The sequence below is a fragment of the Microcoleus sp. K1-B1 genome, from assembly GCF_036704705.1.
Lineage (GTDB): Bacteria > Cyanobacteriota > Cyanobacteriia > Cyanobacteriales > Microcoleaceae > Microcoleus.
The window spans coordinates 1-57,605 of record NZ_JAUBSH010000028.1 but is presented as its reverse complement, the minus strand read 5'-3'; the positions used below and the strand labels follow the sequence as shown (position 1 = coordinate 57,605).

The 57,605-nt window shown below is 46.3% G+C and carries 43 protein-coding genes and 2 CRISPR repeat arrays; of the genes, 25 read left to right on the top strand and 18 right to left on the bottom strand.

Going from position 1 to position 57,605, the window contains the following annotated elements; genetic code table 11:
* Positions 1–395: 395 nt before the first annotated feature.
* Positions 396–1,616, top strand: coding sequence for a geranylgeranyl reductase (gene chlP, locus QUA83_RS13025; RefSeq protein ID WP_333293558.1), 1,221 nt, complete (start codon positions 396–398; stop codon positions 1,614–1,616).
* 125 nt (positions 1,617–1,741) lie between these two features.
* On the opposite strand, the gene QUA83_RS13020 is transcribed toward chlP, so the two are convergent.
* A complete protein-coding gene (locus tag QUA83_RS13020; RefSeq protein WP_333293557.1) occupies positions 1,742–2,284 on the bottom strand; it encodes a Dps family protein in 543 nt (180 codons plus the stop codon).
* Between the two features lie 355 nt (positions 2,285–2,639).
* On the opposite strand from QUA83_RS13020, the gene QUA83_RS13015 reads away from it, so the two are divergent.
* From QUA83_RS13015 to QUA83_RS13005, 3 genes are all read left to right on the top strand, one after another.
* Positions 2,640–2,885, top strand: a complete 246-nt coding sequence (locus tag QUA83_RS13015) for an Asr1405/Asl0597 family protein (protein ID WP_333293556.1) — start codon at positions 2,640–2,642, stop codon at positions 2,883–2,885.
* 73 nt (positions 2,886–2,958) lie between these two features.
* Positions 2,959–3,621 (top strand): (2Fe-2S) ferredoxin domain-containing protein, encoded by a 663-nt coding sequence (locus QUA83_RS13010; protein WP_333293555.1) that lies wholly within the window; start codon positions 2,959–2,961, stop codon positions 3,619–3,621.
* Positions 3,622–4,270: 649 nt separating this feature from the next.
* The gene (locus tag QUA83_RS13005; protein WP_333293554.1) at positions 4,271–5,605 is read left to right on the top strand and encodes a hypothetical protein; all 1,335 of its coding nucleotides are present in this window, start codon (positions 4,271–4,273) and stop codon (positions 5,603–5,605) included.
* Between the two features lie 159 nt (positions 5,606–5,764).
* Here QUA83_RS13005 and QUA83_RS13000 read toward each other — a convergent pair whose 3' ends face one another.
* Positions 5,765–7,927: a flavin-dependent dehydrogenase gene (locus QUA83_RS13000; RefSeq protein WP_333293553.1), complete on the bottom strand. Its 2,163-nt coding sequence runs from the start codon at positions 7,925–7,927 to the stop codon at positions 5,765–5,767.
* A 193-nt stretch (positions 7,928–8,120) separates the two neighbouring features.
* On the opposite strand from QUA83_RS13000, the gene QUA83_RS12995 reads away from it, so the two are divergent.
* Positions 8,121–8,354, top strand: coding sequence for a hypothetical protein (locus QUA83_RS12995; RefSeq protein WP_190662685.1), 234 nt, complete (start codon positions 8,121–8,123; stop codon positions 8,352–8,354).
* Between the two features lie 46 nt (positions 8,355–8,400).
* Positions 8,401–8,964 carry a Uma2 family endonuclease gene (locus tag QUA83_RS12990; protein ID WP_333229874.1) on the top strand — a complete coding sequence of 188 codons (564 nt, stop codon included), beginning with the start codon at positions 8,401–8,403 and terminating at the stop codon, positions 8,962–8,964.
* A gap of 341 nt (positions 8,965–9,305) precedes the next feature.
* On the opposite strand, the gene QUA83_RS12985 is transcribed toward QUA83_RS12990, so the two are convergent.
* Positions 9,306–10,385 carry a M23 family metallopeptidase gene (locus QUA83_RS12985; RefSeq protein ID WP_333293552.1) on the bottom strand — a complete coding sequence of 360 codons (1,080 nt, stop codon included), beginning with the start codon at positions 10,383–10,385 and terminating at the stop codon, positions 9,306–9,308.
* Between the two features lie 160 nt (positions 10,386–10,545).
* Between QUA83_RS12985 and QUA83_RS12980 the strand changes: the two genes are divergently transcribed.
* Positions 10,546–11,247 (top strand): phosphatase PAP2 family protein, encoded by a 702-nt coding sequence (locus QUA83_RS12980; RefSeq protein WP_333293551.1) that lies wholly within the window; start codon positions 10,546–10,548, stop codon positions 11,245–11,247.
* Positions 11,248–11,258: 11 nt separating this feature from the next.
* Here the strand turns inward: QUA83_RS12980 and QUA83_RS12975 are convergent, their stop codons facing one another.
* Positions 11,259–12,143 (bottom strand): aspartoacylase, encoded by an 885-nt coding sequence (locus tag QUA83_RS12975; protein ID WP_333293550.1) that lies wholly within the window; start codon positions 12,141–12,143, stop codon positions 11,259–11,261.
* A gap of 271 nt (positions 12,144–12,414) precedes the next feature.
* Between QUA83_RS12975 and QUA83_RS12970 the strand changes: the two genes are divergently transcribed.
* The 5 genes from QUA83_RS12970 to QUA83_RS12950 all read left to right on the top strand — a co-directional run bounded on the left by QUA83_RS12970 (position 12,415) and on the right by QUA83_RS12950 (position 17,924).
* Positions 12,415–12,753 (top strand): DUF433 domain-containing protein, encoded by a 339-nt coding sequence (locus QUA83_RS12970; protein ID WP_190735861.1) that lies wholly within the window; start codon positions 12,415–12,417, stop codon positions 12,751–12,753.
* Positions 12,754–12,774: 21 nt separating this feature from the next.
* Positions 12,775–13,119, top strand: a complete 345-nt coding sequence (locus tag QUA83_RS12965; RefSeq protein ID WP_333293549.1) for a DUF5615 family PIN-like protein — start codon at positions 12,775–12,777, stop codon at positions 13,117–13,119.
* 422 nt (positions 13,120–13,541) lie between these two features.
* Positions 13,542–16,967 carry a leucine-rich repeat protein gene (locus QUA83_RS12960; RefSeq protein WP_333293548.1) on the top strand — a complete coding sequence of 1,142 codons (3,426 nt, stop codon included), beginning with the start codon at positions 13,542–13,544 and terminating at the stop codon, positions 16,965–16,967.
* A 66-nt stretch (positions 16,968–17,033) separates the two neighbouring features.
* Positions 17,034–17,546 carry a dihydrofolate reductase family protein gene (locus QUA83_RS12955; RefSeq protein WP_333293547.1) on the top strand — a complete coding sequence of 171 codons (513 nt, stop codon included), beginning with the start codon at positions 17,034–17,036 and terminating at the stop codon, positions 17,544–17,546.
* An 84-nt stretch (positions 17,547–17,630) separates the two neighbouring features.
* Entirely contained in the window at positions 17,631–17,924 is a 294-nt protein-coding gene (locus QUA83_RS12950) for a hypothetical protein (RefSeq protein WP_333293546.1), read from the top strand.
* A 252-nt stretch (positions 17,925–18,176) separates the two neighbouring features.
* Here the strand turns inward: QUA83_RS12950 and ileS are convergent, their stop codons facing one another.
* The 5 genes from ileS to QUA83_RS12925 all read right to left on the bottom strand — a co-directional run bounded on the left by ileS (position 18,177) and on the right by QUA83_RS12925 (position 24,308).
* Positions 18,177–21,785: an isoleucine--tRNA ligase gene (gene ileS / locus QUA83_RS12945; RefSeq protein WP_333293545.1), complete on the bottom strand. Its 3,609-nt coding sequence runs from the start codon at positions 21,783–21,785 to the stop codon at positions 18,177–18,179.
* A 264-nt stretch (positions 21,786–22,049) separates the two neighbouring features.
* Positions 22,050–22,613 carry a Uma2 family endonuclease gene (locus QUA83_RS12940; protein ID WP_333293544.1) on the bottom strand — a complete coding sequence of 188 codons (564 nt, stop codon included), beginning with the start codon at positions 22,611–22,613 and terminating at the stop codon, positions 22,050–22,052.
* A gap of 471 nt (positions 22,614–23,084) precedes the next feature.
* Complete coding sequence (locus QUA83_RS12935; RefSeq protein ID WP_190732852.1) at positions 23,085–23,495, bottom strand: Npun_F0494 family protein; 411 nt, start codon at positions 23,493–23,495, stop codon at positions 23,085–23,087.
* Positions 23,496–23,665: 170 nt separating this feature from the next.
* Positions 23,666–23,998 (bottom strand): DUF5615 family PIN-like protein, encoded by a 333-nt coding sequence (locus QUA83_RS12930; RefSeq protein ID WP_333293543.1) that lies wholly within the window; start codon positions 23,996–23,998, stop codon positions 23,666–23,668.
* Complete coding sequence (locus QUA83_RS12925) at positions 23,991–24,308, bottom strand: DUF433 domain-containing protein (RefSeq protein WP_333293542.1); 318 nt, start codon at positions 24,306–24,308, stop codon at positions 23,991–23,993. The genes QUA83_RS12930 and QUA83_RS12925 overlap by 8 nt, the downstream gene beginning before the upstream one ends.
* A 284-nt stretch (positions 24,309–24,592) precedes the next feature.
* Here QUA83_RS12925 and QUA83_RS12920 point away from each other — a divergent pair, with 284 nt between their 5' ends.
* Together QUA83_RS12920 and QUA83_RS12915 are read left to right on the top strand one after the other, a co-directional pair.
* Positions 24,593–25,033 (top strand): peroxiredoxin, encoded by a 441-nt coding sequence (locus QUA83_RS12920; protein WP_015179115.1) that lies wholly within the window; start codon positions 24,593–24,595, stop codon positions 25,031–25,033.
* Between the two features lie 526 nt (positions 25,034–25,559).
* Positions 25,560–28,214, top strand: coding sequence for a C39 family peptidase (locus QUA83_RS12915; RefSeq protein ID WP_333293541.1), 2,655 nt, complete (start codon positions 25,560–25,562; stop codon positions 28,212–28,214).
* Positions 28,215–28,310: 96 nt separating this feature from the next.
* Here QUA83_RS12915 and QUA83_RS12910 read toward each other — a convergent pair whose 3' ends face one another.
* Entirely contained in the window at positions 28,311–29,198 is an 888-nt protein-coding gene (locus tag QUA83_RS12910; protein WP_333293540.1) for a PEP-CTERM sorting domain-containing protein, read from the bottom strand.
* 390 nt (positions 29,199–29,588) lie between these two features.
* Here QUA83_RS12910 and QUA83_RS12905 point away from each other — a divergent pair, with 390 nt between their 5' ends.
* Positions 29,589–30,611 (top strand): leucine-rich repeat domain-containing protein, encoded by a 1,023-nt coding sequence (locus QUA83_RS12905; protein ID WP_333293539.1) that lies wholly within the window; start codon positions 29,589–29,591, stop codon positions 30,609–30,611.
* Positions 30,612–30,734: 123 nt separating this feature from the next.
* Entirely contained in the window at positions 30,735–32,045 is a 1,311-nt protein-coding gene (locus QUA83_RS12900; protein ID WP_333293538.1) for a leucine-rich repeat domain-containing protein, read from the top strand.
* Between the two features lie 62 nt (positions 32,046–32,107).
* Here the strand turns inward: QUA83_RS12900 and QUA83_RS12895 are convergent, their stop codons facing one another.
* Together QUA83_RS12895 and QUA83_RS12890 are read right to left on the bottom strand one after the other, a co-directional pair.
* Positions 32,108–32,476: a hypothetical protein gene (locus QUA83_RS12895; protein ID WP_333293537.1), complete on the bottom strand. Its 369-nt coding sequence runs from the start codon at positions 32,474–32,476 to the stop codon at positions 32,108–32,110.
* Positions 32,477–32,934: 458 nt separating this feature from the next.
* Positions 32,935–33,894 carry a GNAT family N-acetyltransferase gene (locus QUA83_RS12890; protein WP_333293536.1) on the bottom strand — a complete coding sequence of 320 codons (960 nt, stop codon included), beginning with the start codon at positions 33,892–33,894 and terminating at the stop codon, positions 32,935–32,937.
* A 712-nt stretch (positions 33,895–34,606) separates the two neighbouring features.
* Here QUA83_RS12890 and pap point away from each other — a divergent pair.
* Positions 34,607–36,094, top strand: a complete 1,488-nt coding sequence (gene pap, locus QUA83_RS12885; RefSeq protein WP_333293535.1) for a polyphosphate:AMP phosphotransferase — start codon at positions 34,607–34,609, stop codon at positions 36,092–36,094.
* A 271-nt stretch (positions 36,095–36,365) separates the two neighbouring features.
* On the top strand, positions 36,366–37,445 hold the full coding sequence (locus tag QUA83_RS12880; RefSeq protein WP_333293534.1) for a YdcF family protein: 1,080 nt from the start codon (positions 36,366–36,368) through the stop codon (positions 37,443–37,445).
* Here the strand turns inward: QUA83_RS12880 and QUA83_RS12875 are convergent.
* A complete protein-coding gene (locus tag QUA83_RS12875; RefSeq protein WP_333293533.1) occupies positions 37,442–37,786 on the bottom strand; it encodes a hypothetical protein in 345 nt (114 codons plus the stop codon). The genes QUA83_RS12880 and QUA83_RS12875 overlap by 4 nt on opposite strands.
* A gap of 449 nt (positions 37,787–38,235) precedes the next feature.
* On the opposite strand from QUA83_RS12875, the gene glsA reads away from it, so the two are divergent.
* The gene (gene glsA, locus QUA83_RS12870) at positions 38,236–39,162 is read left to right on the top strand and encodes a glutaminase A (RefSeq protein ID WP_333293532.1); all 927 of its coding nucleotides are present in this window, start codon (positions 38,236–38,238) and stop codon (positions 39,160–39,162) included.
* Between the two features lie 176 nt (positions 39,163–39,338).
* On the opposite strand, the gene QUA83_RS12865 is transcribed toward glsA, so the two are convergent.
* The 3 genes from QUA83_RS12865 to QUA83_RS12855 form a co-directional block, all read right to left on the bottom strand.
* A complete protein-coding gene (locus QUA83_RS12865) occupies positions 39,339–41,153 on the bottom strand; it encodes an adenylate/guanylate cyclase domain-containing protein (protein ID WP_333293531.1) in 1,815 nt (604 codons plus the stop codon).
* Between the two features lie 235 nt (positions 41,154–41,388).
* The gene (locus QUA83_RS12860; protein ID WP_333293530.1) at positions 41,389–42,495 is read right to left on the bottom strand and encodes a FecR domain-containing protein; all 1,107 of its coding nucleotides are present in this window, start codon (positions 42,493–42,495) and stop codon (positions 41,389–41,391) included.
* 248 nt (positions 42,496–42,743) lie between these two features.
* Positions 42,744–43,121, bottom strand: a complete 378-nt coding sequence (locus QUA83_RS12855; protein WP_333293529.1) for a hypothetical protein — start codon at positions 43,119–43,121, stop codon at positions 42,744–42,746.
* Between the two features lie 53 nt (positions 43,122–43,174).
* Between QUA83_RS12855 and petP the strand changes: the two genes are divergently transcribed.
* From petP to QUA83_RS12830, 5 genes are all read left to right on the top strand, one after another.
* Complete coding sequence (petP, locus tag QUA83_RS12850; RefSeq protein WP_333054278.1) at positions 43,175–43,375, top strand: cytochrome b6f subunit PetP; 201 nt, start codon at positions 43,175–43,177, stop codon at positions 43,373–43,375.
* A 207-nt stretch (positions 43,376–43,582) separates the two neighbouring features.
* Positions 43,583–44,677, top strand: a complete 1,095-nt coding sequence (locus tag QUA83_RS12845) for a Get3/ArsA fold putative tail anchor-mediating ATPase NosAFP (RefSeq protein WP_333293528.1) — start codon at positions 43,583–43,585, stop codon at positions 44,675–44,677.
* A 660-nt stretch (positions 44,678–45,337) separates the two neighbouring features.
* Positions 45,338–47,545, top strand: a complete 2,208-nt coding sequence (locus QUA83_RS12840; RefSeq protein ID WP_333293527.1) for a CHAT domain-containing protein — start codon at positions 45,338–45,340, stop codon at positions 47,543–47,545.
* A gap of 20 nt (positions 47,546–47,565) precedes the next feature.
* Positions 47,566–48,234 (top strand): hypothetical protein, encoded by a 669-nt coding sequence (locus QUA83_RS12835; RefSeq protein ID WP_333293526.1) that lies wholly within the window; start codon positions 47,566–47,568, stop codon positions 48,232–48,234.
* Positions 48,231–48,638 carry a HEPN domain-containing protein gene (locus QUA83_RS12830; RefSeq protein WP_333293525.1) on the top strand — a complete coding sequence of 136 codons (408 nt, stop codon included), beginning with the start codon at positions 48,231–48,233 and terminating at the stop codon, positions 48,636–48,638. The genes QUA83_RS12835 and QUA83_RS12830 overlap by 4 nt, the downstream gene beginning before the upstream one ends.
* A gap of 93 nt (positions 48,639–48,731) precedes the next feature.
* On the opposite strand, the gene QUA83_RS12825 is transcribed toward QUA83_RS12830, so the two are convergent.
* Both QUA83_RS12825 and QUA83_RS12820 read right to left on the bottom strand, forming a co-directional pair.
* Positions 48,732–50,798, bottom strand: a complete 2,067-nt coding sequence (locus QUA83_RS12825; RefSeq protein WP_333293524.1) for an elongation factor G — start codon at positions 50,796–50,798, stop codon at positions 48,732–48,734.
* Between the two features lie 495 nt (positions 50,799–51,293).
* Positions 51,294–53,207, bottom strand: coding sequence for a heavy metal translocating P-type ATPase (locus tag QUA83_RS12820; RefSeq protein WP_333293523.1), 1,914 nt, complete (start codon positions 53,205–53,207; stop codon positions 51,294–51,296).
* A gap of 547 nt (positions 53,208–53,754) precedes the next feature.
* On the opposite strand from QUA83_RS12820, the gene QUA83_RS12815 reads away from it, so the two are divergent.
* Positions 53,755–54,855, top strand: coding sequence for a precorrin-8X methylmutase (locus tag QUA83_RS12815; RefSeq protein ID WP_333293522.1), 1,101 nt, complete (start codon positions 53,755–53,757; stop codon positions 54,853–54,855).
* 408 nt (positions 54,856–55,263) lie between these two features.
* Positions 55,264–56,534: a CRISPR direct-repeat array (repeat unit 37 nt; unit sequence GTTTCAATCCCTGATAGGGTTTTATGGTTTTTCCGAC).
* Positions 56,535–56,642: 108 nt separating this feature from the next.
* Positions 56,643–57,480: a CRISPR direct-repeat array (repeat unit 37 nt; unit sequence GTTTCAATCCCTGATAGGGTTTTATGGTTTTTCCGAC).
* Between the last annotated feature and the right edge of the window lie 125 nt (positions 57,481–57,605).

The window sequence follows — 57,605 nt, the reverse complement described above, 5'->3', positions numbered from 1 at the left end:
GGCGGGCAAGATGCCCAACCCCTACTCCCCACAAGCAGAAAATTTATCTGTTGTGGAACAGGCCCGAAAGCCTGTTCCTATCAGGGCGGGCAAGATGCCCAACCCCTACTCCCCACAAGCAGAAAATTCATTCTTTGTGGAACAGACCGGAAAGCCTGTTCTTAGAAAATAGGGCAAAATGTTCGATCGCACATCACCGTCCATCTACCTTCATCTACACGGAAAGATTTAAGATATTCGATCGCACCCCTCGCCCGAAACCCGATTTTCGTATCGAACTGTTAAGCTCTGTTTCATTTCATTGAAATCTCCCCAGCTTCACCCCACCGCATCCAAACTCCGTGATACCATCACACCTGAGTAATGCCTATAGAAAAAAACTGGAGAGAAAAGCTTTGACACTAAGGGTTGCAGTAGTAGGTTCAGGCCCTGCGGGTTCTTCCGCCGCCGAAACATTGGTAAAAGCAGGCATCGAAACATACCTATTCGAGCGTAAATTAGACAACGCCAAACCCTGCGGTGGGGCGATTCCCCTGTGCATGGTCAGCGAATTTGACTTGCCGCAAAGTATTATTGACCGCCAAGTCAGAAAAATGAAAATGATCTCCCCCTCCAACGTCGAGGTGGACATCAATATTGAAAACGCACATGAATACATCGGTATGTGCCGCCGCGAAGTGCTCGACGGCTTCCTGCGCGATCGGGCAGCTTCGTTGGGTGCAAAATTGATTAACGGCACCGTTCACAAATTAGAAATTCCCGGCAACAATACAGACCCCTACACTCTCCACTATGCCGACCACTCCGACGGCAGCGCAATGGGAATTCAGAAAACTCTGAAGGTGGATTTGGTAATCGGGGCTGACGGCGCTAACTCCCGCGTAGCAAAGGCGATCGACGCTGGTGATTACAATTATGCGATCGCCTTCCAAGAGCGCATCCGCCTGCCAGAAGATAAAATGGCTTACTACGAAGACTTAGCCGAAATGTACGTCGGCGACGACGTATCTACCGACTTCTACGCTTGGGTGTTCCCCAAATACGACCACGTAGCCGTCGGTACCGGCACGATGAAAGTCAATCAAGCCAGCATCAAAAAGCTGCAAGCAGGAGTCCGCGCCCGCGCTGCCAAAAAACTGATGGGCGGTGAGATTATTAAAGTGGAAGCTCACCCAATTCCGGAACATCCGCGTCCCCGCCGGGTTGTCGGCCGAGTTGCTCTCGTAGGCGACGCTGCAGGTTACGTTACCAAGTCTTCCGGCGAAGGTATCTATTTTGCTGCCAAGTCTGGCCGGATGTGCGCCGAAACTATTGTGGAGATTTCCAATAAAGGCGCGCGCATTCCGACTGAAGAGGAAATTAAGATTTACCTGAAGCGGTGGGATAAAGCCTACGGCATTACTTACAAAGTTCTCGACATTTTGCAGCGCGTGTTCTACCGTTCCGACGCTACTCGCGAAGCTTTTGTGGAAATGTGTGCCGATCGCGACGTGCAGAAGCTCACATTCGATAGCTACTTGTATAAGACAGTAGTACCAGCAAATCCTTTCATCCAGATGAAGATTACTGCGAAAACCATTGGTAGCTTGTTACGGGGCAACGCTTTAGCGCCTTAATTCTGGGCGGATAAACGCACTTTGTATAAAAAAAGCGGGCAGTCACAAAACTGCTCGCTTTTTTTCTCAAAATTCACAGGCGAGACGCCTGTGCCACGTGTGCTAAGGAAGACGAAGAAGAATTGTTAGTTCAAGTTCAACTGCACTAAGGTATCGGGGGCGAGGAAGTGGGAAATGTGATAAGCCCGCTCTTCTGTTTTTAGCAGGATTTTTTCGTAGAGGTAGCGCGTAGCTCGATCGCCCAAACTTTCTGCTTGTCCTGCTTGACGGCGCAGCAAACCTATAATAGCTTGTTCCGCTGTCAAATCGTGTTCTAGCATTTGGCGACAGGAATACACGCCGTCTGCTTCCGGCTCGAAACAGCACAACTCAGCTAACTTGCTAAAACCCGCTGCTGGTATGCCACCCAACCCGTTTAACCGTTCGCCCAACTCGTGGACGCTATCTTGAGCTTCTCCGTAGCTTTCTTCAAAGAATTTGTGCAAGGAGTAAAATTCTGCCCCTTCCACCACAAAATGATGTTTTTGATATTGCAGGTATAGAGCCTGAAAACTGGCCAGCAGCGCGTTCATCCCTTCACAAATCGGTGCTGTGACTGAATGTTCCAGTAGAACTGGGTTTTCGGCTATGTGCCCAAACGGTCTCAATGCACTCTGAGTCTCAGCCATGTGTGTTCTCCTCTCAATAGGCAGTTTTGTTGCCAATAGAGTCAGTCTAGCACCGTAAATTTACCCGTCAAGCAGTGTCTGCCTCGATAGTGGAAGATTTTGTAGAGTAGGAAATTTTTTTTGTAAACCTATTGAGAATTATTAGCAGTTGGGTTATGCTGGAACAAGATCCTCGTTCTGAACGCTTCCTGAAAGTGGGGCGAACCTTCTGAAGGCAGAAGGCAGAAGGCAAAAGGCAGAATTTTTCAGGAAGGGCTTTTGATCATCTTTGATGCTCTGCTGAAATCTGGCTTTTAACTTCTACCCGCTACCATTCAGGGTAAAAATTAATGCAAATTATTACTGTTGTTAAAAAATGAATCCAGCAGATCCAGAATTAGAAGTTTGTGACATTGTGCAAGTTAGTTGGCTAGATAGGTGGCAAGTTTACAAACGCTTGCAAGAACTAGAAATTCCCTGCTGGTGTGCGGTTGACCAACCTTTGCGGGCAAAAGTCAACAATGTTAAACAAGCGGCTCAGTTAATGAGCGTGTTGAGGCAAGTCAGTGCCCCTCGATGCGAACTGGTGCAGTGGCTGGAATACTGCTGGCAAAGGGGCTAAAGGTAGAAGGAAGTTCGGCAACGAGCAGTGTAGAAGATGTAACTGATGTAACGGATTTAAAGGAGTTATAACAATGTATAAGTCTGGCAAGCAAGTTTCCGAATTCAACTTAGAGGGAGAAATCCTCGGCCTGATTATTGAAGATGGCTGCAAACTTAAATATTTGCGAATTAGTAGCGATCGCGGAGTAGAATATCTTGTTAAACTTTGCAAGGAATTGCGCGCATTTCTGTCGCCTATTTTGACACCTGGGTTGAGAGTTCAAGTTGCAGGTGAGAAAGAACTAAACTTGAAAAACGGTAAAATAAAACTTAAAGCTCGTAGCCTCAAGCTGGCTCAGGGTCACAATGACCGATCGCACGAACTCCTTGACTCCACCAATGGGCCTGTTGCGGTATTGACATCGGACGATCGCGCGATCGCTAAAACCGAAGTCAGCTCTCCCACAGCAGCTAAAACTGTAAAAGCTCCGGCAAAAACCCAAACCAAAATATTAGTATGTCAAAAATCAGAGTGCCTGAAGCGGGGCGCTGGAGGAGTCTGTAAAGCTTTAGAAAATGCTTTGAATGCGCGCGGTTTAGAAGACAAAGTGACAGTACAGGGAACCGGATGTCTCAAACAGTGTAAAGCAGGCCCAAATATAGTTGTGATGCCGGACAAAACTCGCTACAGCCGCATTGCACCGGCAGAAGTTCCAGCAATCATTGACAAACATTGTGCAGTTGTTAAAGCTTAGGCGATCGCCGGGATACCGAAACAGTGCGTTAGATATCGGGAAAAATTATTTTGATAGGACTCTGGGCGAAAAACTCACAGGCCCATCTTACGCCTTAATTTGAGTTCGGGTTGTAGTTCGATCGATCGCGCCACTCGATTCAGAGGTTATGGTCGCAAAAAACCGGAAAAATGCCAAAACTATCACCAAAAAATTGGGTTTGAAGCCCCGTCTTTCTAGGACGGCTTTAATTATAAAACTTTGTTAAAAGATCTAATAAATTCTAAGCTAAAGTTGAGAATTTAGACAGGCAAGTAAGAACAACCATCTACGTGTTGAAACGATTTCATAAGGTGAAACTCCTGGGTTGGATCGCTACTCGGCAATGCCGAGCCTGTCCAAACACGTAATAGTGAGTCGTTGAGCGTACCTAACTGGATTATTGATGGAATCAGAAAGCAATCTAAAAACAAAAGTAAGCGCAACAGCAATACTTCTGGTGCCAGTAGTTGTTTCGAGCGTGTAGATGCGATTTGACAGCGCATTTAAGACTTAAGTCTTAAGAATCTCCGTGGCTTTAGCCCGAAGAGTGTCAATTAGGGGCTTCCTTCTGTAGAATCTCTAAGGATAGACTGTATCTGAGACCCTGTGAGTATTGGGATAAAAAGCCATGTCAGAAGCTGATCTTCGAGCCCATCAGCACCAACCGCACCCTGCTGTTCCATCCGATACCGAACCATTTCATTCAGATTTTGCTGCTACTGGGGGTTTTGAGCCGATCGCCCCCGATGCAACAGACACTCCCGCAACGGTTCCCCAACAGCCAGAAGAAGACTGGCAAACAGTAGATTTTCCCAACGCCATCAGCGTAGATGCAATTCCCACAAAACCGGAAACAAAAAATTCGCAATCTCCGACACAGCCGGCGGAGGCGGGATCGCCCCCGATTTCAGACAATCTAAAAAATATGCTTGGGAATGCCGAACAGGCCAAGGGCAAAGGATCGACCCCAGTCACCCTTATGCAAGCGCTGCACGAATGCAACCGCGACCTTTTGCAGCGCATCGCCCAGCTAGAAACAGCTCTGGAAGAGTCCCAAAAAACCTTGCAGAATCGCGAAACTTTGCTAGAACAGCGGACTGCAGAACTCGAAAATGCTCAAGAACAATTGACGCGGCTGTTTGGCAAAGTGGAAGTTTCCCATCAAACCCTCCAAAGTCAAGAAATTTTAGTCGAAAGTTTAAGAAATCAGTTGGCAACCAGCCAACTCAGGCTAGCGACTGTTGAGCGAGAATGTGCGTCTACTGTGCAGCGCTACAACGAACAGTTACACCAGTTAGTAGCCACAGAAAATATTTGCAGGGAATTGCGAGCTCGCTTGCACCGCCAGCAGCGCCACACTCTGCAATTCAAAGCTGCCTTGGAAAGAAGTTTGGACAGACCGCAGGTAAAGTCGCCGAAGATCGAGCCGCCTGACAATAATCTGGACACCGCCAGCGCACAATTAGAATCTTTGCTCGCGGCGGTCAAAAGCTCTCAGATGCCGGTGCCGCCAGCCTTCAACGCTTCCCCTGTCCAACCTTGGTCGGAATCAGAAGAGCTTCCAGAGGTTGCCGCTGCTGTTGAGGCGATCGAGCCTGAAGTCCCAGCCACCAATCTGGAACTCAACAAATTAGCCGAAGTATCCGGCATTCAATTACAGAAGAGCGAAACCTACCAACCTGATGAGCCGGCAACAGACTCGGCCGAACCGGTTGCGGAACCTGAACTGCCGATGGCTGAGTCTGAACCCGAAACTGCTACCAAAGTGGAGGCCCAAGAATTGGCTAGGGCTTTTCAAATTTTGAACTCTGTTGAAACCTTTGGCATTCAAGAAGTGCGATCGAGTCTGGCAAAACCTACAGCAGTCGCCCAACCAGACTGGCTGAGCTTGATTGCCAGTCCGCTGCGGGCTTCTAAAAAACGTCGATCGCTAGCTGAAATTGAATTGCCGAGTTTTCGATAGCGAACTGATATCATTTCCGGTAACACCGGAATGATGTTGACGGTTGACGGTTGACAGTAAACAGTCAACAGTGAACAGTCAACAGTGAACTCCAATTTACTATTCCGATGCTAACGGATTGGATATGAGAGTTGCTAGTTTTGAGTCCACACTCAAAACTCAACACTCTTTTCTCCCCTTTCCCATGCCGTAGGTGAGAGCATAGCTGGTAGCCAACAGCCACAGCCAAACAGCCGGATACCGGGGTTCCAACCAAGGCTGTACCCTGCGGGCGAAGCTGGGAAGCCATCCGAACAGCAAACTGGCCAAAGCCAGCAGAGTAAAATTCAAGTAACTTCCCAGCCAGCGCCAAATATCCCCCAAGGTGACAAAATCTAAAATCCACAAGAGGAGAGAAGGGTTTTTCCCTGCTGCTTCGATCGCCAGTCGATTGAAAGTTAGCCAGTCGGTTCTGTCTTTAATAAAAGTTTCGGCTACAGCGAGTTTTTGTGCGGCCAAAATACCGAAAAAGGTATTGAGAATTGAATTAATTCTTTGGGGTGGCAAACTGCTTCCGGTAGGAACCATCATGCCTTTAGAAAATAGCCAAGTTACTGAAACATTGCTCTGGTAGGCGCGAATTTGGTTTAAGTGATTTGCCGTCAACAAATTGTGCTTTAAAGCTGTATCCAACAGGTCTGTTAAGCGGAAAAGATTGCGGACGAGGGAGCCGAAGCCTGTGAAAACGAGGGGAGATTGCAGAGATGCTGCGTCGCCGATCGAGACTAGGCGATCGATCGCCACGGAGCGATCACCGCTGTTGCTGCTAAAATGCCCCGGAATATAACCAAAGGTCGGTTTTTTCCACACCAATTTATCGACATCGCAGCGACGGTATTCCGGCAAAATTGCGAAAAAATCCTCGTACATTTCCAGCAAAGAACCGGGGTTCTCTGGATGTACTTGGTGGTAGTGAAATAGATAAACTGTCAGTTCTGTGCCGGCGCCAGGAAACAACTCCCAAATGAGCTGGCGTCCGCGGGAAACGTCCCCGTGAGTGTGGAGTACATCCCCGTACTCGGAATCCCATACTCCCGGCTCAAATCCTCCGTCGATGACTGCTCCCACTGTCGGACAAACGCTATCAAAAGTCCGCCCTTCGTTCAATTGCCAAGCGATGGGAGAAGCCGAACCCATTGCATCCACCAGCAGCCGTCCTAATGCAGTGCGATCGGCTTTTGTCGGCAAGTGGCGGCCCTGAACTACTACTTTTTCCGCTGCAACATCGGCTCTAACAAAGTCAGTTTCGTCCCAAATTTCTCCACCAGCTTCTGTTAGCTTAACTCCCGCTAAATTTAGCAATTTCTCCCCGTCCAAAGCTACATTGAGTACCTTTGGTGTGTGCAGAACTGGTGCTTGAGCCACGGGCGGATTGTTAGCATCAAAAAACTTGTTGTAGCCATCTTTGTATTCTCTGGCAATCAAAGTTTCTATTTCTGCAGCAGTAAATAAACCCAAATCAATTAAGCTTTGAATTTCATCCCGCGAAATATTCCACTCGCGATTCATTCGCCCGAAAGGCATTCGTTCAACTAGCAGCACCCGGTAGCCCAATCTCGCCATGACTGCGGCGTGAATCACTCCCAAGGCCCCGCCAATATAAATTAAGTCGTAAAAAGTATCGCCAGAATCAGACACCGAAATCGTGTCTTCTTGCTTCTTCCCTCTTCCTTCTTCCCTCTTCCCTCTTCCTTCTTCCTTCTTCCCTGTTCCCTCTTCCTTCAAAAACACAACTTGTTTTGGCGTTTGAGGATTGCGAGTGCCTTCGCGCCAACGCTGTTCCCACCAGTAGACGCGCTTGAGGTCGTATTCGCCTTGAGGCATTTTTTGGAAGTATTTGACGGTCAAGGGGTAATAGGGGGCAAGAGCCTCAAAAATTGACTGTTTGGAGAGGTCTATGACAGGGGGTTCCCGGTAGCGATCGGGAAACTTGTTTCTCACAGCAAGATTCAGAGCTTCCAGGAACTTTCTTTCTCCAGCAGGCGCCTCTTCTAGACGAAAGACTTTTAAATAAGTGGTGCGTTGCAATGACCAGACAAAAGTGGAAAGTTCTGTCGATCGCCAATTTGGGTTTCCTGAATTGGGGTCAGCGAAAGGGGGTTTGGGATTGGCATTTTGAGTTCCAGGCTTGAGAACCTCGGCTGTTGTGGCTGGTGAAAGCAGGCGAAAGCCGTCAGCAGTAATAATTTTTTCTCCGATTCCGGGATCGAATTCGTGCTGCAACCAAGTGCAGACGGCTGCTGTATCCGGTGTCGGGACTTCTAGATAAAGAATTTCTTGCATGATTAGGCTCTCAATTCTGAATAAATTAATAAAGATGGGGGAGTTGACAAGGGAGCAAAGTAGGCTATACTCCCGAATACTTATTGAGTTTTAAATAAGTTTACAATGTTCTCAGATTTTTAGGTTTTCGATCGCTCTTGCTCTCGGTTGGCCCGCACTGGCTGAATATCTACTCCTTTCGGTATGCACTTCTATGAATTATCCCATTCCTACGAATCCTCAAGAAATGATTGCTTTGCGACAGCAGCCGCTGAATGAAGAATTGGTGGCGTCGGCGATCGCGGGTGTGATTCAAATAGCTCGATCGCGATCTCAGTCTTTGGATGAATTGAAGGCTGAGGTACTCGCCGATGACAATCTGCTCGATTTTGCTCAGAGGCTATGGCTGAGCGACATTGTGGCTCAAGCTTGGAACAATTTGCCTTAGACTAGACTGCTGCTCAAAGATCTACTTCATTAGAGGAGGACTTAAAATGGTACAAACAAGATTAAAATCCTTAACTTTAGAAGAGTTTCTCCAACTACCCGAAACCAAACCGGCCAGCGAATACATTGACAATCAAATTATTCAGAAGCCCATGCCCCAAGGAAAACACAGTGCGACTCAATGCGAACTAATTATTTTCATTAACGCTATATTAAAACCCAAAAAAGTTGCACGAGCATTTCCAGAACTCCGGTGTACCTTTGGTGGCAGGTCAACAGTTCCTGATGTTTCAGTATTTGTCTGGAACAGAATTCCCGCCGATGATAACGGCGAAATTGCTAATGTCTTTCCCATAGCTCCTGATTGGACAATTGAGATTTTGTCGCCAGAACAAAGTCAAACTAAAGTTACTAAAAATATTCTGCACTGCTTAAATCATCAAACTCAAATGGGCTGGCTGATCGATCCCGACGAACAATGCGTTTTTGTTTATGTTCCCCAGCAACAGACAGCAGTATTTGATGAACCAGAAATGCTGCTACCTGTGCCGTCCTTCGCTAACGAACTGCGGTTGAGTGTCGGAGAATTATTTGGCTGGCTGCTGAAATAATCTTCGGAAGGAAGAAGGAAGTTCGGCAACGGATTCGCTCGACGGATTTAACGGATGTAACGGAGGTCAATCGATTTTAGATTTGAGATTTTAGATTAAAGAATTGAAGCATTGACCCCACGGATAAATTCGGGGGGCAAGTTTCTCAGATACAGGTTTTTTATTTCTGGGTCCTGAGTCTGCTTTCGGAATGAATCCGGGGGCTTGTATCCTGGATGCTTTCGGTCAGGAAGACCGAAGTTGGAAGAAGGAAGAGAGTGATTTTGACACGGATACACGGATTAAATACTGCGAACAGTCAACCGTCAACCGTCAACCGTCAACCGTCAACCGTCAACGGACTAACGCAACTCAACTTCTCGCTTTACTTCTGTCAAAACTCGATCGCCCCGCGTCAACCGGTATTCGGCCCGCCAAACTCCGGAAATCAGAGGAGAATTTGTACTGTTTCTTTTGCCGACATAACCCAACCAAGTACGGCTGGGGGCTTTAATTTCATTGGTTTGATCGGCGATGGTTGTGCCGTTGGGTGCAAATAATTTGTATTGTTCGCGATCGCCCTTGAGCACTCCGTAACTTTGCACCCAAAACAACAAAGCTGGACTGTTTGCAGGGAGTTGAGTCTCGGAAAATTGTCCTTCCCAGACAGCGTTGATATCGGGTGGCTTATTGGCAAAACCGGCCCGAATTAAACCTGTGGAAATATAGTCTAGAGGTTTGTCCCAAATGGGATTGCGGGCGATGTTGCAGCCTACCTTCGCGTCGGGCCCGACAAAGGGATCTACGGGTTTGCCTTGATAGCGAAAAGTTACGTGTACGTGGGGGAAAGATGCCATCCCAGAGTTTCCCACCATGCCCAAAACAGTGCCTTTTTCTACCTGTGTACCCGGTTTGACGGCAACGCTGCCTTTGCGGAGGTGGCAATATTGGGCTTCCCAGCCTGCGCCGTGGTCGATTACCATGCCGTTGCCGCATTCTGTGCCTGCGATGCTGGCTTTGTCTGTCTCGTTTTGTAAACGCCGATCGACCACACCATCTCGTGCTCGCAAAACTTTGCCTGCTGCGGAGGCAATAACTGGCACTCCTTTTGCCATTGCTTTGGCGTCGGGAATGGCAAAGTCTGTGCCGTCGTGGCCGTCGTAGGTTTGGCGCCCGCAGCCAAAATCGACGGCGGTGGGGCCGGGTTCTCGATCGAAATACAGCAATACAAAACAGTCTTTGCCTAGGGTACAGTCGATCGGCTGACCGAATTGCGGGTTGTTGGGCTTTTGGGCGACTGCGGTCGAAACGAGACGCTGGGCGATCGTGTTTGCTTCGGCGATCGGCGCATTGACTCCTGTTTGATTATCACAGCTAGAAAGACTTGTCAACCCCAAGGTCAACAAAATTGCAGAAATGTATTTTGTGGAGAGTATAGTCATTCGCCGATTGGATGTAAAAGCTGAGGTGGGTAGTGAAAAATCAATTAATCATTCAGAATAGAGTTGCTCAAGAATCTAGACGATTGGTAAGGGGTTTTCGTTTCCAATAGTTGTGGTATTATTTTGAGTTGGAAATTTTAAAATTTTAATTAATTCAAGAATGGGTTCTAAAATTCGATCGCTCATTTCGATAATTCGGCTGGCCGGGCTTGCTGTTGCTGCTTTGGGGATGTGGGGATTTGCCACCATTGCCGAAGACGTGTTGGGAAAACAAAGTTACGCTTTCGATACATCTATTTTACTATATCTCAGGAGCCTTCACACTCCGCTGCGCGATGGAGTAATGCTGGGCTTTACCTTTTTGGGCGAGCCGAAGTTGCTGCTAGTGATTTGTCTGAGCTTGGGTATTGTTTTGCTAGCGCGCAATCACCGCTCGGAAGGTGCAACTATTGCGCTCGCGGCTGGGGGAGCGATCGGTTTAAATTTACTGTTAAAAAAACTTTTTGCCCGCGATCGACCTCAACTTTGGGAGCGCGTTGTTAATGTAACATTTTACAGTTTTCCTAGCGGACACGCGATGATTTCAATGGTTATTTACGGTTTGCTAGGATATTTTTTGGGTGAACGCTTTCCCAAGCAGCGCTGGTCGATTTACAGCTTGACCGTTGTCTTAATTGCTGCTATTGGTTTGAGTCGGCTGTATCTAGGAGTTCACTGGCCTACCGATGTTATTGCTGGTTATACGGCTGGTTTGGTGTGGCTGATTACCTGTATTATTACTTTGGAAATATGGAAGGAATTGCGTTCTTTGACTACGGCTTCTAAAGAGGAGTTTTTGTCACCTGAAAATTCTCAAGAATAATTTTTAAATTTCTACTCAAGACTGACTATTTGCTTTTGGGTAAAACACATAGCAATTCCTTTTTCGTAGTAAGCTGCCTCGTTAATAAAAATTGGATATACGGTTGATTTACCTTCATACAATACCGAGTCACCCTCCAAGGTTAAAAACATCGGATCGCCGGGATTCAGGGCTTGATAATCTCTGAATTGCAGATGAGGATGAATCATTGCCTGAATTTCTCTGTTCTCGTTTCTGGGATAGTCGATCGCCCCAATGGTGTGATAAATAGTCAGGGGATTCTTTGCAGCAGGCATTGTGCCTTGATTGTAGGCTTCTACGCCGTCTAATATCGTACCGACAACTTGCTCAGTTTGCTGAAATAAAGACGCATCTAATACCCCTTGCGGCACTGCACCAACTTCCAGCGTACCGCCTAATTCGGACAGCGATCGCAGCAAAGGACTATCATGATTCTTGGTTGTAGAAGCGAGTACCTTGAGGTGGGGATACACAGAGGTTAAATAAGCTGCTAGTTGCAGGTTAAATGGATGAAGGCTGGCGAGAATCAATGTTAGCCCCATGTTGGATGTGGTGCTGTGCAAATCGATAATTAAGTTGGGCAGATGAGTGTTTTTTGAGCTAAAAATGCGGTAGATTTCTTTTGCCCGCTGCGCTTCATAGCTGGAGAGATGGGGATTTTCTAAATCTTGCTTTCTAAAGCAGCGGTTGAGGTCGATATCGATGTAGCGTGTCCCGATTTCGCAAGCTTTGGGATTGGCTAGCAGGGTGATAGTTTCAAAAGTCGATCGCCCAATTAACTCTGGCGCGCGATCGAATTTCTTCACGAGGTAAATTCCTGTGAGTTCGTTTCCGTGGGTTCCTCCCACTATGGCAACACGTTTAATTTGGTTCATAAACAAATAACTTCCTATCCCAAGCGTATCACCATTTGTCATCAGTTGGTAAAAAACATGAGATTGAGGTTGATTATGTGTTTATATTTAGATTAGGTAAAGTTTTAGTAAGCAGGTATCACACGCAGAACGGAGAAACCCGCTTTCTTTCGGTATTTCTCGTCATTAAATAAAAAAAATACGATCGCCACTGCGAACAAATCGATCGCATTATTGTTTCCGATCAAACCGAATAGTAGAATAGTAGATAGCTAAAAGAGGGATTTTAGATATGGGACTGAATGAGTATTTTGATTTCTTAGCACCGGATGATATTCGCATTAAAGGACATCGCATCGGGATTGAGACGGTACTGTATGAGTATCTTTATCGGGAACGCACCCCAGAAGAAATTCAGCAACTCTATCCATCTCTAACTTTGGCAGAAGTTTATACGACTATTTTGTATTATTTACAGAATCAAGAATCAGTAAGTAGATATTTGCAAGATTGGTTGGAATGGTCGCATCAGCAGCGAAAGATCCAAGTAGCCAATCCCCATCCTGCGACAGAAAGATTGCGAAAATTGAAAGCTGAACGGGAAAGACAATCTGTTATCCAGGGTGCTTGATCGATGGCGCTCAAATATTTAATGGACGAGAATGTTACGCCCATTTATGCTACACAACTTCGGCGAAAACGCCCTGATTTAGTAGTTTGGGCCGTGGGCGAAATTGGTACACCCCCAAAAAGCACTCTCGATCCGGAGATTTTGGTGTGGTGTGAGGAGCATAACTTTATTTTGGTGACAAACAATCGCAAGTCAATGCCCGTACATTTGGTAGATCATCTGGCTCAAGGTGGTCATATTCCAGGGATTTTCGTTTTAAATCAGGATTTAAGTATTGGGCAAAATATTGAGGAATTGATTGTGATTGTTGATGGTTCGTTTGATAACGAATACCAAGATCAGATCGTCCATCTCCCATTAACATAAACAGGACTGATGCGTAGGCCAGAAACCGGATTTTTGCGAGAATATTTGGTGACAGCCGTAGAAAAGGGAAAAAACCCGGTTTCTACGGGTTGTGATGCGTAGGCAAAGTTGGACATGGCAATGATCCTTGGTGTCAACAACCAGGTACAACCAATAGTCCAGCAGTCCGGCAGGGGTTGAAACCCCTGCCTCAAAGCGAAAGTCGTCTGAAGACGACTGAAGAACTCATTAGTCCTCTTTGAGAGGACTTTCGCTATTAGACAGGGAATTCATTCCCTGGCGGACTGTCGGGTGGGCGAGAAGGCTCGGTGGACTGACAGCTTATGTTGTCACACCTTGGTCACTGCCGTGTCCTAATTCCCCCTCCCACCAACCAAAAATTCCTGTCACAATAAAATGAATCCTACCGAGAGAGAAAGGGCATGACGCGAGAGGAAGCAGTGCGGCGAATTGACCAAGCAGCCGAGGAAAAATTGACGGAACTGGATTTGTCGGGGTTGGACTTGGAGGAATTGCCGCCGGAGATTGGCAAGTGTACGCAGCTTGAGACTCTGGTTTTGGGGAAGGTATATCAATCGAGCAGTGTTGGTGGTAAATGGACTCCGCAGCCGATTACGAATCAATTAAGCGCACTGCCGGAGGAAGTGCGATCTCTGGGAAATTTGCGATCGATCGACCTCAGTGGCAATCCATTCGGAACGATACCAGAATTGCTGCTGGAAATGAAGCAATTAAAGAGTTTAAATTTAATCAGTATTGGTTTAACAGAACTTCCAGAGGCGATCGGGCAACTGTCAAATCTGACACAGCTTGACCTCAGTGGCAATCAGATTATACAAATCCCAGATGCGATCGGCAAACTATCAAATTTGACATGGCTGGTCCTCAGAGGCAATCAGATTACCTCCATCCCAGATGCGATAGGGCAAGTGTCGAATCTGACACAGCTTGACCTCAGTTTCAATCAGATTACCTCCATCCCAGATGCGATAGGGCAACTGTCGAATCTGACAGGGCTTGACCTCAGTTTCAATCAGATTACCTCCATCCCAGATGCGATAGGGCAACTGTCGAATATGACACAGCTTGACCTCCGTTGGAATCAGATTACCTCCATCCCAGATGCGCTCGGGCAACTATCGAATCTGACACAGCTTGACCTCCGTGGGAATCAGATTACTTCCATCCCAGATGCGATCGGGCAACTGTCGAATCTGACACAGCTTGACCTCAGTAGCAATCAGATTACCCAAATCCCAGATGCGATCGGCAAACTGTCGAATCTGACATACCTTGACCTCAATAGCAATCAGATTACCCAAATCCCAGATGCGATCGGGCAACTGTCGAATCTGACATACCTTGACCTCATTGACAATCAAATTACCCAAATCCCAGATGCGATCGCCCAACTGTCGAATCTGAAATGGCTTGACCTCAGTGACAATCAAATTACCCAAATCCCAGAGGCGATCGGCCAACTGTCCCATCTGACACACCTTTACCTCTGGAAAAATCAGATTACCCAAATCCCAGATGCGATCGGCCAACTGTCGAATCTGACATTGCTTTATTTCAGTGGCAATCAGATTACAGAAATTCCCGAAGCGATCGGGCAACTGTCGAATCTGACATACCTTGAACTCATTGAGAATCAAATTACACAAATCCCAGATGCGATCGGCCAACTGTCCAATCTGACACAGCTTAACCTCAGAAACAATCAGATTGAAAAGATTCCGGAATGCTTAGAAACACTAGCAAAACTTGAAAAACTCGACCTCCGCGACAATCCCCTGCCCATTTCTCCAGAAGTTCTAGGGCCCCCTAAGTGGAACGAAGCCCCCGGTACTCCCGCCGCCATTTTCAACTACCTGCGCCAACTCCGCAGCGGCGAAGTCCGCCCCCTCAACGAAGCCAAAGTCCTCCTCGTCGGGCAAGGCAGCGTCGGCAAAACCTGCCTGATCAACCGCCTCATCCACAACAAATACAACCCCAACGAGCCCCAAACAGACGGACTCAACATCACAGACTGGAAAATTACAGTTAACACCAAACAGGTCAAACTCAACGTCTGGGACTTCGGCGGACAAGAAATCTACCACGCCACCCACCAATTTTTCCTTACCAAACGCAGCCTCTACCTCCTCGTGTGCAACTGCCGCACCAGCGAAGACGAAAACCGCCTAGAATACTGGCTGAAACTGATCGAAAGCTTCGGCGACGCCTCCCCCGTCATCCTCGTCGGCAACAAATGCGACGAACAACCCCTGGATCTCAACCGCAAAGCCTTGCGCGACAAATATCCCAACATCAAAGCGATTCTCGAAACCTCCTGCCAAAGCGGAACCGGCATCGAGGAACTCCGCAGCGCCATCCACACCGAAATCTCCCAACTCAAAGAAGTCTACGATCTTTTGCCGCTAAGCTGGTTCCAAGTCAAGCAGCGCCTGGAAAACCTGGACAAAGACATCATCAGCATCAGCGAATACGCCACCATCTGCGCCAAAGAAAACATCTTTGAAGAAACCGACCAAACCCAACTCATCGGACTGCTGCACAACCTGGGCATTGTCCTCAACTTCCGCGAACACCCGATCCTGCAATCCACCAACATCCTCAATCCCCACTGGGTGACTGAAGGCATCTATGCCCTCCTCAGCGACGACGCACTCAAAGTCAAAACCAAAGGCATTCTCACCTACGCCGACCTCAGCCGCATCCTCGACTCAAATAAATATCCCAGCCGCCGCTACCACTGCCTCACTGGGTTGATGGAGGAATTTGAACTCTGCTTCCCCGTCAGCCATTGTCCCGCGCCGACTTTCCTCATCCCCGGCATTTTGCCCAAAGAAGAACCGGAAAATACCGAACTCGAAGGCGAAACCCTGGAATTTCAATATCACTACCGCATCCTCCCCGACAGCATTCTCTCGCGTTTCATCGTCCTCATGCACGAGAAAATCCACAACCGCACCCACTGGCGCACGGGGGTTATGCTGGAGTACAGGGAAGGCGCTGAGGTGTACAACATCGCCCGGATTAAATCTGACCCGGAAGATGAGAAAATCTTTATTGCTGTTAGCGGGCGGGAATCGACGCGGCGCTCTTTTCTCAGCATGATCCGCGATACGTTTAGCACAATCCACAACTCTTTTGCGAATCTGGAAATCAGTCAATGGGTGCCGGTTCCGGGTTATCCCGATGCTAACCCGCTGGATTACGAGGAACTGCTGGGACACGAGTCTGAGGGCCAGAATAAATATTTGGTCGGCAAACTTAAACTCTGGCTGGATTTGCGACAGTTGCTGGATGGTTATGAGTCGATCGAAATTCGGCGCAGAAACCAAATGGGCGATGAAAAATACGGAAGAGAATATGACGACCTTGTAGATATCGCTAAACGACTCGCTAGCAAACCCACTAATATTACAGCCGAAGCAAAAGTTATGACTGAAAACTCTTCCAAAACCAACAACTTCAATGGCCCGATGTCCGGTGTTATAGGCAGCGACAACGCGCAAGTTAGCAATAATGAATTCAAGCAAATCAATAATGCCAATACTGCGGAAATTCTCCAATTAATCTCATCAATGCGTGAAACCGCGACGCAGTTTCCCGAAGACATCCGCGAGGGGATAATTATCGATATTGAAGATGTCGAAGCGGAAATTAAGAAACCGGAAAGCCAATGGAATAAAACCAGATTAAAGAAAAGCTTAACAGGTCTTTTAGCGGCGGGTACTGCGATCGCAATTCCGATCGCAGGCATGACTGATTTTGCTAATACGGCGATCGATGTCGGTCAAAAGCTGGGTATCGAACTCAAGCTACCGTCAGGACGCTAAATCATTTAAAATTAAAATGATTGGGGCGATGATCACCCCAATCAGTCCACAAACCTCGGTGTTGCCATGCGTAAAATTGTACTATTCATTGCATCTAGTCTGGACGGTTATATCGCCAGATCGAACGGCGATATTGACTGGCTGTTTACAGACCAAAATTACGGTTATAGTAAATTCTTAGATAGCATCGATACGGTTCTCATGGGTCGAAAAACTTACGAACAAGTTCTAACTTTTGGCGAGTACCCGTACCAGGAAAAAAAGAGTTATGTTTTTACAAAAAATCTAGATTTTCAAGCCACTTCTGATGTCGAAGTGGTAACAGATTTAGAGAGTTTTGTCAATGATTTGCGCTTGCGTGAGGGCAAGAATATTTGGTTGGTGGGAGGTTCTCTGCTGATTCGCGATTTCCTGAATAAAAATTTTGTTAACGAGCTAATTCTCTCGGTGCACCCGATTATTTTAGGCGAGGGAATCCCTTTATTTGTTAATCCCATAAATACTACACCTTTGCAGTTAACTGGATGTCAGACATACAGTTCTGGTATGGTTCAGCTATCTTATGAGGTCGCGACTTGAGGGCGCGCCCAATTGCTAAGTCGCTTGCAAAATACTGTCAGTTGATTATCAAAAAACGTAAGATAGGACTTAGTAATTTGGCTGATGATGAAATGTGTTTGCTACTTTTTGTTATTAATATTTTTTTTCTGGGTGGCGCTTCCTGCTGACGCCTCTGTATGCCGCAATTATCAAGGAAGCGAGATTTGCATTGTCGATATCAAACGCAGTGCAAAAAATTATTGGGAATACAGGGTAATTCTGAGTGTTGATGGAGTGAAACAGCCTCTGGAAGTCTACAATTGCCGCGATCGCACTACAGTTAAGAAAGATGGAACAGTTTTGGCGTTTGGACAAAACAACCCTGGTGAAATCGTCTGCCGTTTTTTTAAGAAATAGCATATTCGGGACGCTGCTCAAAGCCCATCCCACTCATTGTTTGATTGATTTAACTGGTTCCAAGGCAGAGCCTTGGAACCCATATAAGCGAGGCTCTGCCTCGGCTGGGAAGATGGAGGCAGAGCCTCCGGATCTGCGTTACCAGGCTCCTGCCTGGTAACGAGTAGATAGTGAAGCAATCACGGAGTCTGCAATTGCTTCGCGTATAGCTCGCAATGACAGTTACAGCGGTGTGCGGTTTACATCATACGGTTAGAATTTGTGGTCTACTGCTGAAACGCAGCGTTCGCAAATTAGCGGATGTTCGATCGACTCTCCGACGTGAGTAGAGTAGTTCCAGCAACGATCGCACTTTTGGCCGTCTGCTTTGACTACACCAATCGCCAACTCTGGAGACTGATAACTGTACGGCAATTCCTGCAGGATTGCATTCGATTCTACCAGTTCCACTTCCGAAGTAATGAACAAATACCGCAGTTCGTCTACACCGTTGCCGGTCATTGTAGAATCGTGCGTTACAGCTATGGAAGCAGGAATTTCTGGTTTGGGTTCGATCGCAACTAATTCTGCTTGCGGGATTTGGGGTGTTTCGACAAACACTTTTTCGGCTGGGGCTGTTTGTGCGATCGGCTGTGTTTCTACAAGCACAAGCGCTGTATCTAATGCCGGTGCGAGGACGATCGCCTTTGTTTCTGCAAGTACAAGCGCTGTACTGCGGCCCACCACATCTGCTGTCAGGAAATCAATTTGTTCGGCAATTTTTTGACGGTTGGCGGCAAACAGCAAGTGACGGAAAGCAAACCAGATTGTAAATAAGATGCCGATGACTTCAAAGAAGCCTCCCAACATCGGAATCTGATTCATCGTATCCAAAATCGCCAGCGTTACTCTGCCCGTTACTAACACAGAGGCTAACAGCCCAAGTGTTACCAGCGCTTGTTGGTATTCTGTAAAAAAGTTGCCCGCGTATTCAGGCAAATTAGCTAAAAACTCGGCAGCTTGATCTAAGATTGGCTGCGAATCTGAAGCCGACAGTTCAGGGACAGAATACTCTACTATCTGAGAAGATCGATCGTCCTTTTCTGCGATCGTTTCCGCCTCAACATAAACTGTGTTTTCTGTCAAGACTTTGGCAACTTTGGCCGCTTGTTCTTCCTGTTTATCTTGTGCTGCTTTTGCTTTCTCCTCTGCGGCTAACTCGATGACTGAATTTTGCGATCGCACATAATCCACCAATCCTTCGCTGCTGGGATTCAAAGCTTGCAATTGCTCTCTTTTTTCAACATCGGGAACATACAGCAAAACCTTAGCTTCCAAAGAAGAACCGATCGCCTTTTCCATCCGGGCTTTTTCCAAAACCTTGTTAACTTCGCCGCGCACTTGTCGCAAATACTGCCAGCGAGTAGCCAATTCTGGATTGTGCCATGAAGCATCAATTTGCACCCAGCCGGCTTCAAACACGGACTTGTAAGGAGTCGGATAGGGAAGGTACTGCCAAATATCCTCAGCCATGTGACATAAAACAGGTGCGATCGCCCTTGCTAAATTCTCCACAGCAATTGCAATCACCGTCTGACAACTGCGGCGGCGAAGGGTATCTGTCGCGCTGATGTAAAGTCGGTCTTTGGCAATATCCAAGTAAAAATTAGATAAATCCACCGTGCAGAAATTCTGCACAGTTTGGAAAAATCGGGAAAATTGGAAGCTTTCAAAAGCATCTTGAACTTCCGCAAAAACTTCGCCCATTCTGTGCAGCATATAGCGGTCGAGTTCCGGCAATTCCTCGTAAGCAACGGCATCTTTTGCCGGGTCGAAGTCGTGCAAATTACCCAGCAAAAACTTAGCTGTGTTGCGAATTTTGCGGTAAACATCCGACTGCTGTTTCAGAATGTTTTTGCCCAATGGCACATCGGCAGAGTAGTCTACCGAAGACACCCACAACCGCAAAACATCGGCTCCATATTCCTTAATTACTGTCGCCGGATCGACGACATTTCCTTCAGATTTGCTCATCTTGCGGCCTTTTTCATCGAGCACAAAACCGTGAGTCAAAACTGTTTTGTAAGGAGCAATGCCGTTAGTTGCTACACTGGTCAGCAAGCTCGATTGAAACCAGCCTCGGTGTTGGTCTGAACCTTCCAAATAGATATCAGCCGGATAGTTTAATTCCGATCGACCTTTGGCAACTGCGGCCCAGGAAGAACCCGAGTCAAACCACACATCCATCGTGTCGGTTCCCTTGCGGTAAGTGCGGCCGTTATTGCGGTAAGATTCCGGCAGCAATTCGGCGATCGACAATTCCCACCAAGCATCCGAACCCTTCTCGGCAAAAAGGGCTTGGACATGGGCGATCGTTTCTTGATTCAGCAGCGGTTCGTTGGTTTCTTCGTCGTAGAATACGGGAATGGGAACGCCCCAAGTCCGCTGGCGAGAAATACACCAATCCGATCGATCGCCCACCATTGCAGTAATCCGATTTTCCCCTTGGGCGGGAATCCAATTCACATCGGCGATCGCTTTTAAGGCTTCATCGCGGAACCCTTCAACGGAAGCAAACCACTGTTCCGTCGCCCGAAAAATGGTCGGCTCTTTAGTGCGCCAATCGTAAGGATAAGAGTGAGCGTAACTTTCCTCTTTTATCAAACAATTTGCTGCTGCAAGGGCATCAATTACTGCGCCATTGCCGTCTCGGACGCCTTTTCCGAGGACATTTAAACCTGCAAACTGTCCGGCTTCTGCGGTGAAATTTCCGTTCTCGTCTACGGGTGTTAAAACTGGTAAACCGCAGCGTTTTCCGACAATAAAGTCTTCTTGTCCGTGACCGGGTGCGGTGTGCACCAATCCCGTACCAGAATCAGCGGTAATGTAGTCGCCGCCGGCAACAATTGGACTTTCGCGATCGAACAACGGGTGTTTGTAACTGCAACCTTCTAATTCTTTGCCTTTGAAGGTGGCGAGTATTTTTAATTCTGTGTTAAAAGTTGCCGACAGTCGATCGACCGCATCGACAGCTACTAACATAAATTGTTGTGCGATGTGGGAATTTCCCGGCGGTTCCACCACCGCATAAGTAAGTTCGGGATTGACGGCGATCGCCAAGTTTGCCGGAATTGTCCAGGGAGTAGTCGTCCAAATCGCCGCCCAGAGGCTCGGCATATAGCGTTTGAGCTTCGACTGCAAAGATTTTGACAATTTTTTCACATGAAAGCCGACGTAGATGCTTCGGGACGTGTGGCCTTCGGGATATTCCAATTCCGCTTCGGCGAGGGCCGTTTTCGAGCTCGGACTCCAGTGAACCGGTTTGAAGCCGCGGTAGATGTAGCCTTTGAGCACCATTTGACCGAAAACGCCGATTTGAGCGGCTTCGTATTCGGGTTTCATGGTTAAATACGGGTGTTCCCAGTCGCCCCAAACGCCGTAGCGCTGGAAGGATTCGCGCTGCTGTTCCATTGTTTGCTGCGCGAAGGCGGCGGCTTTGCGGCGAAGTTCGATCGGGGTAAGATTTAGCCGCTCCTCCGATTTCATCTTCTTATCTTGCAAGACTTTAAGTTCGATCGGCAATCCATGACAATCCCAACCGGGCACGTAGCGGACTTTTTTGCCGCGTAGCATTTGGTAGCGGTTGATAAAGTCTTTGAGGATTTTGTTGAGGGCGTGGCCGATGTGGAGTTGTCCGTTAGCGTAGGGTGGCCCGTCGTGGAGGATGAACAAGTCGCCTGGGTTATTTTCCGAGAGGCGATCGTAGATTTCTTGATCTGCCCAAAATTGTTGCAATTCTGGTTCGCGCTTGGTGGCGTTGGCGCGCATATCAAACTTTGTTTTGGGCAGGTTTACGGTGTCTTTGTAAGATTTAGCTTCCATTTTTGAGAAACGTTTTATGTAGTTAGTTGTTAGTAGTTAGCGGTTATTTGAAAGATGATATCAAGTCCGGTTAAATAATCATAATCAAGTTTGTAGTGACCACTTTAGTCATCTCTCGTCATTGAAGAGCTGACAACCAGATATTTTAGTATAAGCGATCGACCGCACATTCGATCGAACCAAATCCGTAGAGAACTCTCTCTTCTCTACCTCTGCGCCCTCTGCGCCCTCTGCGGTAAAAATCATTCATAAATCTAGATGGCGCTACTCAGTCAGCCAACTGAACATTTGACCGACGGTGAGATTGAAGGATTCAGCAAACGACGGGACGGGGATGCGATCGCCCGGTTCTTCAAAAACTGCTAAAGTGCGATCGGCAAAATAGACAAATACCAGTTCTTCTTCCGGGTCAATCAACCAGCCCATCTGGGTTCCGTGGGCGAGACTGTGGAGAATGTTGCGGACGACTTTAGTTTGACTTTGGTCGGGGGAAAGAATTTTGATTGTCCAGTCGGGGGCGATGGCGAAAGTGTTGGCTACTTCGCCGTTTTCGTCGCGGGGAATGCGTTCCCAGGTAAAGACTGCAAGATCGGGTACAGTCGATCTACCGCCAAAGGTGCACCGTAATTCTGGATAGGCGCGGGCGATGCGTTGCGGTTTGAGTACCCGGTTGATGTCAGCACCCAAATCGCTTTGAATTGTGCTGTGTTTTCCTTGGGGCATAGGTTTCTGGATAATCTGGCAATCGATGAATTCGCTGGCGGGTTTGGTTTCCGACAGTTGGAGAAATTCGGCGAGAGTCAAAGGTTTAGAAGCGGTTTGAACCATTATTTTTATTTGATTTAAGTTTAATTTGTATTAGTTAAGCGATCGTGCATTTAATTTATCAAGAAAATGGGTCTAAAACCCCGTCCTTCGCTTGACGGCTGTAAGGGGTCTAACTCGTTTGACGGCGAGTCCGACAGGGATTGAAATCCCTGTCTCATAGCGGAAGTCCTCTGCAAGAGGACTGAGGATCTTGATTAACGTGCATTGCGAAACTCAACATCGAGTTAAATTGAGACTTGCAGTCGGTTTTATGCGAAACTCAACATCGAATTGAATTGACACTTGCAGTCGGTTTTAACCGACTTTTGCTATGAGACAGGGAATTCATTCCCTGTCGGAATGTCGGAATGGCGGAATGTCGGAATCTCGGAATGTCGGACTGTCGGAATCTCGGAATCTCGGAATCTCGGAATCTCGGAATCTCGGAATCTCGGAATGTCGGAATCTCGGACTAGGGCAAGTGAAAACCCCTCATAGAAATACTCCCAATCCGCGGCTAACCGCATTTCCCATACGATCGCACAATGACGCGGCAGGCACTCCCTGTCCTTCCTGTTCCCATTTTTCCACGAGTTGGCGGCCTAGGGGCGTGAGGCGAAAACTGTCGGTAATGCCTTGTCCGTCTACTTCCCGCCGCAACACGCCGACTTGGATCAGCCACAGCAGGGAGTTTTCGGCTACGAGTTCGGATACGGGCGATCGGGTGTAGCCGCTTTCGACACCGGAATTTGAGGCGATCGCAGTTAGGAAAACACTGTTATCGCGGATTGTCTGGAAGAAGTGTAATTGAAAAGGGCTGCACCGGACGGCGCGATCGGCTCTTTTTACGGTGCGATCGGGATAACTAATAGATTTAAATGCTTCGGATGGGATAAAAGTCATTGCGAGAACTTTTGAGTAGCTACTACTTTTATCATCACCTATTTATAGTCAAGAAAGTAGATTTCTCACAAATCTACCTAAATTATGATATAGGCTCAACAGAGTTCCAACTAGCCTATAATTAATACTCAGGGTGCAAGTGCTTATCGTCACTGCACGATCGCCTCTTTTTACAAATACTCGAAATGATTGTTCATTTCTTCAGCATTCACTACCTCCCAAATTAATACTAATCCTTGCAAAATTTCCCCAATCGATTTACTGGTTTGCAGACAGTAAACAATACCCGCGTGAGACAAACCTGCATGATGCAGTCTTAAAAAATCCGTATCTTGGGTAAAAATCACTCGCTCTTGAGACAGGGAAAATGCTAATTGTTGTTCGTCGGATTGCCCGATCATTCCTTGTTCTGGAGTTGTGGTGACATCAATTCCACGTCTTCGCAATCCATTCGCTATGGCAAGAGTTATATTTTCGTCGAGATGGAATTTTATCTTAGCCATCTTGACGATTTTTTAATTTTTGTTGCAATAGCGATGGGGTTTGAGCTTTCAATTGGCGAGCAAATTCTGCATCTGCTTCGATTGCAGAGCGAATTTCATCTCGACGATCGTGATAATAGGCTAAAGCTGCATAGATATCAGATAAAGTAATACTCGGATAGTGATACAGAATTTCGTCGGGTGACATTCCCATTTGTTCGTGCCAAACAACTATATCCTGAACTCGGATGCGATGTCCGGCGATACGGGGTTTTCCCCCACAGATTCCTGGGGTGATTTCGATATGTTCTTTAATGACGGCGATCGACATGGTAGGGAATTAATATAGGATGTCTCTTATATTTTACGACCGGTTAGACGAGTTTGGCTGTAAAAGGCATTTTAAGCTATGGTATTTTTGATGGATATTGCGAATTTCCGCCGTCGCCAATCGACTTGAGTCAAGGTGATTGCTTGAACTGGAACTCGAATATGCTACGCTCGTTATTCGAGTTCCAGTTCAAAAAAAGCGATTTCCATCGGCGATACCTTTTTCAATCGCCGAAGCACAAAGTCAATTAAAATACATTTATAAATCGCAAGGGAAACAAAACTATGACATTACCAGTTGGGTGCGCTGCCCCTCAGTTTACCGCCAAAGACACCAACGGCAACACCGTCTCCCTGTCCCAATTCGCAGGTAAAACCGTAATCTTGTATTTCTACCCCAAAGATGACACCCCAGGCTGCACCAGACAAGCCCAAAGCTTCAAAGCAGCCCATGAAGAATACAAAGGCAAAGATATAGTAGTTCTCGGTGTCAGCCGCGACAACGAGGAATCGCATCAAAAGTTCACAGAAAAATACGGTTTGCCTTTCCAGCTATTAGCAGATGTTGATGGCACGATTACCAAAGCTTACGATGTCGAGAAAGGCGATTATGCCAAGCGCGTTACTTTCGTCATCGACGGTACCGGCAAAATTATTCAGGTTTATGAAGGAGAAAATCTGAAAGTTGACTCTCACGCTCAAGATATTCTCGTCACCATAGTTTAGTCGAAGTTTAGCCGATCGCACTAACCTTCCTGCACGCACCAAACGGCTAAAAACCCGGTTCCTTCCTCGATGCCTCGTTGCTATAGGCAATATTCTCCTAGGAACCGGTTTTTTTTAGTAAGTCCTGACCGAAAGCATCCAGGATACAAGCCCCCGGATTCAGCCGTGGGGTCAATGCTTCAATTCTAAAATCTAAAATCTAAAATCTAAAATCGATTGACTCAGCCAGTGAGGGGTCAAGGGTACAGGGGGAATGAACCTACTCGAACTAAATTCCTTCCCTTAAAACTCCCACCACAAATCCGCTCAACCAGACATATATTCGGTTAAGGTGCTTATTGTACGCCTAAAGTTAGATTTGTGGCGCAACTCCCGCCAACAATTAAAAACTTATGCTGGAAAAGGCATTAACCGCCCGTAGGCTGAATCTAGGGGCGATTTTGTCCTGGTTCGAGTCATTGTGTTTGATAAAATCAGAAGTTATCCTTGCTTTAGCTGAATAATTAAGTAGGTAGGGGGATAGATAATGACAAACAGCAACATTATTTTGAGTTACTTAGGCCCGCAAGAAATTGAGGTCAATAAAGCCGCTGTCTTAGTTGGCACTTTTGACAAAAATCTAGTGGCAGCGATTTCAGCAGCAGAAGGCTCAAATGCCCTGAATGTAGGGATAAATCTCTCTAGAGGCATTTGGAACATCAGTTTAGAAAAAGGATTCGATAGCACAGGAACTCGCACAGTGCAGGTGAGGGCAACTGATAATACCGGCAAAGTTATCGGCCAACAAACAATTAACATCAAAGTTAATCCTGCTTCTGGGTCACCCGCTCAAATTTTCACGTTAATTACTCTCACAGATACCAAATTCAAAGCCGGAACACTGCCCGCCAGCAATCTCAACGATCTGCAAAAAGCGGACATACCAGCAGGGAAAATATATCCAGTTAGCGACTACGAGTTAGAAGACGGACATCTGAATGTTCAACTAAATAATCCAATTTATCCGGTGGGAAAGTCCGGCTTTTTCTACGAAAAACACGTACTCATAACCAAAGGCGCAAAAATTCTCATATTCGATCGCGCCGAGTTGCCGACCCCGCCGCCTGGAATGCAGTTACTGTGGGTGATCAAAAAGACATGGTTAAAGTTCACCCCCGCAGATTCTGGAACTTTAGGCCCAACTCAGAAATTACTATTTAACCCAGGAGAAACTTTCAATCTTCTCGGCTACGCTTGCGTGGAAAACCATTTTCGAGTCGCTTTTGATCGGGCAGTTCCTAACTTAGGAACTTCGGGATTTCTGTACTGGCTGCACGTCCAAATTTTGCGAGACGGGAGGGGAATTGAGTATGATAGAAATGCGGTTACGATGACTGTAATCAAAACGACTGTGTTTAAAAAGCGGCCGATAAATGCCGCTAGCCTGCCACCCCAAGAAAAAATTACCTTGCCGGCGGGAATGATTTACGGAATTGCCGGATTCTTGATCGAACAAAGCCACATTAAAGTCTCGCTGACCGAGAATTTGCCGCAATTTGGCAATACAGGTTTCATTTATCCCGATTTTGTGCAATTCAGTCGCGGTGGCAAATCTTTTAATCCCGCTGTGAATTTAACTTATCAAGGGCCGTCAGAAGTTTTAGTAAATCAGCCGATCGTCCTTCGGGGTACTTATGATCGGCAACAAGCAGCAAAAATTGAGGTGATAGCTGAGGATACATTGCCCCTAAGCGTCACGCTAAACCAAACTGCCAGCACTTGGGAAGTTAATTTGTCTAAAGGATTTAGCGTAGCGGGAGCTCGGTGGCTCAGGTTGCGGGCAACTGACAGCAAAGGTAACGTTACTGGCAGCCAAATAATTTACATTACCGTAACTTCCGATCCGCTAACTGTCGGAAAAGGTTTGACCTTAAAAATAGTTTCTGACACTTTGTTTAAGGTAGCTCCCCTTGATTCTTCCCGGCTCAACAATCAGCAAAAAGTTTTTGTCAAAGCAGGCCAGACTTTGGCCGTTAGCAAATACGGATTTATTGACGGGCATCTCAAGGTGGTTCTGGATTCAGCAATTTGGCCTGTCGGCACTTTTGGCTATTTTTATGAACCCGACGTTCAGTTGGCAAAAGGTACTCAAATCCTAAAATTTAACCTGGCTGACGTACCCAATAGCAACGTCAGCGCTCAACTGTTGGTAACTCAAACAACTCAGATTAAAGCTAAACCCGAAGATTCATCGAAACTGCCTGCCGATCAAATGGCTGACCTACTTTTAGGCACTACCTATGCCATTACTGGTTATGCCTGCATTTTGGGGCATTTCCGAGTAACTCTTGCCGAATCTATTCCCGGTTTCGGCAATATCGGATTTATTTATTGGCAGGACGTTAAAATTAAAAAAGACGGCAAAGAAGTTCCCTTTGACCCGGATGCTTTGACGATGACAATCCTGCAAGCAACTGTCTTTAAAAAACGGCCGGTAGATTCTTCTAGCCTGAGCAGTACCGAGAAAACTCCGCTGCCTTTAGGTCGAGTTTATGGCGTGAACAGCTACGGTGCGGAAGGATCTCACCTGAAAGTTTCCCTGACTGAAGAACTGCCGAATTTTGGCAATACAGGTTATGTTTTTCCTAGTTTTGTTCAGTTCAAGCGGGGAGATAAAATTTTCGATCCGGTTCCGAACAATGTGGAATTGAACGTGCCGTATTTTTCGCAGCGGGACAATCCGCGTTTTGACTGGTCTACTTGCAACGTAACTTCGATCGCCATGGTGCTTTATTATTATGGCCTTCGTTCTCAGTGGGGCGGACAGTTGGAGGATGAGTTGTTGCAGTGGTGTTTCGACTATGCCGGCCAGGGTTCTCAAACGGATCACAGCGTGCTTTCGGCGCTGATTCAGGCCTACGGGTTTAAGACGAGTTTTAGTACGACTCGCACGTGGGCCCAGGTGCGATCGGAATTGCTGAACCGGCGGCCAGTAGTTTTAGCGGGAGATTTTACTGCGGCCGGTCACATTCTTACTGTAATTGGCTACAATTCTCAGGGTTATATCGTGCAAGATCCTTGGGGAGATGCACTCACTGGTTACAGCGATACTGAGGGGAGAAAGTTGATGTATCCCTACAGTTATGTCAATCAAGTTGCTGGGCCAGATGGGAATGTGTGGGCACATTTTATCTATCCATAATCTACTCTACTGTTTGCAATTTGTGAGGCACTACGGCTATTTGTAAGGTGTGCATAACAGCTATTTGTAAGGTACTTAATGCACACCCTACCTAACTTAGGAAATATTGCGCTTAATTTTGCGTTTTGCTGCGCCCATACCTAAAAAGCTCAATCCTACTAAAGTACCAAACAAAGTAGAAGGTTCGGGTACAGCCTCAAACGATCCTTGAATGGCGATCGCATCGTTAGCGCACTCGGCAAAAAAGTTAGCAATATAGTTCCCCGAAGGCATTGAGGATTTATTGAAACTGAATCCAATTGTTTGAGAACCTACTGCATTAAACTGAGCGAAATTAAGACCGAGGACACTCAAAGTTGCTGGCGTTAAAAAATTAACTTCTCCTACTTTTGTACCCGTAGCAATTGAGTTGAGAACAGTCCAGTTTCCTGTTTGTTGAAAATAGGGGTCGGTGGCAGCTAAATCGCCCATTGATGGGGTTCCGCCTTGAGATGCAACTACCGTATTGAATTGATTTAAATTACTAAAACCAGAGTTAGTTTGACTGACGTTTTTCGCTGTAACGTTACTGTAAACGCCTGTTGTCGCCACGCTGGAGTCATTTCCTTCGGCAAAGCGGATACCAAACAAGCTGCCGTTTGCGTTAGCTGTATTAAAGTTTTGACCGGAAAAATTGAAGAATAAATCGCCGTAGTTGATGTTGCCTCTTTGAGCGAGTGGGTCGGCATATCCTGCTAAACTTAGATTAGAGTTGATGGCGATAAAAGCTGTATCTGATGTTTCTTTGATGGCGATGCCGTAAAATTCAAATTCCCCGCCGCCGATTTGGGGCCCTGTCACGCCGTCGTTGAAGGAATCGATCGCATAATTCCACCCGTTAGATAGCGTTGCTGCTGTAGCTTTTTGTTGCTGTATTGTGAAAATGGCACAGAAAATAGCCACTGAGTAAGTCCAGTGGATGCTGTTTTTAGCAATGGATTTCATAAAATGCTCCCTGAGAATCATTGTTAAAGTGTCCAGTCTGATCGATCGACAGTTTTTAATTTTTAGTAAATCATACCTTCCGACCGAATTTCTTAAAGTTTTGCTACAGATTTGGTCGGGCTACATCTTATCAACTAGATTGGTTAAAACAACGAACTCATGCCAGTAGCTAAATACAGGACTTACGGACGCATAGTATATAGCATAAGGTTCAGTTAACACAGATTCCCCCTAGCCCCCTTAAAAAGGGTAGGGGTGATTTATTCAAAAAAGGAAAATAGTTGTTTGATGTCATGTGCTAAGTTATGAATACTTTGGGTAATGGAATCAAACCCATATCTTGGGCCGTTTTCCGCTTTTCATGTATCAGAAAATTAGAGGTACAAGATTATGGCACTCGTAGTTGCACACAAATATATAAATTTACAAAACTGGTATCGAAAACAGGGTGTTGTAGAAGTACAAAGGTTGATCGCAGTTACTTGTAGTGCGATCGTTCTAACATCATGTGGCAACGGATTTTCTGCGTTAGTGGCAGAGAGGCTAAGGGTAAACAGTAGACGAACATTTGCTGATTGGTGTCGCGAGCGGGCAAATTTGAGTCCTGAAGCTAAACATACTGTTGATGTGCTGTTGCAGCAAGCCGGGACTACAGAGTGCAATGCGGCTAATCAGATACTATCGGTTTTGCCAACTCTAATACTTACCCAGAAAAAAATTAGAGATATCAAACCGCTAGAATCTTTGACTAACCTGAAGAGGCTCTACCTCAACCACAATCAAATCAGCGACATCAAACCGCTAGAATCCTTGACTAACCTGATGTGGCTCAACCTCAGCCACAATCAAATCAGTGACATCAAACCGCTAGACTCCTTGAATAACCTGCTTTGGCTCACCCTCTACAACAATCAAATCAGCGACATCAAACCTTTGCAATCCTTGACTAAACTGACTCAGCTCAACCTCCCCTCCAATCAAATCAGCGACATCAAACCGCTAGAATCCTTGGCTAACCTGACTCATCTCCATCTCTACAACAATCAAATCAGCGACATCAAACCGCTAGAATCCTTGACTAAACTGGGTTGGCTCGACCTCAGCAACAATCAAATCAGCGACATCAAACCCTTGCACTCTTTGACTAATCTGTCTTGGCTCGACCTCAACACCAATCAAATCACCAACATCAAACCCTTGCGCTCTTTGACTCAACTGACTCGGCTCCATCTCTACAACAATCAAATCAGCGACATCAAACCCTTGCGCTCTTTGACTAGAACAGTACTCTACCTCAGCGGAAATCCGATCGCTCCCAAAACTTGCCCTCTCAAGCCAGAGTCTTTCTGTAGTTGGAAACCACTAACTGAACAACCTCACATAATTGAGCTGATTAGAGAAGGCAGTGAGTGACGGTATGAATTAAGTTATGCGCCAAAGCTCACAGGCGCACAAAGTCTGTGTTTATCAACAAGTAAAAAATGTGAATTCATACTCAAGTTCAGCAACGCCGAGAAATAGAATAGTAATAAGATTATGACGCTTATAGTTACAGACAAACATATAAATTTACCAAAGCGGTATCGTAAACAGGGTGTTGTAGAAGTACAAAGGTTGATTGCAGTTACTTGTAGTGCGATCCTCCTAACATCATGTGGAAACGGATTTTCCGCGTTAGTCGCAGAGAGGCTAGGGATAAACAGTAGACGAACATTTGCTGATTGGTGTCGCGATCGGGATTCTTTGAGGCCTGAAGCTAAACATACTGTTGATGCGCTGTTGAAGCGAGCCGGGACTACAGAGTGCAATGCGGCTAATCAGACACTTTCGAGTTTGCCAACTCTATCCTTCTCTGGACATCGAATCAGCGACATCAAACCGCTAGAATCCTTGACTAATCTAACTCGGATCAACCTCTCAAGCAATAAAATCAGCGACATCAAACCTTTGCAATCCTTGACTAAACTGACTTGGCTCAACCTCTCAGGCAATAAAATCAGCGACATCAAACCTTTGCAATCCTTGACTAAACTGACTTGGCTCAACCTCAACAACAATAAAATCAGCGACATCCAACCGCTAGAATCCTTGACTAACCTGACTGAGCTTTACCTCACCTCCAATCAAATCAGCGACATCACACCTTTGCAATCCTTGACTAAACTGACTTGGCTCAAGCTCAGCGACAATAAAATCAGCGACATCAAACCGCTAGAATTTTTGACTAAACTGACGGGGATCTATCTCTACAACAATAAAATCAGCGACATCAAACCGCTAGAATCCTTGACTAACCTGAAGAGGCTCTATCTCTACAACAATAAAATCAGCGACATCAAACCGCTAGAATCCTTGACTAAACTGACTGAGCTTTACCTCACCTCCAATCAAATTAGCGACATCAAACCTTTGCAATCCTTAACTAAACTGACTTGGCTCAAGCTCAGCGACAATAAAATCAGCGACATCAAACCGCTAGAATCCTTGACTAAACTGACTCGGCTCTATCTCTACAACAATCAAATCAGCAACATCAAACTCTTGCGCTCTTTGACTAAACTGATTCGGCTCCATCTCTACAACAATAAAATCACCGACATCAAACCCTTGCGCTCTTTGACTAAACTGACTGATCTGTATCTCTACAACAATCAAATTAGCGACATCAAACCGCTAGAATCCTTGACTAACCTGACTGAGCTTTACCTCAGCGGAAATCCGATCGCTTCCAAAACTTGCCCTCGCAAGCCTGAGTCTTTCTGTGTTTGGAAACCACCAACTGAACAACCTTTTGAACCACCTTCCATAATTGAGCTATTTAGAGAAAACTCTTATAGCCTTTATTAAAAAGATGAGGTGCCCGATATTCCCTGAATAGCGGGACTTTCAAGCCTTATTACATACCTCATCTATCTGAGAAAGGCTATATATTTAGAGAAGACTTCGAGTGAGTGACGGTATGAATTAAGTTCTGCGCCAAAGCTCACAGGCACAAAAAGTCTGTGTTTATCAAAGAGTGAAAAATGTAAATTCATACTCACGTTCAGCAACGCCCTAATTCTTTCATGGAGTAGGGGTAATGCCCAGCTTCCTTGTGCTTCTGGTATCCACGCAATGGTACTGTACCCTTGTCCAATAATTACGCCCCCCTGATATTCATGGGTTCTATCTTTTAATGTTTTAGCATCTGGTCTCCCCCATGCAGTGTGGTCAATTGCCACTAACAGATGTTCTGCTACGGGTACTTGCTGTTCTAATTGCTGGAGATACAGCAGCATCAGTTTTTTCCGGTCTGGCCTACAGTCTTGCAATGCCTCGTAAACGCTTGACCATTGACGATTGAATAATGGATTGAGCGAAAATTCGGCCAAACATGACGAATTCGGGCGTGGTCATCACTGCATCCATGAGCTCGAATGTTGCATCCTTGCCTCGTACCAATAACTCGTATGCTTCTTGACGAAAGTCCTTTAATCGTTCACTGTTCATTTAAGGAGTGAATAGGTTTTTATTTTTCACCCTCATTCTCTCCTTAACGGTGGCTCTAGTTTTTCTTGGGCCACCGTTCTCATCTTTAGTTAGTCTAAACTACAGTAAGAAATGAAAAGCGCGATCGCCCATTCGATCCAAAAGAGCGATCGCACTTAACCCAAAAGTCGATCGCCAAGTTCGATCGCACTTGAAAACCCCGACTTCTTTAAGCAGTCGGGGTTCTCGCCTTCACAGCCAACCTTTTCTAAACAGTCTTAGCCCACTCGATCCAAGTTTCCATCGGGCGGAAACCGACTGATTTGTAAAGCTTTGTCGCCCCTGTCAAACTGTCAGCATCGACGCTGAGTTTCGCAGTATTTGCACCCGCCGCTTTTAAGGAGTGCAAACCCGCCAGCAGCATCGCTTTTCCTAAACCCATTTTCCGAAAGTCGCGCCGCGTACCCAACAATTCAATCCAACCGTCTTTTGTGCCGCTGCGGGCGTTTTTTTGAGGTTTAATTTGACAGTCGCAGAAAGCTGCAAATTTGCGATCGCCCGAAACAGCAATCAAGTCTAATTCCGGCTGATAATTGGCGTCTTGCATCCAGTAGCGCACGGTTTCCGCAGTTAAATCGTGGTGATTCCAGTGATCGATAAATGACTGGTTAAACATTTCTACCCAGGGTTGGATGTCTTGTTCTCCGGATACGTGTGTTAGGGCAAAATCTGCCGGAAATTCGGGTGTGGGAATGGGTTCGGCGAGGGATCGGGCCATTGTCCAAAAATAGCGATCGACCTCAAAGCCCTGTTTTTCTAACAGCAGGATTTCATCTGTTTTATCCTCCCGGCTGTAGGTACGCAATTTTGCAGGCAAATTCCGTTCTTTTCCTACTTCGCGCAGCCGCTTTTCTCCCCACTTAATTATGTCTTTTTCTAATCCTTCGCCACGGACATTTGGATGCACGTAAAACCAGAGACAAGCGTCTATTTCCTCTGGCGAATCGGGCATATCTAGCAGTGCTAAACCGATGAGTTTGTAATTACCATCTTCCCACAACTGCACGTCGCGAGCTTGGTCGAGTTTGGGTGCATCGAGTATTAGCTTGAGTTCAGTTGCTGAGACTTCTTCGCCGAGTCTATCCACTTTTTCGCAAGCATCGATCAAATTTGCGATCGCGCACCAGTCAGTTTCGCCCTTGTACGAGCGTGTTGTCAAGAGATTCATAAAAAACTTGCAATCCGTAATTTCGGACTGTTCCTCTTAATTGGTATTGGCAAACAAGTACAGTGAATTTCTTGCAAAAATCCGAGTTTTTGATGATTAACCGCAGATGAACGCGGATAAACGCGGATGTAATGCAGATTTATTGTGGTGTCGATAAAACTCAGAAACCTGTTTATATCACCCAGGCTTTCACGTTTTATCTTATAGCGCAATCATAAAAATTGGTTTGCCCTTTTGGGCGAGTTTTGTATGTGAGTTTATGGCTGGATGTCGATGAGTCGCGCTCTCTTTCGTTACCAAGCTTGGTGCTTAAGTAACTACTATTGTTTGAATAAAGTTTCTACAGCTAAGTAAAGAAGTTGTCACCCCCACCGGGTAGTTGATTTTTACTTTTGCTCTGTTTTACAATAAATCGTTTTTCTGGGATTTTTGGCTCCTCCTGTTAACTCGCCCGATCGGGGGAGGGGAGAAATTGAACTTATTTAAAAGTTCCCTTTTTCAACTATAACCTGAGCTGTTTTTTTTTGCAAGTTGGAAATCGAGGGATTATTGCTAGTATTAACGAGGCGGGCATTTGATTGCAGGAGCGCTCCGGCTTTTAACCAGCCGTAACTGTAATTTTTATAACGTTTTTCCCGGACTTGAAGATTTAATTTTATCCAAACGTTAAACTAACGTTAAACTGTTTTTTACAGATTTATATGAGGTAAATATGCTCGACCACCTCGATTTAGATATTTCCTTGGATAAAGAAACCTACGATGCCAAGATCGAAATTTTAATGAAACAGTTGCGATCGCTCCAACTGGCCTGCAGGGAAAAAAAATTGCCCGCAATTATCGTCCTCGAAGGTTGGGCCGCCGCCGGCAAGGGTGCTTTAGTCAAACAAATGGTAGGGTACATGGACCCGCGGGGGTTTGCCGTCCACCCGATTTGGCCGCCGTCAGATGCAGAAATGGGCTATCCTTTCCTATGGCGGTTTTGGCAGAAACTCCCCGCCCGCGGCAAAATCGGTTTTTTCTACCACAGTTGGTACACTCACATTTTAGAAGACCGATTGTTCGATCGAGTCTCCGAGGCAGAAGTACCGACAGCCATCAGGCAAATCAACGCCTTCGAGCGGCAGATTGTTGATGACGGCGCCGCAATTGCCAAATTTTGGATTCACCTGAGCAAAAAAGAACTCAAGCATCGGCTCAACAAACTAGAAGACGACACCTTACAAGCTTGGCGAGTGCGGCCCGAAGATTGGAAACAAGCCAAAAAATACGAAGAATACACAACTTTTGCCGAAGAAATGGTAGCCCAAACCGGCACGGGCCCCGCACCTTGGACGCTAGTAGAAGGCGATTGTCAACGGTGGGCGAGAGTCAAAGTTTTAACGCAAATGGCAGCGACAATTACAGAAGCCTTAGACAGACTGCCGATGCAATCTGCACCCGTGAAATTGCCACCTCAAGAAAGCTTGCAACCCACCGAACCAGATTTGCTGGCCCAAGTAGATTTAACTCAATCGCTGTCGCCCGATGAATACAAACAGCAACTTCGCGAGGAACAAACCCGTTTTGGCAAACTGCAACAAAGCATCTACGAAGAGGAAATCCCCGTGTTAGTGCTGTTTGAAGGTTGGGACGCCGCCGGTAAAGGAGGAGCAATCAAGCGCTTGACGGACATATTAGACCCCCGCAGTTACATCGTTAATGCCTTTGGGGCGCCGACAGACGAAGAAAAAGCGCATCACTACCTCTGGCGGTTCTGGCGACGGCTGCCAACGGCTGGTAAAATCAGCATTTGCGATCGTAGTTGGTATGGTAGAGTGCTGGTCGAGCGAGTCGAAGGATTTGCCACCGAACCCGAATGGCGCCGAGCTTATCAGGAAATCAATGAATTTGAGGAGCAACTCACCAGTTTCGGTTGTGTCTTAGTTAAATTCTGGCTGCACATCAGTCCTGACGAGCAACTAAAGCGGTTTACAGAGCGGCAAAACAATCCATTTAAACAATACAAACTCACCGAGGAAGATTGGCGGAATCGGGAAAAGTGGAATTATTATGAAGTGGCGGTGAATCAAATGATTCAGCGTACCAGCACGCCGCTTGCTCCCTGGACGCTAATTGCGGCGGATAACAAGTATTATGCTCGTGTTAAAGTAATTCAAACGGTAACGCAGGCAATTCGGAATCAACTGAAGCGCCGATAAATTGGGATTGGTGAATGGGTAACAGGTAATGGGGAAAAAAAGCAGGCAGCAGAAAGCAGAGTTGAATTGCCAATTTCACCTGCGGCGTGCTCGATTCATTACCAATTATCAATCAACCATTACCAGTTATCAATTACCAATTAACTGTCAGCAATCTGTGACTGGAAGTAGCGGGTTTCACCCTGCAACCAATGGTTTATAGCTGACAGGAAGCGAGCATTAGGATAAATGCGATCGGACTGCGTTATTCGCGAAAGTTAAAAACCCACCGATGCCCGTATTTCCTACCGCAGTTAAATTAGCGCTCGTTTCCAAAACTTCTGTACTAATTTATGAAGACACAGAATATTGCAAGATGCCAGAACTGTTAGCTCGCATTCTATTTCTATTCCTCCTGTTCTCACTGATCAAATCCTGGTGGGATCAATCAGGAGGCAAAGACAATCCATTATTAGATCGGCTGCGCGTTTTGCTGCTGATCAGCCTTTTGATCCTAGCTTTTTTTGCACCAGACACCCCGGTCGGAGCAGCGATTTTCGGGCTCATAGCCTTCTTCTTTAAGCCGCTGGGTTTTTCCATCACGCTGCTGGTGATTGCATCGGCGCTGATCACGAACGGGGGCATCCGCAACCCGGCGCCGAGAATGATCCTGGCAGCGCTGCTAGTTTTAATTCTTTCGAGTATGCCAGTTGTCGCTTACTGGTTCGCCGAACAAGCAGAACGGGACGCCGCCGCCGCCGTCCGCACAGCTTGCTGCGACGAAACCGCAGCGGCGATCGTCCTCCTGGGCAAGGGAACCACTCAGCCTCACATCCCCAACCGAGTTGCAATTCAACTAACAGATACCGGCAATCGCCTGCCCTATGCTGCGGTTTTGTACCGCCAAAAAGTGGCACCGATGGTCATCGTTACCGCTGGCCCGAGACCAGAGTTGGAGGGTTATGTTGGCGAAGCTAAGGATATCGAGACTTTGCTGGCAAACAACATGGGCGTGCCGCGCAGCAGTATCGTTCTCGACGATAACGGCAGCAACATACGCACCAGCGCTGAAGAGGTGAGAAAGATACTCGACAGGCGTGGCGCCCCGCGTAAAGTAATCCTGGTAACATCTGCGATTCAGATGCGCCGTGCCAGCCTCGCTTTTGCGAATATGGGAATCCAGGTGATTCCTAGGGCTACCGACTTCTACACTTTTCAACCCACCTCAGGAGGGAGATCCAGCAGACTCCGCTTAGACGCGGGAGATTTTTTGCCTAGTGCAGAAGCTTTGGTAACTACGACGCGAGTATTCGATGAATATTTCGGGTCTTTTTATTACTATTTGCGCGGCTGGCAGGCTCCCAGGGCCTAAAGTGGCAAGTTGCTGGTGTTTTTCTTAGGCAACAGCGACTGCTCCCCAGATTGGTTTAAAATCTGATGAGAATGAGACCTTTGTGGGGAGCTGTATTTTTTTCTCATTCCGGCGGGGTCGCCGACAATCAAGTTTGCCATGACTGCAAACAATACCCAAAAGATAACTGGCTCCCACTCGGATTTTTTGGGCTTTGCTTCAGGGGTTTTGACAGATTCAACGTTGACTTTGATGTCTAGTTTGCCTTCAATTTCTTTGCCCTTGAGAACCCCGTCGTTGCACACACCCTTAAAAATCAGCGGAGCGGGCTTTGGTGCTTCTGCTTTCGCTTCTTCTGGCATTTTTTTATCCTGGTTTTGGTGAATCCGGTTGGATAGTACATTCTTAAAGGTTCGGGGGTTTTCCGGACAGGATTTCGCGAACTCTGAAAGAATTAAGTTAAATATGCACCCCGCTCCTTGCTGGGGCTTAAACATAAGCATCTGAAGGCATTTCCAGCTAGTGCTGGTTTTTTTTAGATAGCAGCCTGGCCTTGAAGCTGCTACTTATATATCGGGGTGAAGGGGAGGTGTTTATGCAAAGTACAGGTTTTTTGTGAAAAATTTATTGGCTCCCGGCGGGCAGAAACGTCAATAGCCTGAAGTTCGAGCTTGGTTGATCTCTCCGAAGAAACCCAGTTTCTTTCCGCAGCGGGTCCAAGTGACGCAATTCGGTTAATAAACGGAGTTTCTGGCTCAATATCGCGCCAGGAATGCCAATCTAAAATCTCAAATAATCTAAATAATCGAGAGTGAAAATATTCACCAGCCAACTATCTTCCTTGGAAGCGGAACAACTGGCAGTTTGGGCAAAAGAGGCACTTAATCGCAGTAAATCGGGTCAAATTCCTGCGTACATACCTCTCCTAGCGCAAGCCGATAAACAAGGGTTTGCCGTGCAAATTCGGGCAATTGACGCACAAATTGTGAGCTGGGGTAGCATTGCTCAAACATTCCCGCTGATGAGTGTAGTCAAGCCTTTTGTGCTGCTTTATTTGCTGTGCGAATTGGGCGAAAAAAGGGTATTTGACTACGTTGGCTGTGAACCTTCGGAACTGCCTTTCAATTCTTTAACTCAACTCGAAATAGACCAAGGGAAGCCGAGAAACCCGATGATTAATAGCGGGGCGATCGCCCTAGCGTCTTTGATTCCCGGTCAAAATGCTGTGTCGCGCTGTCAAAACTTGCGAACTTGGCTGAATCAACAGGCAGACAGTCAGTTATTTGTTGACGAGTTAATGCTCGATTCAGTGATGACAAATCCCAATCAAAATAATTGGAATATCGCCTTGAAAATGGTAGAATCGGGTTATATTCAAAAGGCGGAAATTGCTTTAGAAACCTACAATCGCGTCTGCTGTTTGTCGGGAACTGTGGAAGATTTAGCTAAGCTGGGGATGGTTTTGGTAAATAGTGGCGATCGAGCAATGGGGGAAAACTGCCTTACTGTCAAAGCGCTGATGGCAACTTGCGGTTTGTATGAAGCATCTGCCCGCTTTGCGCTGCGGGTGGGACTGCCGGCTAAGTCGGGAGTTAGCGGGGCTTTGGTGTCGGTAATTCCGGGTCAAGGTGCGATCGGCTTTTACAGTCCGCCCTTGGATAAAGAGGGAAACTCTGTCGGTGGCTTATTTCTGTTAGAAAAAATAGCTAAAACTTTGCGGCTAAGCGTATTTGATTAGATTAGGAATTACGCACGGGTGGTCAGGGTTTCGACTTCGCTCAACCACCGGGGTTTTTTGCGAGAATATTTCGTGAATCCTGGCATAAACTGCCAACAACCCGGTTTCTTTGGTTTTGATACGTAAGTCCTGAACCAATGCCCAATGCCCAATGCCCAATGCCCAATGCCCAATAACTAATGCTTTTCGCCCAAAATAGCATAAACCACAGTCTCTTCTTTTTTGCCGCGCAATTGAATCGAGCCTACTTTTTGACCTTCGTAGCGATCGCGCACGTAAGAAAAAGTCCTCGCCGTCACCAACAAATTAAAAGGACTGTCAGAAACAATTTCCTTATTCATCGCCTCCAATCTAGCAGCAACGTTGACAGCATCGCCGATCACAGAATAATTCAAACGCCGGGAACCGCCCACGCTGCCAGCAACTAACTGTCCGGTATGCAAACCGATGCCAAACTTAATTAAAGGTTTGCGTTCAATTCTAAGCTGCTGATTAAGTTGGTGCAGCCGTTCGTGCATCGCAATACAAGCCGCAACTGCATTCAAAGCATCTTGTTGAATTTCTCGATATTCGGTATGACAAAAAGGCACTCCAAAAACTGCCATAATTGCATCCCCGATGTATTTATCTACAACGCCACCGTGATCCATAATACAGTTAGTCATCGCTTCCAAATAATTGTTCAACCAGGTGAGTAAATCTCGCGGTCGCATTTTTTCTGAAATCGAAGTAAAACTACGAATATCCATAAACAGCACCGTTGCTGTAAGTTCTTGAGGTTCGAGTTCTCCCTGTTCAAATATCTCCGCTTTGCGTTGCCAAATAAGCTGAGCCGTCTCTGGATCGACGTGCTTTTCAAATAACCTCATCAACTGCTGCTTTTCGTACTGTTCCCGCAGTTGCAAAGCAGTGCCAGATAAAATGAGGGTGCCGATAGGTGCGGCAATCGGAACCCACCAAAAAAAGAAGCCAAATAACAAAGCAGCAGCCCCAATCCAAATTATAGGCAAACCGAGAGCGATCGCAATTCTCTCGTTAACACCTCGGTTGCCCAGAACCAAAGCGGTAAGCGGGCCAATCCCTAACAATAACAAAATTTCTAGCTGTACCGGCAGCCGCCGCAGCAAGCGTTGATTGAGCAAATTGTCAACCAATGCTGCATATAAATAAACCCCAGCCGTAGTCTTGTTGAGAGGTGAAGATATCGGATCGAAACCGGTAGCAACTATGCCCACTAAAACTAACTTATTAGTCAGAGCATCTGCAGGAATTCTACCTTCTACGACATCAACAAAAGCATAGGTAGGTAGATTTTCAGTTTTTCCCGGCCAGTTAACCCAGACTTTTTTGTCCTGTTTATTTTTGGACTGTGGGATTAATACTGGATTTTGGGGATTAGCAGCATTGTACCTGTGAGTCATTGCTAAACCGAAATTAGGAATCCCGTTGAAAACGATTTTTGACTCGCGGGTAATACCGTCGCTATCGGCTTCTTGGCTGATGTGCCCGACACCTGCGGCGGCTGCTTTTAAAGATGCTACTGGTTCTTCTTTAAGGGTTCTAGGGAGTACAACTTTGCCGTTGGCGGCGATTGCAGCGGCTAAAATATCATCTTTCGGACTTGGATCGAGGAAAAGAAGGTCAAAACCAACTGCTGTAGGGGGAGATTCTTTCAGTGCTTCTAGCAGTTGGGCGTAGCGGTTGCGGGGCCAAGGAAATTGACCGTATTCTTGCAAGGAATGCGGTTCGATCGCAATTACTGCAATTCTAGAATCCCATCCGGGATTTGGTAATATACCCAATTCTCGAATTTCAAATAGCGTTTTGTATCCCAAATATTCTAGTGGCTTCCACATTCCCAATTGCAGCATGGCTACAGACATTATACCTACTACTGCCCCTGTTATCCAGGGAGGATTTGTGATTATATATTGCCGGAGGCCGATCAGTTGATTGTGTTTGAGATGATCCATCCATTGTTTGAACTTCATGCAATTAATTTGACGCAAAAATTGACATTCGAGTCCGACCTTCTAGAGGAGTTAGAGTCATGAATTTTTACAATACCGTAAGGGGGAGGGGTTGGCGCAAAATATCTTTAATTTGACTACCGAAATTCACCGCAAAATGCTTCGCGCTTACACACAATAATCAACCCAGATAAGACTTACGATCTAACTCACTTCCTCAGAGACTGCCCGCGCAATTTACTCTTAGAGAGGTTGTTTAGCGAACGGCGAGGCTGTAATGCCTTTCTGTGACTGACGGGCCTCGCACTACGATTTTGAGGCGGCGGCTTGGAGGTAAAATTCCTTGGATCTTGAAGTTGCCATTTCGATCGATCTTAATCTCTTCGTTGTTGACATAAACTGTGTCGATCGGGTTAATTTGACCGCTGAGGCGATAGATATTGGCGCTGAGTCTCAACAAACTGCGGACTTTGAGTTGAGCTAGGCGAGGGCTCGCTGAGGGCGCCACAGGGGGGGTTTGAGGGAAAATTGTCGTGGCGTTGCCGCTGTTGACAACTACTTCCGAGTCCGTGTTGCCGGATACTACGACTGCACCTTCAATAGTTTCGACTGCGGTTTTGCCGCCACCGACGCTGACGCCAAAGGATGTGCCCCGGACTCCGGCAACGCCTTCTGGGGTTTCAACCCTGACTGGGGCGGTTTTGGCAGATTTTTTTTGTTGGGCAATTTGACTGGATTTGCCGAGTCCGCTGAAGGTATTGAGGGCGACTATTTGGTTCGGGGGGATAATAGTTGAGGTGTTGGCAGCAGGAGTTGTCGCAGCAGTTTTGCCGATCGACAACCTGACTCGCCCCCTGCTGACAAAAATCGCTGTGTCTTTTTCGCTACCTGCACTGCTTGACAAATTGGATATTCTGACTGCGGTTTTTTCGCCCACTTCCACGGTGCCAACGTTATTGTCGATGCCTAAACGGGCTGTGGAATTGGGGCCGGTGATGATTTCGTCTCCGGGGGCGAGTAGCCGATCGCCCACCACCGCTGGTCGCCCTTTAAAGCTGACTGTACCGCGAATTTCTTCTATTTCGAGCGATCTCGCGGCCGCTGTTCCCTGGGCGTTTATCGTCTCTGCTGGGGATGGATTCGCCGCCAATATTGCCGGATTTTTTGGAGATTTTGAGGCGGTTGGCAGTGCTGGCGGTCGAGCGACTGAGACAATTTTAGTAGGGTTCGACTGCTGTTTGGGGGATGGAGAGAGCGGACTGGCGATCGTCCCACGAAAGGGCGACAGACTCGCCAGCACAGCCAAGGACAAACTTAGGAGCGGAATTTTGGTCGATCGCCCACACGTAAAAATTTTATTCATAATTTCAATTTTGTCATATTGAAGTTCCTCGACTTCCTTTCCTCTATCAGACGGCATACATCCGGAAATCGTTCCATTTTTTATGCCGTAACACAGCAGTAAAAATAAACTTTATCAGCCTGAAAGTTTAGCATTTAAAAAAAAAATATGCTCATATTTTAGTAAACTGTTACAACATGGCACTTTACTAAAATATGAGCTTCGGGAAAATTACCCAACCCTACTCAAAGTGCTTTGCAGCATCAACTTTAGCCGTTTTCAACGTTAGAGAGGGGAGATTTATATATAGCAAACATAAAATTAATTACTGCTTGTGGATGCCTTTTGGCTTCTGCCGGAAGGATGACTAATTGGGGAGAAATCCTGTAGTTGTGACAATTAATAAAAAGATGGTTTTTGCGAAGCGATAAAAAATAATTATCTAAGTGGTGAACAGCCTCTGCCAGTGGAGCTTGTCGCTGTGGAACATTATGAAGCAAACCCAAGCGACTCAGGGTAGACGATCGACCAACTCCGACTAGAATACCGTCTTTTAGCGAAAGTTGGTGGAAATTTCGATGGAAAATCATAGGAAAATCATAGGGAGCGATCGCCTGCTGGTGTTGCTGTTCCGAAGTAGACGCCAAACTGTAAAATAAACGGTTGTATATAGGTTATATAGAGCAGGAGAACAATTTCAGTGGCAATAGAAGTAGGTCAGAGAGTGAAGGTGCGCCGTCTCAGAGATCGGATACCTGCAAATATGGTGGGCAAGATAAAGGAGAATCCAGTAGGCACTGTTGACGGATTCAGAATGGTTGACGGTAGCGGAGTAGGCGTGGTTGTCAAGTTTGACGGTTTTGCGACTTGGTTCTTTGAAGATGAGCTAGAACCCGTTTAACAGATGTAGAAGGAAGAGGGGCACGACACGGATTCGGACACGGATACACGGATTGAATTTAACTGTGTTTCCTTTCGTCTCCTACTCTCCCCCTCTCCCACTCTCCCACTCACCGACTCTCCTCTTCCTCCACTCTCCCCCTCCCCCACTCTGGCTGAAGGTTGCGCTTAAATGTTAAAGAGTAAGCTTTGGCAGTGAGAACAGAAAATGGCTTTGATTTTGACATTTTTGGGCAAAGGCGGCACTGGCCGCAGTACGATCGCGATCGCAACAGCTAAAAAATACGCGGCTCAAGGCAAGCGAGTTCTGCTGCTCGGCCAAGATCCGGGCCCTGCATTGGGCATCCTGCTAGGAGCTCCCCTGACTCTCAGCCCCCAGGAAATCGCCCCCAACCTCAAAGCAGTTCAGGTGCAAAGCGCGCCGCTGTTAGAACGCAGGTGGGACGAAGTTAAACAACTAGAAGCTCAATATGTCCGTACTCCGTTTTTCAAGCAGATTTACGGTCAAGAATTAGGAGTGTTGCCGGGAATGGACAGCGCGCTGGCGTTGAACGAACTTCGAGAATACGAGGACAGCAAACAATACGATGTGATCGTTTATGACGGCAATGGCGGCATGGATACGCTGCGGATGCTGGGAATGCCGGAAATTCTGAGTTGGTACATCCGCAGGTTCCGTCAAGCTTTGGTAGATTCGGATTTGGGGAAAGCGCTTTCACCTTTTATTCAACCGGTTGTCAGTACGGTGTTGACGGTGGATTTGTCGGGAGACAATGCTTTTCAATCTACTAAGCAAGTCGATAATCTTTTGGATAAGGGTAAGGAAGCGCTGGCAGATCCGAACCGCACGGCTGCTTTTTTGGTGACGACTGGAGATGCAAGTGCGATCGCAACTGCCCGCTATCTTTGGGGAAGTTCTCAACAAGTTGGTTTGACTGTGGGCGGTGTCATTGTTAATCAAGCATCGGTTACAGAAGCTATTACTGCCGAGTTTGATCCTTTGACTGCTGTTTCGGTTCCGGCGCACAGTGACAATAACTGGCAGCCGCTAATTGATGCTTTGCCAGATTTTTCTGAGGCGGCAAAAGCTCCTAAACCGATTAACATAAACATTGCACAGCGTCAAGTTAGTTTGTTTTTGCCTGGGTTTGACAAGAAAGAAATTAAATTGATTCAATCCGGGCCGGAAGTGACGATCGAAGCGGGCGATCAGCGGCGCAATATTTTGCTGCCTCCGGCGCTGACTGGGAAATCTGTTACTGGTGCTAAGTTTCTGAATGGTTACTTGATTATTTCTTTTTAGGGTAAGGAAGAAGATCGTTTGTAGTAAGGACTAAAGTCCTTAGTTTCCAGAAAATTATGTGGGGTAGGGAGACGGCATTGCCGTATCCTCCGCGGCCAAAGTCAGGACACGGCAGTGCCGTTTCCCTACAATTAATCGAGGGTAGGGATACGGCATTGCCGTGTCCTTCGTTGCTTATGTTACAATCTCCAGCAACATCTCACCCACCCAGCCAATGATCCGACAAATTTGACAACGCATCCTCAACCTGTGGCGGCAAATTCAGCAACATTTCCGCAAACAACCTGCACCCCCACCGCTAAAGCCAACTCCGATTCGCACTTTTGGGGAATACGAACAGAAATTTTTGCAATTGTTAGATGGTGTTGAACAAGGCTGGAGTCGGGGCGATATTAAAGGCTTTTTAATCGGCTGCCAAATCAAAGATGCTGAGTGGGAAAACTGGCTGCAATAATTTGGAGAAAGGTTGCTGGTATCCCAGGAAACGCATTTAGAATTGGGTGGGCGAATGGTGCGGCTGGGTGAGATGAATTGCGGAAAAATCAGTGAGGTGGCTGGCAATATCGGCAGGCAATTGTTGGCTGGGAAGAGTTTGAATCCGAATTATGTGGATGATTCATTGGTTGCAAATATTGTTATTTACTTTTAGGAGGATAAGATTTGAGTTATTCAGCAGACAATCAAGAAATAGAAAAAAATGGGTATAATAATCGAGGATTGGAACTAGCAAAATTAGGGCAGTATGAAGAGGCGATAGCCGCCTACGATAAAGCTTTAGAAATTGACCCAGAATTCCACTGCGCCTGGAACAGGAAGGGCATTACCCTAAATTATTGGGGGCGATACAGTGAGGCGATCGCAGCCTTCAATGAATGCTTAAAAATTCAACCCGAATTCCACTCGGCTTGGAACGGGAAGGGCAATGCCCTAAATCATTTGGAGCGCTACAGTGAGGCGCTCAAAGTCTTCAATAAATGCTTAAAAATTCAACCCAACTTCCACTGGGCCTGGGTCGGGAAGGGCATTGCCCTAAATCATTTGAGGTGCTACAGTGAGGCGATCGTATCCTTCGATAAAGCTTTAGAACTTACAGGCGATCAATTGTGGCGAGCGTGGGACTATCGAGGTTTGGCATTTTTATACTCCGGGCGGTACAGTGAAGCTATTCAAAACTGGGATGAAGGCTTGGAGAAATATCAGCCCAGCAACCGCGACTATCACCTCGCTTGTGGCAATTTGCACAATGAAAAAGGCAAAGCACACTACCAACACGGCAAACAAACATTCACATATTTTGAATCTTTCCACAAAGCTAAAGCCAGCTACGAACAAGCCCGCGAATTATTGAAATCAACCCTCTTCCGAGAAACTTATTTAGAAGTAATGCAAGGCTTAATTACCGTCTGCCGTAGCTTGGGAGATGCCAAAGCCAGCGAGTACCTTGACGAAGCTACTATCCTGCTAGAACAATTAATTTTAGACGATGACACTCACCCGGAAATAAAACTGCGACTCCAGCGCCAATTTGCCGGACTTTACCAGTTAGAAGTCGATACCCTCGTCGAGTCTGGCGACAAGGTAAAAGCACTGCAAAAAGCAGAAGATAGGAAAAACTTTTGCCTGCAATGGATGCGCGCAGCTTCGCCAAACCCCACCGCCCCCCCGACTTATCGCCAAATCCGAGACTTACTGGCAAACAACACCGAAACGGCGATAATTTACTGGCATCTGAGCCCAGTTTCCCTGATTGCTTTTATCATTACCCCAGACAAGTTTGAAGTTATTTGCACACCTGTCACCGATATATTCCCAAAGAACAACAGTCAGAGTTTAGAAAAATGGCTAAAAAACTGGAAAACCAACTATCAAAATTACGGCAAAACTACCAGCAAACAGCAAAGCAAAGAATCCCATCCCTGGCGCGAGTCAATGACAGCGCAATTGCAAAAACTGGCTGACATCCTCAAAATTCCCGAAATTTGTACGCACCTCACCAATATCCAACACTTAATCTTAATTCCTCACCGCGACTTGCACCTGCTGCCACTGCACTTTTTATTCTCCGATAATCTTTTCACTATCACTTATCTGCCCAGCATCCAAGTTGGGATAGACAGACTAGACAGAAAACCCTCACCTTCAATGTCTCTGCTGTTGGTAGAAAGCCCCGATCCATTACTTTTTGCTGAAATAGAAGCCCCGGCGATCGCGAATTTTCACCTTAACTGCAATACCATCTCCAGTTCACAAGCTACCACAGACAATCTTAAAGAAGCTCTGCAACAAGCTGCTGACATATTCCATTTTACAGGTCACGCCTACCACAACACAAAACAGCCGTCCCAGTCAGCACTAATCCTGAAAAACAAACAGCCCCTAACTTCAGAAGAAATTGCCAAATTCGATTTGAAAAGCTATTATCTAGTCTGCCTTTCCGCTTGCGAAACCGGCATAACAGGAAAAGAAGAACTGATAGATGAATTTGTCGGTTTAGCCAGCAGCTTTTTAGCTGCGGGTGCTGTTTACGCCCTCAGCACTCTTTGGATAGTTGATGAGATATCTAGCGCCTTAATGATGATTCGATTCTATCAAATTCTCAACGAACAGCGTTGCCAAAATAAGTTGCATCCGGCACTAGCCCTCAAAGAAGCGCAAAAATGGCTCCGAACTATTACTTACAGCGAACTATCCAACTGGTATCTGGAATTGTCTGAAATAATGAAAGACAATTCTCGTTGCAGTCAAGATTTGAGAGACCAAGCTGACCGAATCCGCAGACGTGATGCTAAAATGGGATCTGACAAACCTCCTTATGCCGATCTCTACCACTGGGCAGGTTTCACGATTACTGGTAAAGTTAATCCCTAACTTCCAAACCATCGACTCTTATGAAAGAAACAGATATTATTAGGCTGCAAGCCCTTGGCGCTGCTTTAGCTAAACTAGATTCATCTGTCCAGCTTGGCGAGTTGGAAGAGAATATAAGTCTTGAGATATTGGCTTTATTAGAAAAATTAGCCGAACAAAACAACACTCTGAACGAAATTTACAGAAAAGAACGCCTCGACTTACAAGATCAGTACGAAGCAAAATCAAAAGACAAACGCTACCAGCCGCCAAGTGACACCATTTACAGCACCGACGCTATAAATTTGAGCCCTTCCTTTCCTCCGCCGCCTGAAGAAAGGGAAAATCCCTCTGAAATAGCTAAAGCCTTTGACAATTTAATTGCATCTTTTAATAAAATTAAAAGCCTGTACGCGGTTGAAAACCCCCTAGAAAGTTTTCAAATCATCATGGAACAAGAAGCGATCGCACCTTTGATTCTGGAAGCTTACGATCGCATTCGAGCGATATTTCCTACGGAAAGATTAGGCTTGGAAGTGAAAACAGATCCAGAAATTGCAAATTGGCGATCGCTGTGGATTACCATTTACACCAAACTCGAAGTCGAGGAAGCTTTTGCCAAGTTAAAAAATCTCGATCGCACTTGGTGGCTAGACGCGAGTCTTGTCATTCCTAACAATATACTAAACATTGACTTGGGGTGGGAATGAAATTCGATTGGTCAGCATACTTTAATTTAGCAAAAGAGCTAGCTGAAACCAGTGAAGAAGCAGAATTGCGTTCTGCTGTAAGTAGAGCCTATTATTCGGCGTTTTGCCTAGCACGGAATTACTTGCGCGACATTGAACAAGATCCCACACTCTCGCGCAATAAAACTGATATCAATGTCCATAAATATGTAGCTGATGAATTTATTCACCATAAATCAAACCATAAATCAAAATCCCAGACAATGAGAGAGATAGGCAACAATTTAAAACGATTGAGAAACATGAGGAATAAAGCTGATTATGAAGATACTATGTTTAACTTAAAAATAATAAAAAAAGAAGCAAAAACTGCGTTAATGCTAGCTGAGAATATTATTTCAGCGTTAAATAAGTTAACTGAATAATCCGGCAAATAGGAATCGATCGCAATAAACTTTAATGGCAACTCCTGCAAAAACCCGGTTTATTGAAGAAACCGGGTTTTTTAAGACAGCTAACTAACTTTTACCGTTACCGTTTCCATTGCCGCCAGTTGTTAGCAAAACCCGCTTAGCTAAAGGTTCCGGCACTTCTTGCAGTCGATCGAACTCCCAATTAAAAAATCCTACTCCCATTGTCTGCGATCGCAATTCTACGATCAAATTCTGCATTTCTGCGATCGGCAAATAAGCAGAAACTGCATCCCATCCCTTCCAGTCTTTTTTACCTTCGTAGCCGAGAATTTGGCCGCGGTGTCCGCTGACCAACTGCAACACCTTTGATGTACACTCGTTCGGAGCGCAAATTTCAACTTTGGCGATCGGCTCCAGCAATGCCGGTTCGCACTTCGCCATTCCCTCCTGCATCGCCAAACGCGCCGCTTGCTTGAAAGCTTGTTCGGAACTGTCAACGGTATGATAGGAACCGTTCGTCAGCGTCACCGCTACGTCTACCACCGGGAAACCCAGGGGGCCGCGATCCAAATACTCGCGCACTCCCACTTCCACGCCGGGAATGTACTGTTTTGGGACGACGCCGCCGACTATTTTGTCGGTAAAGGTGAAACCTTCGCCTCGTGGCTGCGGTTGAATGTCGAGGTACACGTCGCCGAATTGTCCGTGTCCGCCGCTTTGGTGTTTGTAGCGCCCGTGGATGGAAGATGCTGGTTTGCGGATGGTTTCTTTGTACGGCACTTGCGGTAAGTGAGTTACCATCGGCAAGTTATACTTGCGGCGCAACCTGTCTAGGGCTACTTTCAGGTGGATTTCGCCTTGACCCCAAAGTATAATTTCGTGAGTGTCGCCGTGTTGTTCCCAGACTAAAGATGGGTCTTCTTCTAGCAATTTAGCTAAAGCGGAGCTCAGCTTAACTTCATCGTTGCGCTTTTCTGGGACGATCGCCAGTGCGTAGACAGGCGGGATGATTTCGGCTTTTGGCAATTCTTCCGATCGGTCTAGCGCCAGTGTATCGCCTGTTTTCAAGCCTTCTAGCCTTCCCACAGCCACAATTTCCCCGGCGCTGACAGACTGCAAACTTTGCGTTTGCTGGCCTGTCAAGCGGTACAAACCGTTAACTCGAACGCCGTTCAAATTTGCTCCGTCTGCTAGCGTCCCCCGCCACATTCTCACTAACGATAGTTTTCCTCCCTGGGGCGTGTAATAGGTTTTGAGGATTTGAGCCAGAACTTTGTTGTCACTTTGTATAATGCTACGGCGATCGGCTGTAGTTTCCGGTGTCGGCGCTTCCCTCAGCAAAGCTTCCAGCAGAGGCCGCACGCCGAAATCTTGTTCGGCCATGCCGATGAATACTGGCACAATTAAATCTGCGCCTAATTCCATCTTTAAATCGCGGGTAATTTCTTCGGCGTCGGGATTGATTTCTTCGAGCAATTCTTCGAGTAAATGGTCGTCAAAATTCGCTAATTCTTCGAGCATTTGCTGCCGCGCTGCGCTTTCTTGTGCTTTGAGGTGTTCTGGAAGCGGGACGGGATCTGCGGCGGCGCCCGGATGGTAGTGGTAAGCTTGTTCGGTTACTAAGTCTATAAAACCGATGATTTGTTCGTTTTTGCCGATCGGATATTGGTGAGGTACGATCGGTCTACTGGAAACGGATTTGAGCGCGTCGATCAACTCGGCGAAGTTGGTGCCGCAAGTAGTTTCGTCTGTGTAAGCTCGATCGATCTTGTTGATGAAAACTAGGTGGGGAATTTCCCAATCGTCGAGGAATTTAAACAGGGGTGCGAGGGTTAAAGTGCGATCGGCAACCGGTTCGCAAACAATTATTGCCGCATCCACACCAATCAGCGCATTGTAAGTTTCTTGGGCAAATTCTACCGAGCCCGGACAGTCGAGAAATGTGAAGCGGACGCCTTGATATTCAGCGGTGGCGGCGTTTACTTCTACGCTCATTTGGCGATCGCGTGCTTCCGGCGAACTATCACCTATTGTGTTGCCCTCTTTGAGATTTCCTTTGCGGGTAATTGTCCCTGTCACCGACAGCAAACTTTCGAGCAGTGCGGTTTTTCCGCTTAAATAAGGGCCAACAATTGCAACGTTCCGCGTGGCCCCTAGGACTTTTTCGTTCATATTCCCTCCAACAGAAAACTTGTTTTCCATTGCTCTTGGTGCAATCAGTTCTCTACCATTTTCTAGACTTTTTCTAGGTTAATTTTTATTGCAGTTTCGAGCAATTTCAGATTTTGGTATGATTCTATACTTTTGACGGTAGCGTATTTTGAGTGACGCAAACACAAATTGTAGTTTTTCTTAATATTTTTATTTTTTAACCGCAGAGAACGCAGATTAACGCAGATGAACGCAGATAAATTTATGGTTTCCCGGCTCTGGCTATTGGTGACAACTTACAGTCAAACCTTCAGTCCGGCAGGGGTTGAAACCCCTGCCTCAAAGCTAAAGTCCTCTGAAGAGGACTAATGAGTTTAAAAGTTTTCTTCTGAGTCCTCTTCAGAGGACTTCAGCTATTAGCCAGGGAATTCATTCCCTGGCGGACTAGAGGCTTAAGTTGTCACCAATAGCCAAAGCGGGGGAACGCATTTCAGTCTTACTCTGCCTCGCATTTATCTAATTTCTGAGCAGTCGCAAACCGCTCAGAGTTACTATTACTGTAGAGCCTTCGTGACCGATAACGCCGAAAGGCATGGTGATATTTCCGAAAAAATTAGCCGCCAATAACAGGACAATGCAACTGAGTGCAAAAACAATGTTTTGTTTGACAACATTTTGAGCGCGGCGACCTAAACTAATTGCTTTAGCTAGTTGCTCTAACTTATCTGCCATTAATACGATATCAGCAGTTTCTAAAGCAACATCGCTGCCGGAAATCCCCATCGCAATGCCCACGGAAGCTTGAGCGAGGGCGGGGGCGTCGTTGATGCCGTCTCCCACCATTGCTACAGTTTGATACTGGGTTTGCAGTTGTTTAATTGCCTGCACTTTGTCTTCTGGCAAAAGTTCGGCGTACACTTCATTGATGCCTAATTGACGGGCGATGTGTTGAGCTGTTTGCTCGTTGTCGCCTGTTAGCATAATTATATGTTCTACGCCTAATTTTTGCAAGCGTTTTACTGTTGCTGCTGCTTCGGGGCGGATGGTATCTGCTACTGCAATGATTCCCAAAAGTTGCTCGCCCTTTGCCACCCAAACAACTGTTTTACCTTCGGCTTGCAACTGCTTGCTGATTTGAGTCAATTCGGAAGTTGCTTCGACAAATTCGGCTTTACCAATGGCAATGATTTGATTGTTGACTTTGCCGACAATTCCTTGACCGATTTTTGCTTGTACATCGGTAGCGGTTGATAATTGTAACTGTTGCTGCTGGGCGGCGCTGACAATTGAAGAGGCGATCGCGTGTTCGGAATGAGCTTCTAGGGCCGCAGCTAATTGCAGAACTTCTGTTTCAGTATATCCGGCTGCTGGTACAATTTGGATAACTTCAGGTTTTCCCGTGGTGAGAGTTCCGGTTTTGTCAAAGGCGATCGCCCTGACTTTACCAATCATCTCTAATTGCGCGCCACTTTTAAACAAAATCCCCTGTCTCGCCCCATTAGCAATTCCCGAAAGCAGCGTCGGCATAATAGAAGCCATCAGCGCGCAGGGGGATGCAACTACTAGGAAAATCAGCGCCCGATAGATTGTCTCTTCCCAATTCCAGCCCAAAACAAAGGGCGGCAAAGTTGCGAGAAGCAAGCCTAAACCGACAATTAATTTGGCATAACCGCGCTCGAATTTTTCCACAAACATTTGAGAAGGCGGCGCTGCTGTTTGCGCTTCTTGAACCAGCCGAATTACTCGCTGAATTAAGCTGCTTTCTGGAGTTTTATGCACTTCGAGTTTCAGCGCGCCGACACCGTTAATTGTACCTGCATAGACTTCATCGCCGCTGGTTTTCTCCACTGGCATCGATTCGCCGGTAATCGAGGCTTGATCGATCGCACTGTAGCCTTCAATAATTATCGCATCTGTGGGGATGATTTCTCCGGGCTTGACTAAAATGTAATCGCCAATTTCCAATTTGTCGATCGCAACTTCGCGTTCCCCGCCGTACATTACCACCCTAGCAGTATCCGCAGTCAAACTCATCAAACTGCGGATGCTGCGTTCAGTCCGCTGCATAGCATAACCTTCAAGGGCGCCGCTAATTGCAAAGATTAAAATCAACACCGCACCGTCAACAATTAAATGATATTCTTGCCGCCACAGCCCCAAACCGGCCGCGCCCAAAGCAGCGACAATCATTAACAAATCTACATCTAATTCGCGTTCTTGAAAAAGCGTAGTTAAGCCTTCGCGGGTACTGGAATAGCCACCGATAACATAAGCTGCGGGTAAGATTAACACGGCTACACCCAGCCAGCCGAATTGCAGGGCTAGGGAACCCAAGATTACTAGAATTCCGCACAGGGCCGCAGTCACAGCATCGGGGTGTTCTTGGGCGAGGCGCCAGAGGCGAGAAATTGAGAGGGAATTGGCAGCCATTTGTAAAGCTTGATTTGGTAGAATGACTCCTGTAGCTTAAACCTTGACATTAGTGTCAATGTCAAGAGTGAAACTAAAATAAATCCAGCATCAACTCGCCTCTCGTTGAGTACCAGAGTCAGACAGTCCGACAGGGAATGAATTCCCTGTCTCATAGCGCAAGTCCTCTGAAAGAGGACTGAAGATAGCTGAGAATTGAATTTAATGTTTCAGTCGGTTTTAACCGACTTCTGCTATGAGACGGGGATTTCAATCCCCGGCGGACTCTGGCTGAATCTCAAGGCCCTCGCCCTCAACTTGTCATTCGTTACATCCGACAGTCCGACAGGGAATGAATTCCCTGTCTCATAGCGCAAGTCCTCTGAAAGAGGACTGAAGATAGCTGAGAATTGAATTTAATGTTTCAGTCGGTTTTAACCGACTTCTGCTATGAGACGGGGATTTCAATCCCCGGCGGACTGTGGGTGAATGCGTGGGAATTGATTCCCCGGCGGACTGCGGGTAAATTCGAGAACCAAATATACAGTCCCAAAATTCCCAAAATTCAATGCAACAATACCTGACCATCAAACAACTTACAGAAGCGGTAAAAGGCACAATTACCCCTCGGATGGTGCGGCATTATCACGCTTTGGGGCTGCTATCTCCGGCCGTGCGATCGACCTCTAACTATAGATTGTATACCTGCAGCGATGTGCAAAGGCTGCAAAGAATAGTCGCACTCAAGCAGCAAGGCTTTCAACTGTCTCACATCCGCAAACTTTTAGAAACAGACGCGGATGCTTCGCCTGACGCGCTGATGGCGACTCTGCAACGGCAATATCTGTCGGTTATTCAGCAAATTGTTCGCCTCAGAGAAACGGCTTCGGCGCTGGAAGGATTGCTGGGGCGGGATATTTCCTGTCAAGCGGTGCAAGCGGACGCCCTGGCGCAATTAAGGCTGTTGCAGGCGGAAACTGAGGGGGGGTTGGATGAGTTGGAACAACTTTGGGAGGGTTGGGATGCGGGGGCGCACACTCACCCGGAGGATTTTGGGGAGTCGTTGCAGCATTTGTTGCCGGATTTGCCTGATCGCTCGGAAATTGAGGTAGACTTGCTTTCTAAACTGGTGTTAGCTTGCGGAGATTGTTCGCTGCTGCCGTTTGTGAAGTTGAGCGAAACGGCGATTCAATCGGCGCGGGAAGCTTTGAAAAATCAGTGTCAAATTGTGGCTGATGTGCCGCCTGTTTTTGCGGCTTTGGATCGGACAAGATTGGCACATTTGGGAACAAGTATTGCAACTTTAATTGATGACCCGCACATCAATGCTGCGGCGGAAGCGGAACAGGAATTCTGGCAGCAGCGTGAGTGGTTTGAAAAGTTGTTGAAACTGGAAAAAGGATGTATATTAGTGATAGGATATGCGCCGTCTGTGCTGATGGCGGTTTGCGAGGCGATCGAGAGTGGGCAACTGCAACCGGCTTTGGTAGTTGGAATGCCGATCGGTTTTAGTCATTCTCCGGTGGCGAAACGGCGGTTAGTGCGATCGGGCGTTGCTTATATTACGACTGTGGGAACTTTTGGCGGCGGATTGTTGGCGGCGGTTGCTTTGAATGCTTTGGTTGAGTCTTTGATTGAAAAGCCGAATTGTCACTGTCATCTTAAGTGAAGATGGGATTTAGGTTTATGGTGGTTTAATTTGTTTTTTGCTGCTTCCTCTCAATTCCGGGTGCGCCGGAATCATATCAAATCCGCGCTTCATAGTCCGTCCTGGTAAAGTCGAGTCAAGCTGCCAACAAATATCAGCGCAATTTTCAGTTTTTCGAGTCACCGTCAACAGTCATGTCTCAGTGCAACCGGACATGATATCATTCCCGATTTAGTTTCAATCTTTGATAGGGATTTAGGTTTATTGCAGCGCGCTTGGACTTTGTTTCAATCCCTGATAGGGTTTTATGGTTTTTCCCGCTACATTGTCCGAGGCGAAAGCCTTCCAATACAGGGTTTCAAGCCTTATATCGGGATTTATGGTTTTTCCGACGTGAGGGGCGATTGGCAATGAGTCTCACCTGTAATGGTTTCAATCCCTGATAGGGTTTTATGGTTTTTCCGACGCGGCTGGATGATGAAGTGCCGCTAATTATTGCGGGCAACGTTTCAATCCCTGATAGGGTTTTATGGTTTTTCCGACAAGCTAGAGATGTAACCTACGACTAGCTCGTAGGTTTCAATCCCTGATAGGGTTTTATGGTTTTTCCGACTTTACAAGTTCAAGAGTTAAGAAAGTCAGTAGATAGGTTTCAATCCCTGATAGGGTTTTATGGTTTTTCCGACGATTGGCAATAACGAGGGAAGCAACACCGCTTTAGATGTTTCAATCCCTGATAGGGTTTTATGGTTTTTCCGACTCACACAGATAGCTTGTGGATAGACTCAAGAATAAGGTTTCAATCCCTGATAGGGTTTTATGGTTTTTCCGACCTGTCATAGTTTTTCACGGGTTAGGAGTAAAATCTTGTTTCAATCCCTGATAGGGTTTTATGGTTTTTCCGACAGTCCTGCTTATGTCTTAGAGCTTAGTTTGCTCTTATGTTTCAATCCCTGATAGGGTTTTATGGTTTTTCCGACTATTGCAAAGTATCTGCTGAGAAAGATATAGTTCCAGGTTTCAATCCCTGATAGGGTTTTATGGTTTTTCCGACTTAACGTGGTTTTTCATTCAAGGTGAAGCAGTGAAGGTTTCAATCCCTGATAGGGTTTTATGGTTTTTCCGACGAAAGAGATAAAAGATGAATATAGATTTCTAGTAGTAGTTTCAATCCCTGATAGGGTTTTATGGTTTTTCCGACGGGTAGCGATTTTGATTGTGTCCTGGTTTACTTTGGTTTCAATCCCTGATAGGGTTTTATGGTTTTTCCGACGGGAATGATTTACCCGGCAAATCAACTGAATTAGGTTTCAATCCCTGATAGGGTTTTATGGTTTTTCCGACGGAGAAAGCTGAGCTCATCTCAATGGCACAAGAACGTTTCAATCCCTGATAGGGTTTTATGGTTTTTCCGACAATACAGAGTGTATTCAATGGTTAGTAGAGAATGTTTCAATCCCTGATAGGGTTTTATGGTTTTTCCGACTAGGTTGTTAAAACTTTGGAGATATACTCTTGTGTGTTTCAATCCCTGATAGGGTTTTATGGTTTTTCCGACGTGAATTAAACTCTAATCTATCCTTTTTCTGGGTGTTTCAATCCCTGATAGGGTTTTATGGTTTTTCCGACACGTGGTAGATTTGTGAACAAATCCGGTGCGATTGTTTCAATCCCTGATAGGGTTTTATGGTTTTTCCGACAATGGGAAGGATAGGCTACTGTCAATTTTGTCTACGTTTCAATGTGACGTTTTAATTTTTTCTAAGTAAAATAGTCTTGTAAGGATAGGCTACTGTCAATTTTGTCTACGTTTCAATCCCTGATAGGGTTTTATGGTTTTTCCGACTCAATCGGAAACTACATTGTTTCAGTCAACTCAAGTTTCAATCCCTGATAGGGTTTTATGGTTTTTCCGACGGTGGAGGCGCAACTCTTGGGGCTGGAGTTTGAGGTTTCAATCCCTGATAGGGTTTTATGGTTTTTCCGACATACCGGCCAGCCAAATGCACTGCCAGCCTCTTTGATGTTTCAATCCCTGATAGGGTTTTATGGTTTTTCCGACTTGATATCTCGAATATCACATTTGATAATACCAAGCTCGTTTCAATCCCTGATAGGGTTTTATGGTTTTTCCGACGCAAGTTCTACCGCTGGTTCCCCTTCTTGTAGTAGGTTTCAATCCCTGATAGGGTTTTATGGTTTTTCCGACTACCAACTTCTTTTTTGAGCGTAGGTAATTCTGGCGTTTCAATCCCTGATAGGGTTTTATGGTTTTTCCGACCCAAACCGTCGCTCTCCCAGCTCCAGAATGGTTGCTGTTTCAATCCCTGATAGGGTTTTATGGTTTTTCCGACTTCGGCTTCTGATTCATCTCCATCAAATTCGGGGTTTCAATCCCTGATAGGGTTTTATGGTTTTTCCGACTCGATGATTTTTAGTGAAGGTGATATCCCTCACGGTTTCAATCCCTGATAGGGTTTTATGGTTTTTCCGACCTTAGATTTGTCTAAGAACTTGATAGCAACCAGCATCGAGTTTCAATCCCTGATAGGGTTTTATGGTTTTTCCGACTTGATGCTTTTACGTCGGGATGAGAAGCCATTTCTTGTGTTTCAATCCCTGATAGGGTTTTATGGTTTTTCCGACTTAGCGTGTTCAGGTATTGAATGTGCGATCGAAGTTTCAATCCCTGATCATTACTCACAAGTTAAGCTAAAAGCACTATTGTCAATGAGTAAAATTACTCATCTTTTACCTGTTGACCCAATTAA

Bases quoted from the DNA above. Each gene is read 5' to 3' on its own strand.
- QUA83_RS13020 (WP_333293557.1), bottom strand. From the start codon at position 2,284: ATGGCTGAGACTCAGAGTGCATTGAGACCGTTTGGGCACATAGCCGAA.
- QUA83_RS13015 (WP_333293556.1), top strand. From the start codon at position 2,640: ATGAATCCAGCAGATCCAGAATTAGAAGTTTGTGACATTGTGCAAGTT.
- QUA83_RS13010 (WP_333293555.1), top strand. From the start codon at position 2,959: ATGTATAAGTCTGGCAAGCAAGTTTCCGAATTCAACTTAGAGGGAGAA.
- QUA83_RS13005 (WP_333293554.1), top strand. From the start codon at position 4,271: ATGTCAGAAGCTGATCTTCGAGCCCATCAGCACCAACCGCACCCTGCT.
- QUA83_RS13000 (WP_333293553.1), bottom strand. From the start codon at position 7,927: ATGCAAGAAATTCTTTATCTAGAAGTCCCGACACCGGATACAGCAGCC.
- QUA83_RS12995 (WP_190662685.1), top strand. From the start codon at position 8,121: ATGAATTATCCCATTCCTACGAATCCTCAAGAAATGATTGCTTTGCGA.
- QUA83_RS12990 (WP_333229874.1), top strand. From the start codon at position 8,401: ATGGTACAAACAAGATTAAAATCCTTAACTTTAGAAGAGTTTCTCCAA.
- QUA83_RS12985 (WP_333293552.1), bottom strand. From the start codon at position 10,385: ATGACTATACTCTCCACAAAATACATTTCTGCAATTTTGTTGACCTTG.
- QUA83_RS12980 (WP_333293551.1), top strand. From the start codon at position 10,546: ATGGGTTCTAAAATTCGATCGCTCATTTCGATAATTCGGCTGGCCGGG.
- QUA83_RS12975 (WP_333293550.1), bottom strand. From the start codon at position 12,143: ATGAACCAAATTAAACGTGTTGCCATAGTGGGAGGAACCCACGGAAAC.
- QUA83_RS12970 (WP_190735861.1), top strand. From the start codon at position 12,415: ATGGGACTGAATGAGTATTTTGATTTCTTAGCACCGGATGATATTCGC.
- QUA83_RS12965 (WP_333293549.1), top strand. From the start codon at position 12,775: ATGGACGAGAATGTTACGCCCATTTATGCTACACAACTTCGGCGAAAA.
- QUA83_RS12960 (WP_333293548.1), top strand. From the start codon at position 13,542: ATGACGCGAGAGGAAGCAGTGCGGCGAATTGACCAAGCAGCCGAGGAA.
- QUA83_RS12955 (WP_333293547.1), top strand. From the start codon at position 17,034: ATGCGTAAAATTGTACTATTCATTGCATCTAGTCTGGACGGTTATATC.
- QUA83_RS12950 (WP_333293546.1), top strand. From the start codon at position 17,631: ATGATGAAATGTGTTTGCTACTTTTTGTTATTAATATTTTTTTTCTGG.
- ileS (WP_333293545.1), bottom strand. From the start codon at position 21,785: ATGGAAGCTAAATCTTACAAAGACACCGTAAACCTGCCCAAAACAAAG.
- QUA83_RS12940 (WP_333293544.1), bottom strand. From the start codon at position 22,613: ATGGTTCAAACCGCTTCTAAACCTTTGACTCTCGCCGAATTTCTCCAA.
- QUA83_RS12935 (WP_190732852.1), bottom strand. From the start codon at position 23,495: ATGACTTTTATCCCATCCGAAGCATTTAAATCTATTAGTTATCCCGAT.
- QUA83_RS12930 (WP_333293543.1), bottom strand. From the start codon at position 23,998: ATGGCTAAGATAAAATTCCATCTCGACGAAAATATAACTCTTGCCATA.
- QUA83_RS12925 (WP_333293542.1), bottom strand. From the start codon at position 24,308: ATGTCGATCGCCGTCATTAAAGAACATATCGAAATCACCCCAGGAATC.
- QUA83_RS12920 (WP_015179115.1), top strand. From the start codon at position 24,593: ATGACATTACCAGTTGGGTGCGCTGCCCCTCAGTTTACCGCCAAAGAC.
- QUA83_RS12915 (WP_333293541.1), top strand. From the start codon at position 25,560: ATGACAAACAGCAACATTATTTTGAGTTACTTAGGCCCGCAAGAAATT.
- QUA83_RS12910 (WP_333293540.1), bottom strand. From the start codon at position 29,198: ATGAAATCCATTGCTAAAAACAGCATCCACTGGACTTACTCAGTGGCT.
- QUA83_RS12905 (WP_333293539.1), top strand. From the start codon at position 29,589: ATGGCACTCGTAGTTGCACACAAATATATAAATTTACAAAACTGGTAT.
- QUA83_RS12900 (WP_333293538.1), top strand. From the start codon at position 30,735: ATGACGCTTATAGTTACAGACAAACATATAAATTTACCAAAGCGGTAT.
- QUA83_RS12895 (WP_333293537.1), bottom strand. From the start codon at position 32,476: ATGCTGCTGTATCTCCAGCAATTAGAACAGCAAGTACCCGTAGCAGAA.
- QUA83_RS12890 (WP_333293536.1), bottom strand. From the start codon at position 33,894: ATGAATCTCTTGACAACACGCTCGTACAAGGGCGAAACTGACTGGTGC.
- pap (WP_333293535.1), top strand. From the start codon at position 34,607: ATGCTCGACCACCTCGATTTAGATATTTCCTTGGATAAAGAAACCTAC.
- QUA83_RS12880 (WP_333293534.1), top strand. From the start codon at position 36,366: ATGCCCGTATTTCCTACCGCAGTTAAATTAGCGCTCGTTTCCAAAACT.
- QUA83_RS12875 (WP_333293533.1), bottom strand. From the start codon at position 37,786: ATGCCAGAAGAAGCGAAAGCAGAAGCACCAAAGCCCGCTCCGCTGATT.
- QUA83_RS12865 (WP_333293531.1), bottom strand. From the start codon at position 41,153: ATGAAGTTCAAACAATGGATGGATCATCTCAAACACAATCAACTGATC.
- QUA83_RS12860 (WP_333293530.1), bottom strand. From the start codon at position 42,495: ATGAATAAAATTTTTACGTGTGGGCGATCGACCAAAATTCCGCTCCTA.
- QUA83_RS12845 (WP_333293528.1), top strand. From the start codon at position 43,583: ATGGCTTTGATTTTGACATTTTTGGGCAAAGGCGGCACTGGCCGCAGT.
- QUA83_RS12835 (WP_333293526.1), top strand. From the start codon at position 47,566: ATGAAAGAAACAGATATTATTAGGCTGCAAGCCCTTGGCGCTGCTTTA.
- QUA83_RS12830 (WP_333293525.1), top strand. From the start codon at position 48,231: ATGAAATTCGATTGGTCAGCATACTTTAATTTAGCAAAAGAGCTAGCT.
- QUA83_RS12825 (WP_333293524.1), bottom strand. From the start codon at position 50,798: ATGAACGAAAAAGTCCTAGGGGCCACGCGGAACGTTGCAATTGTTGGC.
- QUA83_RS12820 (WP_333293523.1), bottom strand. From the start codon at position 53,207: ATGGCTGCCAATTCCCTCTCAATTTCTCGCCTCTGGCGCCTCGCCCAA.
- QUA83_RS12815 (WP_333293522.1), top strand. From the start codon at position 53,755: ATGCAACAATACCTGACCATCAAACAACTTACAGAAGCGGTAAAAGGC.